This is a genomic window from Ruegeria meonggei, from assembly GCF_042768335.1.
GTDB classification, from domain to species: domain Bacteria; phylum Pseudomonadota; class Alphaproteobacteria; order Rhodobacterales; family Rhodobacteraceae; genus Ruegeria; species Ruegeria meonggei.
Window position 1 is genome coordinate 3948432 of sequence record NZ_JAXHBT010000001.1, and the last position, 57007, is coordinate 4005438.

At 58.8% G+C, this 57007-nt stretch carries 55 protein-coding genes and 1 riboswitch (2 of these 56 only partly in view); of the genes, 37 read left to right on the top strand and 18 right to left on the bottom strand.

What is annotated here, in order from left to right:
- The 8 genes from SJY13_RS19720 to SJY13_RS19755 form a co-directional block, all read left to right on the top strand.
- Nucleotides 1–267, top strand: partial view of a PhoH family protein gene (locus tag SJY13_RS19720; protein WP_085824281.1) — the final stretch only. Its footprint begins 756 nt before the window's first position; 267 of the gene's 1023 nt are visible here — the last part of the coding sequence; its start codon lies off the left edge, out of view; its stop codon occupies nucleotides 265–267.
- A 36-nt stretch (nucleotides 268–303) separates the two neighbouring features.
- Entirely contained in the window at nucleotides 304–798 is a 495-nt protein-coding gene (gene ybeY / locus SJY13_RS19725; protein WP_377193371.1) for an rRNA maturation RNase YbeY, read from the top strand.
- Between the two features lie 35 nt (nucleotides 799–833).
- Complete coding sequence (locus SJY13_RS19730) at nucleotides 834–1721, top strand: hemolysin family protein (protein ID WP_377193373.1); 888 nt, start codon at nucleotides 834–836, stop codon at nucleotides 1719–1721.
- Complete coding sequence (lnt, locus tag SJY13_RS19735; protein ID WP_377193375.1) at nucleotides 1718–3217, top strand: apolipoprotein N-acyltransferase; 1500 nt, start codon at nucleotides 1718–1720, stop codon at nucleotides 3215–3217. The genes SJY13_RS19730 and lnt overlap by 4 nt, the downstream gene beginning before the upstream one ends.
- Nucleotides 3218–3256: 39 nt before the next feature.
- A riboswitch (SAM-SAH riboswitch) is annotated at nucleotides 3257–3305 on the top strand.
- A gap of 5 nt (nucleotides 3306–3310) precedes the next feature.
- Nucleotides 3311–4492 (top strand): methionine adenosyltransferase, encoded by a 1182-nt coding sequence (gene metK / locus SJY13_RS19740; RefSeq protein ID WP_377193377.1) that lies wholly within the window; start codon nucleotides 3311–3313, stop codon nucleotides 4490–4492.
- A 103-nt stretch (nucleotides 4493–4595) separates the two neighbouring features.
- Entirely contained in the window at nucleotides 4596–5306 is a 711-nt protein-coding gene (trmB, locus tag SJY13_RS19745) for a tRNA (guanine(46)-N(7))-methyltransferase TrmB (RefSeq protein WP_377193379.1), read from the top strand.
- Nucleotides 5307–5374: 68 nt separating this feature from the next.
- Nucleotides 5375–6721 carry a 3-phosphoshikimate 1-carboxyvinyltransferase gene (gene aroA, locus SJY13_RS19750; RefSeq protein ID WP_377193381.1) on the top strand — a complete coding sequence of 449 codons (1347 nt, stop codon included), beginning with the start codon at nucleotides 5375–5377 and terminating at the stop codon, nucleotides 6719–6721.
- Nucleotides 6718–7335, top strand: coding sequence for a (d)CMP kinase (locus SJY13_RS19755; RefSeq protein WP_377193383.1), 618 nt, complete (start codon nucleotides 6718–6720; stop codon nucleotides 7333–7335). The genes aroA and SJY13_RS19755 overlap by 4 nt, the downstream gene beginning before the upstream one ends.
- Nucleotides 7336–7352: 17 nt before the next feature.
- On the opposite strand, the gene SJY13_RS19760 is transcribed toward SJY13_RS19755, so the two are convergent.
- A complete protein-coding gene (locus tag SJY13_RS19760) occupies nucleotides 7353–7832 on the bottom strand; it encodes a YHS domain-containing (seleno)protein (RefSeq protein WP_377193385.1) in 480 nt (159 codons plus the stop codon).
- Nucleotides 7833–8050: 218 nt separating this feature from the next.
- Between SJY13_RS19760 and SJY13_RS19765 the strand changes: the two genes are divergently transcribed.
- Nucleotides 8051–8566, top strand: coding sequence for a hypothetical protein (locus SJY13_RS19765; protein ID WP_377193387.1), 516 nt, complete (start codon nucleotides 8051–8053; stop codon nucleotides 8564–8566).
- Between the two features lie 9 nt (nucleotides 8567–8575).
- Here the strand turns inward: SJY13_RS19765 and SJY13_RS19770 are convergent, their stop codons facing one another.
- Nucleotides 8576–8983, bottom strand: a complete 408-nt coding sequence (locus SJY13_RS19770) for a hypothetical protein (protein WP_377193388.1) — start codon at nucleotides 8981–8983, stop codon at nucleotides 8576–8578.
- Between the two features lie 349 nt (nucleotides 8984–9332).
- On the opposite strand from SJY13_RS19770, the gene rpsA reads away from it, so the two are divergent.
- From rpsA to trpB, 5 genes are all read left to right on the top strand, one after another.
- Nucleotides 9333–11009: a 30S ribosomal protein S1 gene (gene rpsA / locus SJY13_RS19775; RefSeq protein WP_085824270.1), complete on the top strand. Its 1677-nt coding sequence runs from the start codon at nucleotides 9333–9335 to the stop codon at nucleotides 11007–11009.
- 271 nt (nucleotides 11010–11280) lie between these two features.
- Nucleotides 11281–11565: an integration host factor subunit beta gene (gene ihfB / locus SJY13_RS19780; protein ID WP_037310872.1), complete on the top strand. Its 285-nt coding sequence runs from the start codon at nucleotides 11281–11283 to the stop codon at nucleotides 11563–11565.
- 6 nt (nucleotides 11566–11571) lie between these two features.
- Nucleotides 11572–11922 carry a lipopolysaccharide assembly protein LapA domain-containing protein gene (locus SJY13_RS19785; protein WP_377193390.1) on the top strand — a complete coding sequence of 117 codons (351 nt, stop codon included), beginning with the start codon at nucleotides 11572–11574 and terminating at the stop codon, nucleotides 11920–11922.
- Nucleotides 11923–11931: 9 nt separating this feature from the next.
- The gene (locus SJY13_RS19790) at nucleotides 11932–12573 is read left to right on the top strand and encodes a phosphoribosylanthranilate isomerase (protein WP_377193392.1); all 642 of its coding nucleotides are present in this window, start codon (nucleotides 11932–11934) and stop codon (nucleotides 12571–12573) included.
- A gap of 87 nt (nucleotides 12574–12660) precedes the next feature.
- Nucleotides 12661–13908: a tryptophan synthase subunit beta gene (gene trpB / locus SJY13_RS19795; RefSeq protein ID WP_377193394.1), complete on the top strand. Its 1248-nt coding sequence runs from the start codon at nucleotides 12661–12663 to the stop codon at nucleotides 13906–13908.
- Nucleotides 13909–13950: 42 nt separating this feature from the next.
- On the opposite strand, the gene SJY13_RS19800 is transcribed toward trpB, so the two are convergent.
- The 7 genes from SJY13_RS19800 to SJY13_RS19830 form a co-directional block, all read right to left on the bottom strand.
- Nucleotides 13951–14325 (bottom strand): DUF2237 family protein, encoded by a 375-nt coding sequence (locus tag SJY13_RS19800; protein ID WP_377193396.1) that lies wholly within the window; start codon nucleotides 14323–14325, stop codon nucleotides 13951–13953.
- A gap of 9 nt (nucleotides 14326–14334) precedes the next feature.
- Nucleotides 14335–15498, bottom strand: a complete 1164-nt coding sequence (locus SJY13_RS19805) for a serine hydrolase domain-containing protein (RefSeq protein ID WP_377193398.1) — start codon at nucleotides 15496–15498, stop codon at nucleotides 14335–14337.
- Between the two features lie 82 nt (nucleotides 15499–15580).
- The gene (gene pth, locus SJY13_RS19810; protein ID WP_377193400.1) at nucleotides 15581–16261 is read right to left on the bottom strand and encodes an aminoacyl-tRNA hydrolase; all 681 of its coding nucleotides are present in this window, start codon (nucleotides 16259–16261) and stop codon (nucleotides 15581–15583) included.
- 137 nt (nucleotides 16262–16398) lie between these two features.
- Nucleotides 16399–17052, bottom strand: coding sequence for a 50S ribosomal protein L25/general stress protein Ctc (locus SJY13_RS19815; protein WP_085824263.1), 654 nt, complete (start codon nucleotides 17050–17052; stop codon nucleotides 16399–16401).
- 258 nt (nucleotides 17053–17310) lie between these two features.
- Nucleotides 17311–18477 (bottom strand): alpha-hydroxy acid oxidase, encoded by a 1167-nt coding sequence (locus SJY13_RS19820; protein ID WP_377193402.1) that lies wholly within the window; start codon nucleotides 18475–18477, stop codon nucleotides 17311–17313.
- Between the two features lie 137 nt (nucleotides 18478–18614).
- Nucleotides 18615–19406 (bottom strand): tryptophan synthase subunit alpha, encoded by a 792-nt coding sequence (gene trpA, locus SJY13_RS19825; protein WP_085824343.1) that lies wholly within the window; start codon nucleotides 19404–19406, stop codon nucleotides 18615–18617.
- 79 nt (nucleotides 19407–19485) lie between these two features.
- Nucleotides 19486–19971 (bottom strand): acyloxyacyl hydrolase, encoded by a 486-nt coding sequence (locus SJY13_RS19830; protein ID WP_377193404.1) that lies wholly within the window; start codon nucleotides 19969–19971, stop codon nucleotides 19486–19488.
- Between the two features lie 196 nt (nucleotides 19972–20167).
- Here SJY13_RS19830 and ychF point away from each other — a divergent pair, with 196 nt between their 5' ends.
- The 7 genes from ychF to SJY13_RS19865 all read left to right on the top strand — a co-directional run bounded on the left by ychF (nucleotide 20168) and on the right by SJY13_RS19865 (nucleotide 29210).
- Complete coding sequence (gene ychF, locus SJY13_RS19835; RefSeq protein WP_377193406.1) at nucleotides 20168–21265, top strand: redox-regulated ATPase YchF; 1098 nt, start codon at nucleotides 20168–20170, stop codon at nucleotides 21263–21265.
- Nucleotides 21266–21387: 122 nt separating this feature from the next.
- On the top strand, nucleotides 21388–22134 hold the full coding sequence (locus SJY13_RS19840; RefSeq protein ID WP_377193408.1) for a hypothetical protein: 747 nt from the start codon (nucleotides 21388–21390) through the stop codon (nucleotides 22132–22134).
- 195 nt (nucleotides 22135–22329) lie between these two features.
- On the top strand, nucleotides 22330–23211 hold the full coding sequence (locus SJY13_RS19845) for a LysR family transcriptional regulator (protein ID WP_377193410.1): 882 nt from the start codon (nucleotides 22330–22332) through the stop codon (nucleotides 23209–23211).
- Between the two features lie 85 nt (nucleotides 23212–23296).
- On the top strand, nucleotides 23297–25000 hold the full coding sequence (locus SJY13_RS19850; protein WP_377193412.1) for an NAD(P)H-dependent oxidoreductase subunit E: 1704 nt from the start codon (nucleotides 23297–23299) through the stop codon (nucleotides 24998–25000).
- 13 nt (nucleotides 25001–25013) lie between these two features.
- Nucleotides 25014–27797 (top strand): formate dehydrogenase subunit alpha, encoded by a 2784-nt coding sequence (gene fdhF, locus SJY13_RS19855; protein ID WP_377193414.1) that lies wholly within the window; start codon nucleotides 25014–25016, stop codon nucleotides 27795–27797.
- A 110-nt stretch (nucleotides 27798–27907) separates the two neighbouring features.
- Complete coding sequence (locus SJY13_RS19860; protein WP_377193416.1) at nucleotides 27908–28705, top strand: cyclase family protein; 798 nt, start codon at nucleotides 27908–27910, stop codon at nucleotides 28703–28705.
- A complete protein-coding gene (locus SJY13_RS19865) occupies nucleotides 28698–29210 on the top strand; it encodes a thioesterase family protein (RefSeq protein WP_377193418.1) in 513 nt (170 codons plus the stop codon). The genes SJY13_RS19860 and SJY13_RS19865 overlap by 8 nt, the downstream gene beginning before the upstream one ends.
- A gap of 6 nt (nucleotides 29211–29216) precedes the next feature.
- On the opposite strand, the gene SJY13_RS19870 is transcribed toward SJY13_RS19865, so the two are convergent.
- The 3 genes from SJY13_RS19870 to SJY13_RS19880 all read right to left on the bottom strand — a co-directional run bounded on the left by SJY13_RS19870 (nucleotide 29217) and on the right by SJY13_RS19880 (nucleotide 36479).
- Entirely contained in the window at nucleotides 29217–33272 is a 4056-nt protein-coding gene (locus SJY13_RS19870; protein ID WP_377193420.1) for a translocation/assembly module TamB domain-containing protein, read from the bottom strand.
- Between the two features lie 20 nt (nucleotides 33273–33292).
- Nucleotides 33293–35098: an autotransporter assembly complex protein TamA gene (locus SJY13_RS19875; RefSeq protein WP_377193422.1), complete on the bottom strand. Its 1806-nt coding sequence runs from the start codon at nucleotides 35096–35098 to the stop codon at nucleotides 33293–33295.
- Nucleotides 35099–35255: 157 nt separating this feature from the next.
- Entirely contained in the window at nucleotides 35256–36479 is a 1224-nt protein-coding gene (locus SJY13_RS19880) for a urate hydroxylase PuuD (protein WP_377193424.1), read from the bottom strand.
- Nucleotides 36480–36575: 96 nt separating this feature from the next.
- On the opposite strand from SJY13_RS19880, the gene SJY13_RS19885 reads away from it, so the two are divergent.
- On the top strand, nucleotides 36576–37496 hold the full coding sequence (locus SJY13_RS19885) for a LysR family transcriptional regulator (RefSeq protein ID WP_377193426.1): 921 nt from the start codon (nucleotides 36576–36578) through the stop codon (nucleotides 37494–37496).
- Between the two features lie 127 nt (nucleotides 37497–37623).
- Here the strand turns inward: SJY13_RS19885 and uraH are convergent, their stop codons facing one another.
- Nucleotides 37624–37980 carry a hydroxyisourate hydrolase gene (uraH, locus tag SJY13_RS19890; RefSeq protein WP_085824250.1) on the bottom strand — a complete coding sequence of 119 codons (357 nt, stop codon included), beginning with the start codon at nucleotides 37978–37980 and terminating at the stop codon, nucleotides 37624–37626.
- 161 nt (nucleotides 37981–38141) lie between these two features.
- On the opposite strand from uraH, the gene puuE reads away from it, so the two are divergent.
- The 3 genes from puuE to SJY13_RS19905 all read left to right on the top strand — a co-directional run bounded on the left by puuE (nucleotide 38142) and on the right by SJY13_RS19905 (nucleotide 41533).
- Entirely contained in the window at nucleotides 38142–39560 is a 1419-nt protein-coding gene (gene puuE, locus SJY13_RS19895; RefSeq protein WP_377193428.1) for an allantoinase PuuE, read from the top strand.
- Nucleotides 39557–40042, top strand: a complete 486-nt coding sequence (locus tag SJY13_RS19900) for an ureidoglycolate lyase (RefSeq protein ID WP_377193430.1) — start codon at nucleotides 39557–39559, stop codon at nucleotides 40040–40042. Before puuE ends, SJY13_RS19900 begins: the two co-directional genes overlap by 4 nt.
- Nucleotides 40043–40105: 63 nt before the next feature.
- A complete protein-coding gene (locus SJY13_RS19905; protein ID WP_377193432.1) occupies nucleotides 40106–41533 on the top strand; it encodes a nucleobase:cation symporter-2 family protein in 1428 nt (475 codons plus the stop codon).
- A gap of 36 nt (nucleotides 41534–41569) precedes the next feature.
- Here the strand turns inward: SJY13_RS19905 and SJY13_RS19910 are convergent, their stop codons facing one another.
- The 3 genes from SJY13_RS19910 to SJY13_RS19920 form a co-directional block, all read right to left on the bottom strand.
- Nucleotides 41570–42556: a type I glyceraldehyde-3-phosphate dehydrogenase gene (locus SJY13_RS19910; RefSeq protein ID WP_377193434.1), complete on the bottom strand. Its 987-nt coding sequence runs from the start codon at nucleotides 42554–42556 to the stop codon at nucleotides 41570–41572.
- Between the two features lie 55 nt (nucleotides 42557–42611).
- Entirely contained in the window at nucleotides 42612–42935 is a 324-nt protein-coding gene (locus tag SJY13_RS19915) for a hypothetical protein (protein ID WP_377193436.1), read from the bottom strand.
- A gap of 90 nt (nucleotides 42936–43025) precedes the next feature.
- Complete coding sequence (locus SJY13_RS19920; RefSeq protein WP_377193438.1) at nucleotides 43026–43859, bottom strand: bifunctional allantoicase/(S)-ureidoglycine aminohydrolase; 834 nt, start codon at nucleotides 43857–43859, stop codon at nucleotides 43026–43028.
- 175 nt (nucleotides 43860–44034) lie between these two features.
- Between SJY13_RS19920 and SJY13_RS19925 the strand changes: the two genes are divergently transcribed.
- Nucleotides 44035–44391 carry a hypothetical protein gene (locus SJY13_RS19925; RefSeq protein ID WP_085824243.1) on the top strand — a complete coding sequence of 119 codons (357 nt, stop codon included), beginning with the start codon at nucleotides 44035–44037 and terminating at the stop codon, nucleotides 44389–44391.
- Between the two features lie 7 nt (nucleotides 44392–44398).
- On the opposite strand, the gene SJY13_RS19930 is transcribed toward SJY13_RS19925, so the two are convergent.
- Nucleotides 44399–45334 (bottom strand): 2-hydroxyacid dehydrogenase, encoded by a 936-nt coding sequence (locus SJY13_RS19930; protein ID WP_377193440.1) that lies wholly within the window; start codon nucleotides 45332–45334, stop codon nucleotides 44399–44401.
- Between the two features lie 127 nt (nucleotides 45335–45461).
- On the opposite strand from SJY13_RS19930, the gene SJY13_RS19935 reads away from it, so the two are divergent.
- The 4 genes from SJY13_RS19935 to SJY13_RS19950 all read left to right on the top strand — a co-directional run bounded on the left by SJY13_RS19935 (nucleotide 45462) and on the right by SJY13_RS19950 (nucleotide 49131).
- On the top strand, nucleotides 45462–46697 hold the full coding sequence (locus SJY13_RS19935; protein ID WP_377193442.1) for an acyl-CoA dehydrogenase family protein: 1236 nt from the start codon (nucleotides 45462–45464) through the stop codon (nucleotides 46695–46697).
- A 7-nt stretch (nucleotides 46698–46704) separates the two neighbouring features.
- On the top strand, nucleotides 46705–47511 hold the full coding sequence (locus SJY13_RS19940; protein ID WP_377193444.1) for a thioesterase family protein: 807 nt from the start codon (nucleotides 46705–46707) through the stop codon (nucleotides 47509–47511).
- A gap of 73 nt (nucleotides 47512–47584) precedes the next feature.
- Complete coding sequence (locus tag SJY13_RS19945) at nucleotides 47585–48232, top strand: DUF1007 family protein (RefSeq protein ID WP_377193446.1); 648 nt, start codon at nucleotides 47585–47587, stop codon at nucleotides 48230–48232.
- Nucleotides 48217–49131, top strand: coding sequence for a nickel/cobalt transporter (locus SJY13_RS19950; protein ID WP_377193448.1), 915 nt, complete (start codon nucleotides 48217–48219; stop codon nucleotides 49129–49131). Before SJY13_RS19945 ends, SJY13_RS19950 begins: the two co-directional genes overlap by 16 nt.
- Here SJY13_RS19950 and truA read toward each other — a convergent pair.
- Entirely contained in the window at nucleotides 49128–49895 is a 768-nt protein-coding gene (gene truA, locus SJY13_RS19955; protein WP_377193450.1) for a tRNA pseudouridine(38-40) synthase TruA, read from the bottom strand. The genes SJY13_RS19950 and truA overlap by 4 nt on opposite strands.
- Before the next feature lie 107 nt (nucleotides 49896–50002).
- On the opposite strand from truA, the gene SJY13_RS19960 reads away from it, so the two are divergent.
- From SJY13_RS19960 to SJY13_RS19990, 7 genes are all read left to right on the top strand, one after another.
- Nucleotides 50003–51415, top strand: coding sequence for a YcjX family GTP-binding protein (locus tag SJY13_RS19960; RefSeq protein WP_377193452.1), 1413 nt, complete (start codon nucleotides 50003–50005; stop codon nucleotides 51413–51415).
- On the top strand, nucleotides 51412–51867 hold the full coding sequence (locus SJY13_RS19965) for a GNAT family N-acetyltransferase (protein ID WP_377193454.1): 456 nt from the start codon (nucleotides 51412–51414) through the stop codon (nucleotides 51865–51867). Before SJY13_RS19960 ends, SJY13_RS19965 begins: the two co-directional genes overlap by 4 nt.
- Nucleotides 51860–52849, top strand: a complete 990-nt coding sequence (locus tag SJY13_RS19970) for a YcjF family protein (protein WP_377193724.1) — start codon at nucleotides 51860–51862, stop codon at nucleotides 52847–52849. The genes SJY13_RS19965 and SJY13_RS19970 overlap by 8 nt, the downstream gene beginning before the upstream one ends.
- Before the next feature lie 54 nt (nucleotides 52850–52903).
- Nucleotides 52904–53614 carry a VIT1/CCC1 transporter family protein gene (locus SJY13_RS19975; protein WP_377193456.1) on the top strand — a complete coding sequence of 237 codons (711 nt, stop codon included), beginning with the start codon at nucleotides 52904–52906 and terminating at the stop codon, nucleotides 53612–53614.
- 91 nt (nucleotides 53615–53705) lie between these two features.
- A complete protein-coding gene (locus tag SJY13_RS19980; RefSeq protein WP_377193458.1) occupies nucleotides 53706–55013 on the top strand; it encodes an SDR family oxidoreductase in 1308 nt (435 codons plus the stop codon).
- Nucleotides 55013–55486 carry a DUF2269 family protein gene (locus tag SJY13_RS19985; RefSeq protein WP_377193460.1) on the top strand — a complete coding sequence of 158 codons (474 nt, stop codon included), beginning with the start codon at nucleotides 55013–55015 and terminating at the stop codon, nucleotides 55484–55486. The genes SJY13_RS19980 and SJY13_RS19985 overlap by 1 nt, the downstream gene beginning before the upstream one ends.
- 75 nt (nucleotides 55487–55561) lie before the next feature.
- Nucleotides 55562–57007, top strand: the 5' portion of a protein-coding gene (locus tag SJY13_RS19990; RefSeq protein ID WP_377193462.1) for a DUF2339 domain-containing protein. The gene runs 1272 nt beyond the window's last position; only the first 1446 of its 2718 coding nucleotides appear in the window; it begins with the start codon at nucleotides 55562–55564; its stop codon lies off the right edge, out of view.

The window sequence follows — 57007 nt, forward strand, 5'->3', positions numbered from 1 at the left end:
GATGAGGCGCAAAACGCAACAACTATGCAGATGAAGATGTTTCTGACCCGGCTGGGCGAAGGCAGTCGCATGGTCATTACCGGTGATCGGTCTCAGGTTGACCTGCCACGTGGGGTTCAATCCGGCTTAGCGGATGCTGAACGCTTGCTGAATACGATCCCAAATATCAGCTTCAACTATTTCACTTCGAAAGATGTCGTGCGCCACCCGCTTGTCGCCGCCATCATCGAAGCGTATGAGGCCGACTCGGGCCGCGAGACGAGGTAATCGTCAAAGCCCGAACAGGGCTTTGGACGGCGTGACATGAATCTTGAACTGACAATCGTTGATCCGCGCTGGCAGGGTCTTGAGGCGCTGGCGACACGCGCCGTTCAGGCAGTGATGGATCACTGCGACCTGGAGGCGGACCTTTGCGAGATCAGCTTGCTGGCCTGTGATGACACCCGAATCGCTGAGTTGAATGGGGAGTTTCGGGAAAAACCGACGCCCACCAACGTGCTCAGCTGGCCGGCCGAAGATTTGGCTGCAGAAGCCGCTGGGCAGGCCCCGGAGTTGCCGACCCCGGACTTTACCGGAGAAATAGCACTGGGTGATATCGCTATTTCGTATGACACTTGCACGCGCGAAGCGGCTGAGGCAGGCAAACTCATGGACGATCACGTGACACACCTGATTATTCACGGAACGTTACATTTGCTGGGTTACGACCATATTCGTGACCTTGACGCCACTTTGATGGAGGCTGTTGAAGTCAATATACTTGGCAAACTGGGTATTGATGACCCATATAATGTGTAGAGATGGCCATTAAGGCCGATTAATTGGATAGGTTTATGGGCGATACAGACGGCAGTTCTATGGCGGCGCAGAGCGCGCAACCGAAGAACAGCGGTGACAATGTTAACGAGAAAGCCGGATTTTTTTCTCGGATAGTGGACGCGCTTTCACCACAAAGCGACGCAGAGGTTGACACGGCCAATGGGCACGAGGCTGACACAGTTCAGCCGCGCGGTATGATCAACTTGCGCCGGATGCGGGTTGAAGATGTCGCCATCCCAACGGCCGAGATTATCTCGGTTCCTTCAACGATCACTAAAGACGAATTGGCGCAGGTGTTTCGTGATAGCGGCCTATCCCGGATACCAGTTTACGAAGGGACGCTCGATACTCCGCTTGGGTTTGTACACCTCAAGGATTTTGCGTTGACCCATGGATTCAACGGGACGTCCAAGGAATTCGATCTGGTCTCGATGCTGCGCACGTTGTTGTTCGTGCCGCCTTCGATGCCGATTGGCATTCTGATGACCAAGATGCAGACCGAACGTCGCCACATGGCGTTGGTGATTGACGAATATGGCGGTGTCGACGGGCTGCTGACGATTGAAGACCTGATTGAGCAGGTCGTGGGCGAAATCGCGGATGAGCATGACGCAGATGAAGACCAGCTTTGGGTGCATGAAAAACCCGGCTGCTATGTCGTTCAGGCCCGCGTCCCGCTGGACGAATTTGAGGCCGAGATCGGGCGTTCACTAACCAGTCATGAAGATGTGGACGAAGAAGAGATTGATACTCTGGGTGGTCTGGTCTTCATGCTATCAGGCCGCGTTCCGGCGCGGGGTGAGGTCGTGTTGCATCCCGAGGGCCCTGAGTTTGAGGTGATCGACGCAGATGCGCGGCGGATAAAGCGATTGCGCGTGATGTTGCCGGACCTTGTTGGATGAACCCTGCACAAGGCTGGCCCTTGTGGCTGAGACTTATACTGGCGGTCCTGCTGGGCGCGCTTGCGGCCTTTGGTCTTGCGCCATTTGGCCTCTGGATGGCCACGCTGCTAGCGCTGGTGCTGTTGGCACCGCTTTTTCTGTCCACTGAAACGCGGATGCGGGCGGCCTGGCTGGGCTGGGCTTTTGCGACCGGATATTTCGCCAATGCCCTCAACTGGATCATCGAGCCGTTCCTTGTCGACGCAGAGCGCCACGCGTGGATGGCGCCCTTTGCGCTTGTCCTTATGGCGGGTGGATTGGGCTTGTTCTGGGCGCTGGCATTTTGGGTCGCGCGGCGTCCCGGTGCCATAGCTGTTCAACAGACAACGTTTCTGGCCATCGCCATTTCATTGACGGAATGCGCCCGCGGCTATGTGCTAACGGGGTTCCCGTGGGCCGGGATGGCACAGGTCTGGGTCGATACGCCGGTCGCACAGTTGCTTTCGTTGTTCGGACCTTATGGTCTGGGCACGTTGACCTTACTTGCAACCCTGCCTTTGGGCGCGGCGCTGACACAGCGCGGCGGGTTTGCCCTGCCGCTTGGCCTGACGTTGGGGGCTGTCTGTCTGGTCGCCGGATACGCCGCGACGCGCCCGGAGGTCACTGTCACCGGCAATGTTGTGCGTCTGATCCAACCCAATGCTCTGCAGCATCAGAAATGGGATCCCGAATTCGCGCCGCTCTTTTTTGCGCGTCAGATTGAACTCACAGCAGCACGGCCCAGGCCGGATTTGATTGTTTGGCCTGAAACGTCGGTACCCGCGTGGTTGGGCAGCGCGCAGCCTTATCTGGATGTCGTCGCCGAAGCGGCGCAGGGAACGCCGGTCTTTCTGGGCATCCAGCGTGGCGACGGCCCGCGCATTTACAATTCGATGATCTATCTGAATGAGGACGGCCAGCAGCAGGGTCTGTATGACAAACACCATCTGGCCCCGTTTGGAGAGTACGTGCCGTTTGGCGATGTGATGGCGAAGTTCGGCATTTACGGTATGGCGGCAACCACTGGTCACGGGTTCAGCGCGGGTCCCGGTGCTGCCCTGATGGATGCGGGCAAATTGGGCAAGGCGCTGCCACTGATCTGCTACGAGGCGGTGTTTACACAAGATGTTCTGTCCGCACCGGGCAGGGCGGATTTTCTGTTGCAGATCACCAATGATGCCTGGTTCGGTACGCGATCCGGCCCGTATCAGCATCTGGCGCAGGCCCAGATGCGGGCGATTGAACAAGGGCTGCCGATGATGCGCTCGGCTAATACCGGCGTGTCGGCAATGATTGATCCGCTGGGACGTATTACAGACGCGCTGGCACTGGGACAGGCGGGGTATGTCGACGCGGAACTGCCAGCACCCATGGCACCGACCGTTTATTCACGCTTGGGCGATAAACCGGTGATTTTTGCGCTTTTGGTGCTGCTTACGCTGCTCTGGCGCAACGCTGCACGGGGGCAAACACAATAACGGATTGACCCTGTCTTTGTGTGGGCGTATCCCCTCACATGCTTGTCACAACGGCTTCCTGGCGTGACGGGGAAATCTTAATGGAGCACTTTCATGTCCCGACAGAACTACACATTCACTTCGGAGTCCGTATCCGAAGGGCACCCGGATAAGGTTTGCGACCGGATTTCCGATGCCGTCCTTGATGCGCTTTTGAACGAAGAGCCCGAGGCGCGCGTGGCTTGTGAAACTTTTGCCACAACCAATCGGGTTGTCATCGGTGGTGAGGTGGGCCTGTCGGATCAGGACAAGCTGCACGACTATATGGGCCGTATCGATGAGATCGCCCGCGCCTGTATCAAAGATATCGGTTATGAACAGGACAAGTTCCATCACCATACCGTCGAGGTGACCAACCTGCTGCACGAACAATCCGCGCATATCGCGCAGGGTGTCGACGCAGCCGGCGAGAAAGACGAAGGCGCTGGCGACCAGGGCATCATGTTCGGTTATGCGACCACGGAAACACCAGCATTGATGCCGGCGCCGATCCAGTATTCCCACGCGGTTCTGCGGCGGTTGGCCGAGGTGCGTAAAAACGGGATTGAACCGGCGCTGGGCCCAGATGCAAAATCTCAGCTGTCGGTGATTTACCGTGATGGCATGCCGGTTGGCGTCAGCTCAATCGTGTTGTCGACTCAGCACCTGGATGCCGCGCTCAGCTCGGACGATATCCGCGCTATCGTTGAACCGTACATCCGCGAGACCCTGCCCGAGGGCTGGTTGACAGCGAATACCGAATGGCACGTGAACCCCACCGGCAAATTCGTGATTGGCGGACCGGACGGTGACGCAGGTCTGACCGGACGCAAGATCATCGTTGATACATATGGCGGGGCTGCGCCGCATGGTGGCGGTGCGTTTTCGGGCAAGGACCCGACCAAGGTGGACCGCTCGGCCGCTTACGCGGCGCGCTACCTGGCCAAGAACGTGGTCGCTGCTGGCATGGCCGAACGCTGCACCATCCAGCTGAGCTATGCGATTGGTGTGTCAAAGCCGCTGTCAATTTACGCCGATACGCATGGAACCGGCCAGATCGATGACGCGCTGATTGAAAAAGCTGTGGATCAGGTGATGGACCTGACACCTCGCGGCATCCGTCAGCACCTGGAACTGAACAAGCCGATCTACCAGCGTACCGCGGCCTACGGCCATTTTGGACGACAGCCCGAGGCAGATGGCGGTTTCAGCTGGGAGCGTACCGACCTGGCAGATGCGCTGAAAAAAGCAGTCTGAACTGAAACAAACCCAAGCGCGCCGCACCAGGCGCGCTTATTCGTTTCGGTGCAAGGCGTCGCAACGCTTGCAACGCCGCAGCCCGCGCAGTATGGGCACGCCCATGAGCACCCAGACCCCAAAACGCCCGCGCAGAAACTTCTATGGCCGCTTCAAGGGCAAGACCCTGAAGCCCAGCCAAAAGACGTATCTCAGCGAAGACCTTGACGCCTTGTCGCCGGGCGCTGTGGATTGGGATGTGAACCCCGAACGCACTCCGCTGGACCTAAAGGCGCTTTTTGGCGGCAAGGATGTCTGGCTTGAGGTTGGGTTTGGCGGTGGTGAACATCTGGTGCATCAGGCCGCAAACAATCCCGATATCGGTATCATCGGGGCAGAGCCTTACATCAACGGTGTTGCCATGTTGCTGGGCAAAATCCGTCGGGCCGGAGTTGAAAACCTTGCCGTGCATCCCGGTGACGCGCGCGATCTTTTCGATGTCTTGCCCGAAGCCAGCATTTCACGTGCCTTTCTGCTCTATCCCGATCCCTGGCCCAAAACCCGGCACCATCGCCGCCGGTTTGTGACGCCTGAACACCTGGAACCTCTGGCCCGGGCCCTGAAACCGGGGTCGATTTTCCGCGTGGCGACCGACATCCCCGACTATGTCCGCCAAACGCTGGAGGAAGTGCCGCGCGCCGGGTTCGAATGGCTGGCTGAGCGCCCTGCAGACTGGCGCGAGCCGTGGGAGGATTGGATTTCCACCCGCTACGAACAGAAAGCCCTGCGCGAAGGGCGCACGCCGCATTACCTGACCTTCCGCCGCAAAGGCTGATTGCGGCTGGACCAAGCGGCTCCAATTCGCTAATCGGCCTTAGACTGATAGCGCAAAAAGGAGCCCCCATGTCCGGACACGGCACGCCCATCCCGATGACCTCGCATCCCTGCGGCCCGCTGACCGGCACGGCAGAGGTGCCCGGCGACAAGTCGATCTCGCACCGGTCTCTGATCCTGGGTGCGATGGCTGTGGGTGAGACGAAGATCTCGGGTCTGCTAGAGGGCGAAGATGTTCTGGACACTGCCAGGGCCATGCGTGCCTTTGGGGCCGAAGTAACAGACCACGGCAATGGTGAATGGACAGTGCATGGTGTGGGTGTCGGTGGCATTGCCGAACCCGATCAGGTGATTGATTGCGGCAACTCGGGCACCGGTGTTCGCTTGATTATGGGCGCGATGGCGACCTGTCCGATTTCGGCGACTTTTACGGGCGACGCTAGCCTGAATAAACGCCCTATGGCGCGGGTCACTGATCCTTTGGCGCTGTTTGGCACGCAATCCGTAGGCCGCTCTGGCGGGCGGTTACCGATGACCATCGTAGGTGCGGCCGAACCCGTGCCTGTGCGGTACGAGGTGCCGGTGCCGTCAGCGCAAGTGAAATCCGCCGTGTTGCTGGCCGGTCTGAACGCCCCCGGCAAGACAGTGGTAATCGAGAAAGAGGCCACCCGCGACCATTCAGAACGGATGCTGGCGGGCTTTGGCGCGGAAATCACCGTTGAGGACACGGATGAGGGCAGGGTGATCACTTTGACCGGGCGGCCCGAGTTGAAGCCACAGGTCATTGCCGTGCCGCGCGACCCGTCCAGCGCGGCTTTCCCGGTCTGCGCTGCGCTGATCACGCCCGGTTCAGATGTGTTGATTCCGGGCATCGGACTGAACCCTACGCGCGCGGGGTTGTTTACCACGTTGCGCGATATGGGCGCAGACCTGACCTATGAAAACGAGCGCGAAGAGGGCGGCGAGCCCGTCGCCGATCTGCGCGCAAAGTATTCGCCCAACATGAAGGGCATCAATGTGCCCTCGGAACGCGCGGCCTCAATGATCGACGAATACCCGGTGCTGTCTGTGATCGCAGCAAATGCCACTGGCACTACGATGATGGGCGGCGTGAAAGAGCTACGCGTGAAGGAAAGCGACCGGATCGACGCAATGGCCCGAGGGTTGCGCGCCAATGGCGTCACCGTGGATGAGGGCGAAGACTGGTGGTCGGTCGAAGGCTTGGGCATCGGCAACATCCCCGGCGGCGGCACCTGCGAGAGCTTTCTGGATCACCGCATCGCCATGTCCTTCATGGTCATGGGAATGGGCGCCCAATCCCCGGTCTCGGTCGATGATGGTAGCCCGATTGCAACCTCTTTCCCGATCTTCGAGCCCCTGATGGCATCACTGGGTGCCAAGGTCGCGCGCAGATGAGCTTTACGGTTGCCATCGACGGGCCTGCAGCGGCCGGTAAGGGGACGATTTCCAAAGGGGTCGCTGCGCATTTCGGTTTCGCCCATCTGGACACAGGGCTGCTGTATCGCGCGGTTGGCCGTCGTACGCTGGACGGAATGGAGCCTGTAGCCTCGGCCAAGGATCTGACTGCTGAAGAACTGGAGCAGGGCGATTTGCGCACAGCTCAGATCGCACAGGCAGCCTCGAAAGTTGCTGTTATTCCGGATGTGCGTGCTGCGCTGGTGGATTTCCAACGCGCCTTTGCCCGTCGCGCAGGTGGCGCGGTTCTGGACGGACGAGACATCGGGACGGTTATTTGCCCTCGGGCCGAGGTCAAACTGTTCGTTACTGCCAGTGCCGAAGTTCGCGCAGAGCGGCGCTATTTGGAACTGAATGCAAAGGGTGCGGATGTCACTCGCGACCAGGTGTTGGCAGATGTTCGCGAGCGCGATGCGCGGGATGCCGAACGCAGCACCGCGCCGATGAAGCCTGCGGAGGATGCCATATTGCTGGATACCTCAGAGTTAAGCATCGAGGCGGCCCTCGCTCAGGCTGTGGCCTTGGTCGAGCAGAAACGGCCCGCGACGGGTTAATGCCGCGGGCCACTGGCTTAAAGCTCGCCAACAGCGATGCTTTTGATGTTACCCCATTGATCGTCAGCCGTTTTCGATGTGGCGGGTACATCTTTCAGGAATGCGGCGCGCGTTTCAGCACTCAGGAACAGATATAGCTTTCCATCAGCAACCAGATACTGGTCCGGATCGCCGTCAAATTTCTTACCGACCGACACGCCGAACGAACAGAACCCGCCATGTTGTGGCAGATAGGCGGCAGGGTTTGCCTCGAATGCTTCACGGTTTGCGGCGGTGGTGAAATAGTAAGAGGCACCTTCAAATGTTGCGGAGTTGGAGGCAAAACCTTCGACCGGATTGCCGTCATTGACCAGCGCAACCAGATCGACACCATGCGCGGCCAACGGCGCGCCCGCGGCCGAGATACCGTTTGAAACGTTGATCTCATCGGCTGCAAAGGCCGGGGCCGCGATCAGCGGCAGGGTGGCAATCAGAGTCGTCAGGATTAGGGATTTCATTGCATTTTCCTTTTGTGTTCAGGGGCGGGCTGGTTGATTTTCCATCCGCTGAAACAAAGTTAGGGCGTGGGTTTCGAACGCGCTATCGCAGCAAGGCCAGCAAACCTTGCAGATCGTCCAAAGAAGTGGGCGTGCAGGAAAGGCTCTTCACTAAGCTTTGTTTGGTCAGTGCGCAGGCAGGTTCCTATGGTTAGGAAATTGCCCGCAGGAGAGAGACCATGATCCGACTAGCCCTAATGCTGATATTTTTGGCCGGAAGCCTGGCAGCACAGGAGAGCGAGCCGCGCATGGACTACGAGCGTCTGGGCAATATCCTATTTGCGCTGGACCCCGATGCACAGCCGCATGGCCCCGGTTTTCAGATGACCGTGTCGGATGAGCTGGTTTTGGTGGTCATCGATTCCAATGCGGACCGGATGCGCGCCATGGTCCCCATCCGCAGCGCTGAAGGTCTGACCTCCGAAGACATGCAACGCATGATGCAAGCCAATTTCGACAGCACCCTGGACGCCCGCTATGCGATTGCCAATGGGATGCTGTGGGCCGCGTTCATCCACCCCTTGTCGCCGCTGGAAAAAGATCAACTGATTTCGGGGTTGGCACAGACAGTCAATATCGCGAAAACCTACGGCTCGCTCTACTCTGGTGGCGCGCAGCAATATGGTGGCGGCGACAGCGAGAATTTGCAGCGTGAATTGATCGATGAACTGCTGAAAAAAGGCGAAGAGATCTGATACCCGCGGTCACACAGGAACCGGCACCGCCGCTCGATCTCCCAGCAGATACCGGATGACATCGACATAATCGAACACCAGCGAAACCACGAGTGTCAGTAGTACAACGCGTATGATCCACTTTGGCGGGGTCGGTATGTCGGCACGCCCTTGTTGCCGCCATAGGTAATAGGCCAGCGGCGTCCAAGCCACTGCATGTCCCAGACCCATCAGACGGACATATCCCATCTGCGAGAAGATCAGTATCACCCCAACTGCGCCGAGCAAGCTGCCTACTACTGTGATCAATGCCGTCAGACGCGTTTGCCGCCAGATAACCAGTGTGATGGGCAGAACAAAGGCACCAAACATCAGGATGTTCAACCAAATCTGAACCCATTGGGGTTGCTGCGCGACAATGAGGTCAAAATCTTCCATGGTCCGACTAAAGCTCCGGTCGCTGGGTCGATAACTGTTGCCGGTGGGGTGCCGCAATAAACGGGTAGGTGCAACAGGGAAGGGCCGGGATCAGTGGAATGTGAACGCGGCAAGATTGTTTGGTCTGCTGGCGCGGAACCGCTTTCGACTTGCGAGACACCCGCCAAGCCGCTATAGAGCGCGCGTCGACAAGGCGATTTGAGCCATAAAACAATGAGACGAGCAGGGTCGGAACCAACCGGCCCTCTTTGTTTTGTGCACTAAGTCAGTTCGCCTGACCAATCTATTAAGACCGGCGGAGACAACCGCTCGGCCAGTAAAAACGTTATGTAAAGGAAAACACTGCCAGATGGCTGATACAACCATGGAGGAATTCGAAGCCCTCCTGAACGAAAGCTTCGAAATGGACACGCCCGAAGAGGGTTCTGTTGTCAAAGGCAAGGTTCTCGCAGTCGAAGCGGGCCAGGCCATCATCGACGTCGGCTACAAAATGGAAGGCCGCGTTGATCTGAAAGAATTCGCAAATCCCGGCGAAGCCCCTGAAATCGCTGTTGGTGACGAGGTAGAAGTTTACCTGCGCGCCGCAGAAAACGCCCGCGGCGAAGCTGTCATCTCTCGTGAGATGGCCCGCCGTGAAGAGGCATGGGACCGTCTGGAAAAAGCATACGCAGACGACCAGCGCGTCGAAGGCGCAATCTTTGGTCGTGTCAAAGGTGGCTTCACTGTCGATCTCGGTGGCGCAGTTGCGTTCTTGCCTGGTTCGCAAGTCGACGTCCGCCCCGTGCGCGACGCGGGCCCGTTGATGGGTCTAAAGCAGCCGTTCCAGATTCTGAAAATGGACCGCCGCCGTGGCAACATCGTTGTTTCGCGCCGTGCAATCCTTGAAGAATCGCGTGCCGAACAGCGTGCCGAAGTTATCGGCAACCTGACCGAAGGTCAGACCGTTGAAGGCGTGGTCAAGAACATCACCGAATACGGTGCGTTTGTTGATCTGGGCGGCGTAGATGGCCTGCTGCACGTCACCGATATGGCGTGGCGTCGTGTGAACCACCCATCCGAAATCCTGACGATCGGCGAGACAATCAACGTTCAGGTCATCAAGATCAACAAAGAGACCCACCGTATCAGCCTTGGCATGAAGCAGCTGCAGGACGATCCGTGGGATCTGGTTGCGGCCAAATACCCGCTGAGCTCGGTTCATCAGGGTCGCGTCACCAACATCACCGATTACGGCGCGTTCGTCGAGCTGGAAGCCGGTGTCGAAGGTCTGGTGCACGTGTCCGAGATGTCGTGGACCAAGAAAAACGTCCACCCCGGCAAGATCGTTTCGACCAGTCAGGAAGTCGACGTCATGGTTCTGGAAATCGACGGTGCCAAGCGCCGCGTGTCTCTGGGCCTGAAGCAAACTCAGCGCAACCCATGGGAAGTGTTTGCAGAAACACACCCCGAGGGCACCGAAGTCGAAGGCGAAGTCAAGAACATCACCGAATTCGGTCTGTTCATTGGCCTCGAAGGCGACATCGACGGCATGGTTCACCTGTCGGACCTGTCCTGGGACGAGCGTGGCGAGGATGCCATCCAGAACTACCACAAGAACGACGTGGTACAGGCCGTTGTGTCTGAAGTTGATGTCGAGAAAGAGCGTATCTCGCTGTCGATCAAAGCCTTGGGCGGTGACAAGTTCGCCGAAGCCGTGGGCGGCGTGAAGCGTGGCTCGATCATCACCGTTGAGGTCACCGCGATCGAAGATGGCGGCATCGAAGTGGAATACGAAGGCATGAAGTCCTTCATCCGCCGCTCTGACCTGTCGCGTGACCGTGCCGAACAGCGCCCCGAGCGTTTCTCGGTCGGTAACAAGGTCGACGTCCGCGTCACCAATGTCGACAGCAAAACCCGCCGTCTGGGTCTGTCGATCAAGGCACGTGAGATCGCCGAAGAGAAAGAGGCCGTGGAACAGTACGGTTCTTCCGACTCGGGCGCATCGCTGGGCGATATCCTGGGTGCAGCGTTGAAATCCGGCGACTAAGCTCGGGCCTCAGCCTTAGCCGATTTTTCGGCCTCGCGTGACTGCGCGGGGCCGTTTTTGTTGCGAATCAATATGTTCCGATTTTTAGGCTTGTTCCGGCGGTCGTTCGCGCTTGAGGCGAGGAATTTGGGCGAACAAGCGAAAAATTGCGTTACTTACCCACAAAATGTCCGCTTTGCCTAAAGAGTTTACGTTCCCCCGAACCGGGTTTTTTCCTATACTGTCCAAAGTAATAGACATGGTAAACCGGTCGCCTGGGAGGGAAATACTCATGATCCGTTCAGAACTGATTCAGAAAATTGCCGACGAAAACCCGCATCTCTATCAGCGAGACGTCGAGCGGATCGTGAATACTGTGTTCGAAGAAGTAACGGATGCGATGGCACGCGGCGACCGTGTCGAACTGCGTGGCTTTGGGGCTTTTTCCGTTAAACAGCGCGACGCGCGCGTGGGCCGCAACCCCAGAACCGGTGAGACCGTGCAGGTCGAAGAAAAATGTGTTCCGTTTTTCAAGACTGGCAAGTTGCTAAGGGATCGTTTGAACGGTAAAGCCTAGGCTATGATGCGTTACCTTCGATATGCTTTTCTGGCGGTCCTCGGGATCGTTCTTATCTCCATCTCTCTGGCCAACCGGGAATCGGTTGAGCTTAAGCTGATGCCGGACGCCTTTGCCGAACTTGTGGGCTTAAACCTCAGCACGTCCCTGCCGTTGTTTGTTGTCGTGCTGGGCGGTGTCGTCGCTGGCCTGATCATCGGCTTCCTGTGGGAATGGCTGCGCGAGCACAAACATCGCCGCGACGCCTCTGCCAAGACCAGCGAAGTGCGCAAGCTTGAGCGCGAGGTCAAGAAGCTTAAGAAAAAGCAGAATGAGGATCAGGACGAAGTGCTGGCGCTGCTGGACGAGGCAAGCTGAGGCCCTTAAATGCCGGATGTTTCTGTAAAAATCTGCGGCCTGACCGCACCGGATCACGTGCGCGCAGCAACCGACGCAGGTGCGCGGTACCTTGGGTTTAACTTCTTTCCCAAATCGCCCCGCTATGTCACGCCCCAGCAGGCGGCGGAACTGACGGCGCATGTTCCCGTCGGAGTGGCAAAGGTGGCCCTTGTTGTAAACGCCTCGGATGATCTGTTGGACAGCATCACGCAGGCGGCGCCTTTCGATATGTTGCAATTGCACGGATCCGAACCGGTAGACCGGGTGCGCGACGTAAAAGAAAGGTACGGCTTACCGGTGATGAAAGTGATCGGCGTGGCCGACACTGAGGATCTGGCCGCCATTGATACTTACAGCGAAGTGGCCGACCAGCTTTTGATCGACGCCAAGGCCCCCAAGACCGCGGTTCTGCCGGGAGGGAACGGGTTGGCATTTGATTGGCGTTTGCTGGCGGGGCGTAAATACTGGCGCAAACCCTGGATGCTGGCCGGTGGGTTGAACCCCAAAAACGTGGCCGAGGCGATCCGGATGACAGGCGCTCAGCAGGTCGATGTGGCCTCGGGCGTGGAAAACGCCCCGGGGGTCAAGGATGCCGCGCTGATGCGGGCCTTCATTGACGCGGTGCGATAACCCGGAGGCGGGACAAAAGGCGCGTTTTGCCATGGCAAAACCCGTCGTCACCTCCTATGAACAACGGGTATGACGAGGGAGACACCCATGGCCAACGATCTTTTCAATTCCTTCATGTCCGGCCCCGATGAACAGGGCCGTTTTGGCATCTTCGGCGGGCGGTTTGTCAGCGAGACTTTGATGCCGCTGATCCTGGCGCTGGAAGAGGAATACGAGAAGGCCAAGGACGATCCAACCTTCTGGGCCGAGATGGAAGATCTGTGGACCAACTATGTTGGTCGCCCTTCGCCGCTGTATTATGCGGAACGTCTGACCCAGCGTCTGGGCGGCGCGAAGATTTACCTGAAACGGGATGAGCTGAACCATACCGGCGCGCATAAGATCAACAACGTGCTGGGCCAGATCATTCTGGCGCGGCGCATGGGCAAAACCCGGATCATCGCCGAAACCGGGGCAGGGCAGCACGGCGTGGCAACCGCCACCGTCTGTGCAAAGTTCGGCCTGAAATGCGTGGTTTACATGGGCGCGCATGACGTGCAGCGGCAGGCCCCCAATGTGTTCCGCATGCGTCTGCTTGGGGCCGAGGTCATTCCGGTGACATCTGGCCGCGGTACCTTGAAAGACGCCATGAACGATGCCTTGCGCGACTGGGTGACAAATGTGAACGACACGTTCTACTGCATTGGCACGGTGGCGGGTCCGCATCCTTATCCGGCGATGGTGCGCGATTTCCAGTCGATCATCGGCAAAGAAGCCAAGGAACAGATGCACAAGGCCGAGGGCCGTTTGCCCGACACGCTTATCGCCGCCATTGGCGGTGGCTCGAACGCGATGGGTCTGTTTTATCCGTTTCTGGACGACAAGGACGTCAATATCATCGGCGTCGAGGCGGGTGGCAAGGGCGTGAATGAAAAGATGGAACATTGCGCGTCTCTGACCGGTGGACGTCCGGGCGTGCTGCACGGCAACCGCACCTATCTGCTGCAGGATGACGACGGGCAGATTCTAGAAGGTTATTCGATCTCAGCTGGGCTGGATTACCCGGGTATCGGGCCAGAACACTCGTGGCTGCATGAAATAGGCCGCGCACAATATGTCTCGATCACCGACAAAGAGGCGCTGGAGGCGTTCCAGCTGTGCTGCGCAACCGAGGGCATCATCCCGGCGCTGGAGCCCTGCCACGCATTGGCTCACGTCATGAAGATCGCGCCAGATTTGCCCGAAGATCACCTGATCTGCATGAACATGTGCGGGCGCGGCGACAAGGATGTGCAGACCGTGGCCAAATATCTGAATTTTGACATGTCGGATACCGAAGGTCGCAGCATCGATTGACCCCAAAATACGACGGGCCCGGGAAAGCCTGGGCCGGTTCGACTAGTTTTCGGTCGCGTGGTCTTTCAGCATGCGCAACGGCACCACTTCCAGTGCACGTTGATGGGTCGCTTCCAGATGCACTTTGGGGGCGCACCCTTCGTCATGGGCTTGAAGGAACCGTGCAGCGCACAGGCACCAGCTGTCCCCGGGCTTTAGCCCCGGAAAGTTGAAATCTGGGTGCGGGGTGCTCAGATCATTGCCCACGTATTTTGAGAAGGCCAGGAATTCGGCCGTCATCACCGCACAGACCGTGTGACTGCCCTGATCCTCGGGGCAGGTGTCGCAGGCCCCATCCCGAAAGAACCCGGTCAGCGGATCGCGCGAACATGGGGCCAGAGCGTCACCCAATACATTGATACTGTCCTGTTTCTGCATGGCTACACCTTACAGGCTTTGGGCAATCTTGCGGAACATCTCGATGTTTGCGTCGTTTACGCCGGGATCGCGAAACCTGCGATCTGCCCCAGTCGCAACAATCAGCATATCGCGGGGTTGATCAAAATAGATGTATTGACCATACACACCGCGCGCCAGAAATTCACCCTCATGCGCGCCAACAGGAATCCACCACTGGTATCCATAGCCGATCTTGCCGGATGCGGTCGGTGCGCTGGGCCAGACGGACTCGGCAATCCAGTCCGCAGGCACCAGTTGCTGGCCATCGTAAGTGCCGTTTTGCAGGATCATCTGGCCGAACCGGGCATAGTCGCGGGTGGTGAAGTTCAACCCGCCTAAAACAAAGGCTACGCCTGCACCGTCGGTGACGTAATAGCCGTCATGTTCCAACCCAAGCGGCTGCAATATCTTCTCGCTCAACAGCTCGGCAACGCTGCGGCCGGTTGCGCCGCGCACTACCATGCCGACGACATGGGTGTCGATTGAGACATACTGCCAGGTCTCGCCCGGCGCGGTGAAACTGTCCTGCAGAGAGGCTGCGAAATTGTCCAGTTCTCCGCCCAAGGCCACAACACGACCCATCCGGTTGATGTCCGAGTTGTAGTCCAGGTAGTCCTCATCAAAGGTCACGCCGCTGGCCATGTTCAACACGTTGCGGATCGTCACGCCTTCATAGGCCGAGCCTTCCAGTTTGGGCGCGTATTTCACCACCGGATCGTCCAGTGAATCGATTGCACCTTCGGCCAACAGGATACCGAAAAGGGCGGACAAATAGCTTTTGGCGACAGACCAAGATATCCGCCGGTCTTCGGCTGTTGTGCCCAGATAGTATTCCTCGAACCGGATCTGACCGCCTTGCATAACCAATAACGAGGTCACCGAGCGGTCTTCGATCCAAGTATCGGTGCCTTCCGGCAGGTCAAAGCCAGTGCCATAGCCAAGCTCTGATGTCGGCCCTTTGCCGCGTGGCAGGTCCACGGTTTTGAAGGCCTCATTCATATGGGAAAAGTTGTGAACGATCTTGTCTTCGGCAAACAGGGAATTCACGGCCATCAGGCGCTGAATTTCTTCTCGTTTCCAAATACCCACAACAACTGCGGCCAGCACCAGCATCAGCAGGATGCGCAGCACCCACTTCAACAAAGTTCTCATATGTCGCCTCCCATTTGAGTATCGTATTGGACCGTGCCCGGTGCCATTGGGCAAATGGGACGTTACGGCAAGAGATCTGGCTCTACCTGAATTTGTCCATCAGTTTCTGCATCGCTGAGCGGTCGTCAGGTTCAGAATGCGGCGCGGGTTTTGGCGCGGTTTTGGGTGCCTCCGCAGGTGATTTCGACGACCGCGGCGGGGCCGTGCGCAGCGCAACCGCATTCATGAACTTGCCACCTTCGCCGTCGGCGAGATGACCTGCGCCATCCGAGACGCCTCGCAGGACATCATCCAGCCAGTCTGCATCAGCTTTGGAAAAATCACCCAGCACATAGGGTGAGACCATTTCTTTTCGGCCCGGATGTCCGATCCCTAGGCGCACCCTGTCATAGGTCGGGCTGATATGTTCGTGGATCGAGCGCAAACCGTTATGGCCCGCATGCCCGCCGCCCGCCTTGACCCGCACCTTGCCGGGGGCAAGATCCAGCTCGTCATGGAACACCGTTACTTCGGTTGGCTCCAATTTATAAAAACGCATCGCTTCGCCCACTGTCTGGCCCGAGCGGTTCATGAAGGTTTGCGGTTTGATGAGCAGAACCTTTTCATGCCCCAGACGCCCTTCGGCGATTTCTGCCTGAAACTTGGACTTCCAGGGACCAAACCCGTGGTCATCGGCAATCCGGTCCACAGCCATAAAGCCGATATTGTGCCGATTGCGGGCGTATTTTGAACCCGGGTTTCCCAATCCGACAAACAACTTCATTGCTACGTCCCTATCTCAAGCGAGAAATGTACATCTGCTTGATCGCATGGTTTGTACTTGGGTTTCCACCCTCTGTGCACAAAGAAAAACGGGACCACAGGGGCCCCGTTTCGCAATCCAGAAAACTGGGTCTGGATTTATTCTTCTGCTTCTTCCTGACCAACGACTTCAACCTCGTCAACGGCCACTTCTTCGTCATCTTCGTCGTCGTCCGACGCAAGGCCGGTCGGGGCCGAGATGTTCGCAATAACGAAATCACGGTCGATGGTCGGCTTGGTGCCACCCGGCAGATCAACCGACGAGATGGTCACAACGTCATTGATTTCCATGCCGGTCAGATCAACGGTGATCTTCTCGGGGATGTCGCCGGCGGTGCACAACAGTTCGACTTCCGGGCGGACAACGGTCAGAACGCCACCCTTCTTGATACCGGGTGCCTCTTCTTCGTTGATGAAATCAACGGGAATGAACAGCGCGATTTTGGTGGTCCGACGCAGACGCATCAGGTCCAGGTGGGTCGGCAAGTCTTTGACAACGTCACGCTGAACGTCGCGGCAGATGACACGGACGTCATCGTGGCCTTCAACCTTCAGGTTCCACAGGGTCGACTTGAACCGGCCTGCTTTCAGGCGCTTGAACAGGACGTTAAACGGGATCTGAATCGGCAGCGGTTCTTTGTCGCCACCAAAAACAATGCCCGGAACCATGCCATCGCGGCGTGCCTGACGAGCGGCGCCCTTGCCTGTCCCCGTCCGTTCCAGAGCTACGAGATCAGGAATCTCTCCAGCCATGATAATTCTCCAATGTTAGGGCGGGCATCCTCCAAGGCTGTATACCCGCGTGAAGCCGCGTCCTTAGCTTGATTCATTGGATTTGGAAAGGCCTGCCGCAGGATTATTTTTCAGCGAGGCTCTGCCTCGCGCTCCGGGATATTTTTAGCCAGATGAAGCTGGGATCCCTTGTTCATCTGGCTACAAGTATCCCGGGGGAGGCGCCGCAGGCGTCGGGGGCAGAGCCCCCATGCCGAGGTCGGTTCAGACAGCGGCCGATCAGGTCTGCCAACATCCGCCAAAATCTTGGGGCACTAGCACGTTGTGGCGTCCCAGATCCTGGACGTGACGTTCGCCGCACAAGGCCATTGTGGTGTCCAGCTCTGTGCGGATGACGTTCAATGCCGTCGTGACGCCATTTTGACCCATGGCACCAAGACCGTACACGAATGCACGGCCGATAAAGGTGCCTTTGGCGCCAAGAGCCAACGCTTTCAGCACGTCCTGACCAGAACGAATGCCGCTGTCGAGATGGACCTCAACATCATTGCCCACGGTGTCCATGATTTGTGGCAACATCCGAATTGAGCTGAGTGCGCCGTCCAGTTGGCGGCCGCCATGATTTGAAACCACAATAGCATCCGCGCCCAGTTTAGCCGCCATTTTGGCATCTTCAGCGTCTAGTATCCCTTTCAGGATGACCTTGCCGCCCCACTGTTCCATCAATTTTTCGACCTTATGCCAATCCAGGCTGGGGTCGAATTGTTCTGCCGTCCATGCCCCCAGCGATGACGCATCAGAAATACCTTCGACATGGCCAACGATGTTACCGAATTCCCGGCGCTTCGCGCCCAGCATCTCAAGGCCCCAGGACCATTTGGTCATCAGGTTTGCGATGGTTTTTGCGGTCAGCTTTGGTGGGGCGGACAATCCGTTCTTCAAGTCCTTGTGCCGCTGCCCAAGTACTTGCAGGTCCAGCGTGATTACCAGGGCCGAACATTTAGCGTCTTTCGCCCGTTGGATCAGACGGCTTACGTAATCCTGATCCTTCATTGTATAGAGCTGGAACCAGAATGGTTTGTTGGTGTGTTCCGCCACGTCTTCGATCGAGTTGATCGACATGGTCGACAATGTAAAGGGGACACCGAAATCCTCGGCGGCTTTGGCGGCCTTCATCTCTCCGTCCGCATGTTGCATCCCGGTCAATCCGACAGGTGCCAGGGCGACCGGCATCGCGACCTCTTGTCCGATCATCTGCGATGCGGTTGAGCGCCCGGACATATCGACGGCAACCCGTTGGCGCAGCCTGATATCTTCAAAGTCTGAGCTGTTCTCGCGAAATGTCTGCTCTGTCCAGCTGCCGCTTTCTGCGTAATCGTAAAACATCCTCGGAACGCGGCGTTCATAGATGCGGCGGAGATCTTCTATGGTTGTGATGACGGGCATTTTGGGACGCTTTCGTCGATTTGGTTAAATTTTCATACCAATTTACTGACGCGTTGGTCAATCGCGTCCAGACAACAAAAAAGCCGCAGCAAGCAAAGAACTCACTGCGGCGGTTGAAAACGCGAATTTGGCTGTGGTCAGGCGGAGTGGGCTCCGTCGGCCAGCGATTTGACAAAGCCCAGGACATCGGGAACAGATTTGCCTTCGGCAATCTGACTGACAATGGCAGACCCGACCACAGCCCCGTCTGCGACACTGGCGATGGCTTTGGATTTGTCAGGCGTGTTGATGCCAAACCCAACAATCACCGGCAGATCGGTTGCCGATTTGATCCGGGCCACTTCGGGGCCGACATTGGTGGCCTGAGCCTCGGCCGCTCCGGTGATGCCGGTGATCGAGACATAGTACACAAAGCCCGAGGTGTTTTGCAGAACGCGGGGCAGGCGTTTGTCATCTGTGGTTGGGGTGGCAAGGCGAATAAAGTTGAGACCCGCCGCTTGTGCTGGCAAGCACAGTTCTTCATCTTCTTCCGGGGGCAGGTCGACGACGATCAGACCGTCGATCCCCGCGGCTTTGGCATCTGCCAAGAACGTGTCGACGCCCCGGCTGTAGATCGGATTGTAATACCCCATCAGGACAATCGGCGTTGTGTCATCGGATTCGCGGAAGGCGCGCGCCAGATCCAGCGTGCGCTGCAAGGTCATGCCGCTTTCCAATGCCCGTTGACCCGCGGCCTGAATGGTAGGGCCATCTGCCATCGGGTCGGTGAAGGGCAAGCCCAGCTCGATCACATCGACGCCCGCGCCGGGCAGGCCTTTTACGATTTCAAGCGAGGTGTCGAAATCGGGGTCGCCTGCCATGATGTAAGACACAAAGGCCTTTTTCCCTTCGGCCTTCAGGGCAGCGAACTTGGCATCTATACGGGTCATCTGCAGTCCTTGCATTCAGAGTTGATCCTGATGTGCAGAAACTTTGACCGGAAATCAATCCCGCCAGGGCCAGATTGCGTCAGAACCCGTAGTGATAGCGCAGTAATACTGAGTTTACGCCCGGGTTGGAGGAGTTGGTACTAGCGTTGGACTTATGCGCCACGGCCACCGAGACCTTGTTTCCGCGGTCCAGCGTGTAGCCAACACCCAGCAGGCTGCGGATCTGAAAGTTGCCACCCAGATCGTTGTCGTCGTCCCCGGCGTTGAAATAGCCCGGCATGACACTGAGCTCGGCAAACCAGCGGTCGGACAGATTGTAGAGACCGACCAGTCCGGCACCGATATGGGTATCTCCGGCAGTGTCCACCGACAGCGCCGCGCCCAAACCCGCGCTGAACCGCGTCGCCTGGTGAAAAGGTCTGTGCTGATACTCGAGCGAAAAAAGCGCATGATCGTCTGATGCGCCGCTCGAGAAGTCTGAATAGCCTGCGCCAAATATGACGGATTGGGCCTGAACGGCAGTGGCCGTTGCCATTAGGAAAACGGATAGAATGAGTGATTTCATGGTCGTAATTCGTCAGTTCTGTTGCGCGTTATGAAACATTTGGTGACGCTGGATCGATGATTGCAACCATCCAGTTATCAACTGTGCTTGACAGATGTGTGATGTTGCAAAACGGACTCGGCCCAATTTGGGCCTCTGGGTTGCGCATTTCCCCTGACCTGCATAGAACGCCGTCGTATCGCTTCAGGAGGCCAGCATGGGCTTTAAAATGGGAATCGTGGGTTTGCCGAACGTCGGCAAGTCGACTCTGTTCAACGCGTTGACCAAGACCGCGGCCGCGCAGGCGGCGAATTTCCCGTTCTGTACCATCGAACCAAATGTGGGCGATGTTGCGGTCCCTGACGACCGACTGGACAGGCTGGCCGCGATCGCAAGTTCAAAGCAGATCATTCCGACGCGGATGACGTTTGTGGATATTGCCGGTTTGGTTAAAGGCGCCTCGCAGGGCGAAGGGCTGGGCAATCAGTTTCTAGCCAATATTCGTGAGACCGACGCGATTGCCCATGTGTTGCGCTGTTTCGAAGATGGCGATGTGACCCATGTGGATGGTCGTGTCGACCCGGTGGCCGATGCCGACACGATTGAAACCGAATTGATGCTGGCCGATCTGGAAAGCATCGAAAAGCGCCGCGCCAATCTGGTGCGCAAGCTGAAGGGCAACGACAAAGAGGCGCAACAGCAAGAACGCCTGCTGGCCGAGGCGCAGGCGATGCTGGAAAGCGGCAAGCCGGCCCGTCTGGTTGAGGTCACCGCCGAAGACGACAAGGCCTGGAAGATGCTGCAACTGCTGACCACCAAGCCGGTGCTCTATGTCTGCAACGTGTCCGAAGAAGAGTCCGCCGAAGGCAATGAATACTCAGCTCGCGTAGCCGAGATGGCCGCAGCACAAGGCAACGCGCACGTCATCATCAGCGCCAAGATCGAAGAAGAGATCAGCCTGCTGGAAGAAGATGAGGCCCAGATGTTCCTGGAAGAGATGGGCCTGGAAGAGCCCGGCCTCGATCGTCTGATCCGCGCAGGTTACGACCTGCTCAAGCTCGAGACCTATTTCACCGTCGGCCCGAAAGAGGCACGTGCCTGGACCATCCGTACCGGAACCGCCGCGCCGCAGGCCGCCGGAGTGATCCACGGCGATTTCGAAAAGGGCTTCATCCGTGCCGAAACCATCGCCTATGACGACTATATCACCGCCAATGGTGAGCAGGGCGCGAAAGAAGCGGGCAAGATGCGGGCCGAGGGCAAGGGATACATCGTCAAGGATGGCGATGTGATGCATTTTCTGTTCAACACGTAGAGCCTGAAGGATGACGCATTGGGGTCGAAGTGAGAACAGGCTAAGTCCGCTATAAGCTCTTATGGTTGCCCAAGATTAACTCAACAACCATTTGCCCAATGGGCATTAGCACAAGACCCACTATGGCTTCCAAACCAACTACATTAGGTGAAGTGCTCTCAAAAGGTTTTGCCTCAAGACAAGACCGCAATACCGTCGCATGGTTATGGCGCACCCTGCAAAGGCTCTTGGGCTTTGGTCTGTTGGTTTGCATCTTTGCACTGTCTGTGTGGTGGCTTTTAGGATCGTCAGGTTCGAAGAACACTCAGGTTTTGATCCTTCTGTCTGCACTTGTTATCATTTGGTGGTTTGTAGTTCGCAGAGTTCGCACAGGCAAACAGCACTTCTTGTTGGCCAATGACCGTCAGGGGTTTTTGCGGGGTCTCAGACTGGATGAAAAAACGGCTGTTTTTGATGGCAGCAATATCTACCATCTTGGGCATGACAACGGATTGGATGCAAAACCGCTTGGCGAGATCGCCAACCTGCTCCGCTCACAGGGATACCGTATTGTTTGTTTCTTTGATGCCAATATTTTTCATACACTCAGTGAACACGGGGCTTTTCCAAGCAGCCAACGACATTCTTTGATCCTGCTGGCACAAATTTTTGGCCTCAAAGAAGACGAGGTTTATGTCGTTCCTGGCGGCGTTCAGGCAGACAAGTATATTTTAGAGGCTCTGAAACACATGCCGATCTCTTTTGCCGTGACCAACGACAAATACCGTGACTACGCAAGCAAATACCCGACTGTGATGAAGGATCATCTTTGGCGTAACGGCGTGGTGATTTCAGATGGTGAAACCAAGCTGCTTCAGCATCGAGTTTAAGACTGACAATTATAGATTATCAAACAGCCTCTAATTCTGCAGAGTTGGCTTTTGCTTTACGTTTGAAACGTCCAGTTGTTTGAATTCTCGCACCAATACCAAACCGCCCCTTGTCGGGCTCTGCAGTAACTCTCGCTTTCCCCCCGCGCAAAACCCGCTAGTCTGCGTTCAACCTGCCCGCTGGGAAAACCTTAGATGATCGAGATCCGCGACCTGCAATTGCTCAGCGCTTTGGCGCGGCATCGCCATTTCGCCAAGGCGGCCGCGGAATGTGGGATTTCGCAGCCAGCATTCTCGATGCGCATCCGCAATCTTGAGGACCGGCTGGGCGTGTCCATCGTACGGCGGGCCAACCGGTTTCAGGGTCTGACCGAAGAAGGTGAGATGATCGTCCAGCGGGCGCGGCGTATTCTTGATGACACCAAGGCCCTGGAGCAACAGGTGCTGGCCGCCAAGGGCGAAATCACCGGGACATTGATCCTTGGGGTGATCCCGACAGCGATTGCTTTTACCGGTCGTCTGACCAAACGCTTGCGGCAGGCCCATCCCCGGATCGTGACGCGGATTGAAACCATGTCCTCAACTGCGATCCAGCATCGGTTGGACGAGGGCAGCCTTGATGCCGGTGTGACTTATGGCGACAGTATCGGCACAGATTTGCGGCAGGTTCAGCCTCTATATGAAGAGACCTATGTTTTGCTGCTGCCGTCCCACATGACGGATGAAACCGGCCCGATCCCCTGGGCGCGGGTGGCCGAATTCCCGCTCAGTCTGCTAGAGCCGCGAATGCAGAACCGGCGCATTCTGGACCATATCTTCGAAGAACAGGGGCTGCATCCGGATGTGGTGGCCGAGACCAGCGGGTTTACCGCCTCGATGGTGATGGCGCGCGAGGGGTTGGCGGCCACGGTTGTCCCTCGTGTTCTGGTGCGTGCACTTGGAGAGCTGAAGAGCACGAAAGTGCTGCCTTTGGTGGATCCGGTTGTCAGCAAACCAATTTGTCTGGCCACACTGATACGCGAGCCGGAATTGCCAACGGTCGAGGCTTTGCGCGCGGTGGTGACGTCATTACGGTGATAACCTGTCGTTATCGTGCGATAGTGATAAGCGATTTGACGATATGCTAGTCTGATGAGAAACGAAGTCCTAATCGGAGGGCATCATGGCACCATTAGATACCAAGCCATCAGGCGCACCCAAGGGCGTCTGGAAGTCAGGTAAAGGCAAGGGGCGGCACACGCCCAAAGGCCGTCAGTTCACGGATGAGGCACAGGCCGAAATTGCGCGCCTGCTGGGCGATCGCCCTCGCCGCCGCGATTTGCTGATCGAATTTCTGCACCTGATTCAGGACGCGCACGGCCATATCAGTGCCGACCACATCGCCGCCTTGGCCGTGGAAATGCGCCTAGGTCAGGCCGAGATCTATGAGACCGCCACCTTCTATGCCCATTTCGATGTGGTGAAAGAGGATGAAGCCCCGCCACCCGCGCTGACCATCCGGGTCTGCGATTCTCTGTCTTGCGAAATGGCTGGTGCCCAGCAGTTGCAAAAGGCGTTGGAGGATGGGCTGGACCCGTCTGAGGTTCGCGTGCTGCGCGCGCCCTGTATGGGCCGCTGCGATACCGCCCCGGTGCTGGAGATCGGTCATAACCATATCGATTACGCGACCCCTGAAAAAGTGCAGGCGGCGATTGCGGCCGGTGACACCCACGCCCATCTGCCCGAATATGAGGCCTTTGCCGCCTATGCCGCAAACGGCGGCTATGCCAAGCTGCAAGAGCTGCGTGACAGCGGTGATTGGGAAAAGGTGCAAGAAGACATCCTGTCCTCGGGCCTGCGCGGTCTGGGTGGCGCAGGTTTCCCGTCTGGCAAGAAGTGGGGTTTTGTTCGCATGAACGAAGGTACCCGCTATCTGGCTGTGAACGGCGATGAGGGCGAGCCCGGCACGTTCAAAGACCGCTACTATCTGGAACGCACGCCGCATGTCTTCCTTGAGGGTATGCTGATCGCTGCTTGGGCGGTCGAGGCAGAGACCTGCTTCATCTACATGCGTGATGAATACCCTGCTGTGCTGGAAATCCTCGCCCGCGAGATTGGCGCGTTGGAAGAGGCTGGGATCGTCGAAAAGGGTTACATTGACCTGCGCCGGGGTGCTGGTGCTTACATCTGCGGTGAAGAATCCGCGATGATCGAGTCGATCGAGGGTAAGAAGGGCCTACCGCGCCATCGTCCTCCGTTTGTGGCGCAAGTTGGGGTCTTTAACCGCCCAACGCTGGTGCACAATGTCGAGACGCTGCATTGGGTGTCAAAGATCTGCCGCGAAGGGCCGCAGGTTTTGAATTCTGTCGAAAAGAACGGTCGCACCGGCCTGCGCAGCTATTCCGTTTCGGGCCGGGTGGCCAATCCGGGTGTATTCGTGCTGCCCGCAGGGTCAACCATTCTGGACGTGATCGACGCCGCCGGTGGTATGGCTGAGGGTCACGCCTTCAAAGCTTATCAACCGGGCGGGCCGTCTTCGGGCCTGCTGCCAGCCAGCATCGACGATGTCCCGCTGGATTTCGACACGCTGCAACCGTTGGGCACGTTCATTGGCTCGGCCGCCGTGGTGGTTCTGTCCGATCAGGACACCGCCCGCGACGCCGCGCTGAATATGCTGCGATTCTTCGAGGATGAAAGCTGTGGCCAATGCACGCCTTGTCGGGCGGGTTGTGAAAAGGCGGTCGAGCTGATGCAGGCTGACATATGGGATCAGGACCTGCTGGAAGACCTGTGCCAGGTCATGGGAGATGCCTCGATCTGTGGTCTTGGGCAGGCGGCCCCGAACCCGATCCGCCTGGTCATCAAACACTTCGCTGACGAAATCTGAGGGAGACAGAGCAATGCTTGATGCAAGCCCAACAAAGACCGTCACCTTCAACCTGAACGGAATTGACGTCACCGTGCCCGAGGGCACCACAATCTGGGACGCGGCCAATGGTCAGGGCCTGATCATTCCGCATCTGTGCCACAAACCGGCACCAGGCTACACGCCTGACGGCAATTGTCGCGCCTGTATGGTCGAGGTAGAAGGCGAGCGCACATTGGTCGCCTCGTGTATCCGCCCGGCAGCGGAAGGCATGGTGGTCAAAACCGACACCGACCGGGCCGAGAAATCGCGCGCTCTGGTGATGGAGCTGCTGGTGGCCGATCAGCCCGAAGTGGCGCATGATACCTCCAGCCATTTCTGGGACATGGCGGCAATGAACGGCGTCGATGACAGCCGCTTTCCTGCAAAGGAACCTGCGAAAATCCCGCTGCTGGATGACAGCCACATCGCGATGCGCGTCAATCTGGACGCCTGTATCAACTGCAACCTCTGCGTTCGCGCCTGCCGCGACGTCCAGGTGAACGATGTGATTGGCATGGCCGGCCGCGGGCACACCGCGCAGGTCGTGTTCGACCAAAACGACCCGATGGGCGAGTCCTCTTGTGTGGCCTGTGGCGAATGCGTTCAGGCCTGCCCGACAGGTGCCCTGATGCCAGCCACTGTGCTGGACGATCAGCAGCAGGGAGACAGCAAGGATTACGATAGCGAAACCGAAAGTGTCTGCCCGTTCTGCGGCGTCGGATGCAAAGTCTCGCTGAAGGTCAAAGACGGCAAGGTCAAATACGTCGAAGGCATCAACGGCCCCGCCAACGAAGGCCGTCTGTGCGTCAAAGGCCGGTTCGGGTTCGACTATATCCACCATCCGCACCGTCTGACCAAGCCGTTGATCCGGCGCGAAGACGCCCCTGCCAAGGGGTTGAACGTCGATCCCGGCAATCTGGGTACGCATTTCCGTGAGGCAACCTGGGAAGAGGCGATGGACCTGGCCGCCACCAAACTGATGGCGCTGCGCGAAGATGACCCGCGGAATGTCGCAGGCTTTGGATCGGCCAAATGCACCAACGAAGAGGCGTATCTGTTCCAGAAGTTCATCCGTCAGGGTTTCCGCCATAACAATGTCGATCACTGCACCCGTTTGTGCCACGCCTCATCCGTGGCGGCGCTGATCGAAAACGTCGGCTCGGGCGCTGTGACCGCAACCTTCAACGAGGTCGAAAACTCGGACGTGGTTATCATCATCGGGGCCAACCCGATTGAAAACCACCCCGTTGCCGCGACCTATTTCAAGCAGTTCACCAAGCGCGGCGGCAAGTTGATCGTAATGGACCCGCGCGGCGTTGGGATGCGCAAGTTTGCCGATGAAATGCTGCAATTCCGCCCCGGAGCAGACGTTTCGATGCTGAACGCGATCATGAATGTGATCGTCGAGGAAGAGCTGTATGACAGCCAGTACATCCACCGCTGGACCGAGAACTGGGAGGCCGAAAAGGAACACCTGCGCGCCTTCACGCCTGAGGCGATGGCCCCGATCTGTGGTATTGAGCCGGATCAGCTGCGCAGGGTCGCGCGTACCTTTGCGCAGGCCAAGGCCGGTCTGATTTTCTGGGGCATGGGCGTCAGCCAGCATATCCACGGCACGGATAACTCGCGCTGTCTGATCAGCCTGGCGCTGATGACCGGCAATGTTGGCAAACCCGGTGCAGGCCTGCACCCGCTGCGTGGTCAGAACAACGTGCAGGGTGCCTCGGATGCGGGTCTGATCCCAATGTTCTTGCCGGATTATCAGTCGGTTATGGATGATGACATTCGGGCCAAGTTCAACAATGTCTGGAACTCGGACGACTTCTCGAACGAAAAGGGACTGACGGTCACCGAGATTATTGACCAGGCTTATGCGGGCAACATCAAGGGCATGTATATTCAGGGCGAAAACCCGGCCATGTCCGACCCGGATGTCGGCCATGCGCGCGAAGCGCTGGCCAAGCTTGAGCTGATGATCGTGCAGGATATCTTCCTGACCGAAACGGCGAACTATGCCGACATCATCCTGCCCGCCTCGGCGCTGTATGAAAAGAACGGCACGGTGTCGAACACCAACCGTCAGGTGCAGCGTGTGCGACCGGCCGTGACGCCGCCGGGTGAGGCGCGCGAGGATTGGAAGATCACGGTTGAGCTGGCGCAGCGCATCGGGCTGAACTGGGACTATACAGACGTGTCTGAGGTCTTCGCCGAGATGAAGCTGACCATGGCCTCGCTAGATAACATCACGTGGGACCGGCTTGAGACCGAGACGATCACCTATCCGTCGCTGTCCGAGACTGATCCCGGTCAGGCGATTGTGTTCGGCGATGGCTTCCCGCGTGCTGATGGACGGGCCAGGTTCACCCCGGCCAGCGTCATCCCACCGGATGAGGCCCCGGATGAGGAATACCCGATGATCGCCACCACCGGCCGTCAGTTGGAGCACTGGCACACCGGATCGATGACCCGTCGCGCCACGGTTCTGGATGCTGTGGAACCGGAAGCGAACTGTTCGATGAACCCGCGCCAGCTGAAACTGATGGGGATTGAACCGGGTGAGTTGATCCGCCTGACTACGCGTCGTGGATCGATCGATATAATGGTACGTGCGGACCGCGCGATTGCCGAGGATATGGTGTTCATCCCCTTCGCCTATGTTGAGGCTGCGGCGAATATCCTGACCAACTCGGCCATCGACCCTTATGGCAAGATCCCCGAGTTCAAATTCTCGGCCATTCGCGTCGAAAAGATCGAAGACGCTATCGCGGCGGAGTAGGCGCATTTTATCCGTGTGCAAGGCGGGCTCAATCGGGCCCGCCTTTTCGCGTCTTGACAGCGGGTTGGTCGCGGCCAACCCTGAGACAGGCCGTGATGATGGAGATGAGAATGGCGCGTCGTTTCGTTGATCTTTCGGTTCCGTTGGAAACCGGTATCGTTTCTGACCCGCCGATCATGTTGCCGGAAATCGAATATCTGACCCATGACCAAACCGCGGAACAGGTCATGGCGTTCTTTCCGGGCTTGCAGAAAGAAGATTTGCCGGGGGGCGAGGGCTGGGCCATCGAGCGGCTTCAGATCGCGACCCATAATGGCACCCATTTGGACGCGCCGTATCATCATCATTCCACCATGAACAAAGGTCAGCGGGCGATCACCATAGACGAAGTGCCGCTGGAGTGGTGCATGAACCCTGGAGTAAAACTGGATTTCCGGCATTTCGAAGACGGCTATGTTGCGTCCGCCGCCGATGTTGACGCAGAACTGAAGCGTATCGGTCATGACTTGCAACCGCTGGATATCGTGGTGGTGAACACCGCAGCTGGTACACGGTACGGGCAGGCTGATTATCTGACAAAAGGCTGCGGCATGGGTCGCGAGGCGACGCTGTACCTGACCAAACGCGGCGTGCGCGTGACCGGCACCGACGCCTGGAGCTGGGACGCACCGTTCCCGCTGACCGCAAAGGCCTATGCCGAAACGCAGGACCCCTTGATCATATGGGAGGGGCACCGCGCGTCGATGGACATCGGTTATTGCCACCTCGAAAAGCTGACCAATCTGGAAAGCCTGCCGCCTTCAGGTTTCGAAATCTCGTGCTTTCCGTTCAAGATCAAAGGGGCCTCGGCAGGGTTTGTGCGCGCTGTCGCGATTTTCGAGACCGAGGAAAGAGGGACCGATGAGTGAACCACTAAGCGGCCATGACGGCCCATATGATGCGCCGATTGTTGTCCGGGGGTTCTCGGTGCTGCCAGAGTGGATTGACTATAACGGGCACATGAATGTTGGATTTTATAGTGTGGTTTTTGACATGGCGCTGGAACGGCTGATGGTCGATCATCTTGGGCTAGGAGAGGGTCAGGTCGCCGCACTTGGGCAGGGACCCTATGTGCTGCAATCAAGTATGAATTTTCTGCGCGAGGCCCAGCCGGATGAGCCTCTCTATTTCCGGTTTCGGATGCTGGATGCCGACCAGAAACGCGGCCACTATTTTGCGCAGATGGTCTCGGGTGTTGATGATGTGGTCTGCGCCACGCAAGAGGCGTTGTTCATGAATGTCAGCCACGCGACAGGGCGGTCAGAACCCTATTCGGATTGGGCTGCCGCGCGGCTGGCGCGTATGGTCGCTGATCACGCGGATCTGGAGCCCGCGTCGCAGGTTGGGCAACAGATTGGCATTCGTCGAAAGTAAGAGCCTTTAGTAGTCTCGTTCGAAAAATACACCCACGCCGGTTTCACCACGCCCGTCGACCGTGCCGCGTACGGTGAAATTGTCGGTTACGCCCAGGTTCAGGTTTACCTCGGTATCGCCTTCGGTGTTGACGGTGAAATCAGTATACAGATTGTCGCTGAGGTATGCGCCTGCGCCCAGACGCCCCGCGCCGCCTGCTGATGCGCCGATATCTACCGTGTCGACACCGGTTGCATCCCTCAGCCCCTTGGTTGCGTCACCGCCCGCGCCGCTGAGTTGTGCTAATGACGCCGCCATCTGGGCGATTACAAAGGGTGACAGTTCCGAGAACCGATTGCCGAACAGCAACATCGCCAGCGCCTCTTCTGTCGGGCGTTCAGGGTCTGAAAACACGTCGACCTCAGGCGCATCCAGTGGACCGGCGATTTCGATTGTGGCGGTCCCGTCCGAGGTGCTGGTCGAGGATTCGAACTCGATATACGGCGTCAGATCCCCCTGCAGGGTCACGATACCCTTGGTCAGCGCCAACCGGCGTCCCAGAATATCAAAATTGCCGCGGATCAATTCGATCTGACCAGACGGGATGACCGAGGTTGTAGTCCCTCCAATGAATAACCGTCCACCAAGTTCGGCATTCACACCACGGCCACGGACAAACACTGCTTTGGGTGCCAACAGGCTGATATCCAGCGCGATGCGGGACTCACCTTTGGTGGCATTCTCATCGACTACCAGGCGCGCGCGCTCGCGGGTCAGATACGCAGGTGCGCTTTCGTTGACATGTTCGATGTCCGGGATAGGTGCCGCGCCCACCGCACCGGCGGCAGCGGCGAGGTTGATGTTGGTTTCTTCAAACGTGATCTGCCCTGAAATCGCGCTGTTACCTGCCAATGCGCCGGTCATGGCGATCTGACCGTTCAGGGTGGTTTCGTACAACAGCCTGTCCGTCAGGACGAGGCTGTTGAGCTGGGTGACGATGTCGGCATTGAATGGCGGCGTCAGATCCACGGGTCCGGCAACCGTAAAGTTACCACCCGCCCGCACTCCGCCATTCAAGGAAATCGTCGCGCGGCTTTGTGCCAGATCGACCGACCCGCTGATGCCTGTGATCGTCTGCCCGATGCCCGGTATCGCCATTGAGGTGCCCGAGGTTGTGATCGAACCGCTAAGCGCATCCAGTGCGGGTTCGCCTTTCAGCGCCAGGTCAAACCGGGCCGTTCCGTCGATTTTGTTGGGCGAAATAAACAAGTTGGCGACACCGATATTGATCCCGCCAGTGGCCTTCAGATCCGCCTTGCCGGAGCCTTCATCGAAGGTTCCAGAAACATTGCTGCTGATCTGCGCTGGCCCGTCGGCCTTGGCATTGATGGTCCAGACGCCGTTGTCGCGCTTGGCATTGCCTTTGGCGGAGACGGTGCCGGGAAACTCGGGCGCAAACCGTTCGATCCTGTTCAGCTTGGCATCAAAATCCACGTCTGCCGAGCCGTCATTGTTCACCTGACCTTTTAGCGAGGCGAAAGAGCTGTCCGGCCCGCGCAGGTTGGCTGTGCCTTCGAGCCCGGACGCGGTCGGGGCAACATTGCCATCCAGCGTCAGTGGTCCCGACAGTGTGGTGGCGATCCGCGACATGTCGTCCAGAACAACGGAATAATCCAGACCGCCAGAGGCGCGATCTACTTTCCCCGACGCATTGGCCGAAAGGGCGGTGCCTTTCAGGCTGAAGGTCCGCACATCCAGACCCTCATCGCTGTTTTCGGCATCGACGGTCAGGGTGGTTCGCCCCTTGATCAGCTTGTCGACAATATCGATGCCGGTCTGAATGTCGTCGGCGTTCAGATTGCCCTGCACATCAAACACCCGGCTGGAAAAGTTGCCGTTGCCTTGCACTGTAGCGTCGAGGGACCCGCCGAGGTCGCGGCCGGCAAGGCCCGAAAACAGCGAAAGATCGGGTGCGTTCACGCGGGCGTTCCCATCAACTGACAGATCTCCGGTCGGGTCGTCCACGGTGGCGGCAACCTGCGCGTTCAGGGCGGTTCCGTTGACGGTCGCTTCACGGATCTCAATCTGATCAGCCGTGCGCGCTCCATCCCATGTGATCGAGGTCTGCCCGCTCAGCAGTGGATCGATCTCGGGCATGCCGGTTTTAATGTCTTGCCCTTTGACGCTGGCGGTTCCGTCAAATTCCAGCGTTTGCACCGTGCCTGTACCGTTCAGCTGTGCCTGCAAGGAACCGCCAAGATCACGTTGGGCCAGACCCGAAAAGACGGCCAGATCGGGCGCGTTCACGCTGGCTTGCCCGGTGATGGAGAGATTGCCATCAGGCGTAGTGACATCGCCACTGGCCTGGACCTGTGCAGCCTCGCTGTTCAGCTCGAACGCGCGGATGCTGATGCCATCAGAGCCGCGGTTGCCGTCCAGCGTGATCGTCGTTTCTCCTTTGATCACTGGATCGATATCGTCACGGCCGGTAACCAGATCGCTGCCTTCGACAATCAACTTGCCGTCAAAGCTGCCTTCCAGCGGCGATCCCTTGCCATTGACCCGGGCCGTCGCCGACCCGCCCAGATCCATTTTGGCCAGATCGGAAAACCGCGACAGATCCGCCGCATCCAACTGGGCTGACCCGTCGACCGTAAGACCGCTGTTCAACCCGGCGATCAGCGCATCCAGGGCCAGGGTGTAGTCTGTGCCTACCAGCTCAAATCCCGACAGGTTCAGCGAATTGTCACTGCCATAGGCAAACTGACCGTCCAGAGTGATGCGTTGACCCAGCGCCGTGGTCAGTGCCGCATCGCTTAGGTCGATCCCATCCACGATGGCCTGAAGGTCGCCTTGGACGGTCATCGCATCGCCCTGTTCCAGCGTGCCCTGCGCCGTGATCTTTGCATTGTCCAGTTTGGCTTGTGGCGACTGGAAAGCATCTGCTGTCAGGCTCAGGTCCCACAGGTTGCCATTCTGTTGGTCAAACAGAGCTGAGATTTGCGCCGCTTCGATCGAGGTCTCTCCGTCTGCGACCGGCAGAACCACGGTTTCGCCATCAGGCGGGGTAATCCGCCCTTGCAGCGCGGCCAGTTGTAAGGTGCCGCCCTCGGCCAGTTTCAGTTTACCCTTCACTTCCAGTGCTTGCGTCGTCAGTTCCAGATCCGAGATGTCCAGCGCGCCGCGCGGTTTGGTCTGGCCATCCACAAAAAGGCGCGTTTTGGGCCCGAAGAACGGGTCCAGATCTTCGGCCATGAACGGTGTCAGGTCACCGCCCAGATCGGCGGTAAAGGCGATCCCGTCCGCAGCACCGGTTTCGGCGGCTTGCAGGCGGACCTGTCCGGTGACCTGAGGCTGCTTATCGCTGCTCAGCGCAATGTCCGCCGTGAAATCAATCAACGGTCCAGCACCTTGCGCCGACAGGCCCAATGCGGGGCTGTCGGGTATGTTCAGCGCGGTTGAGATCAATCCGCCTTCTGCCTCGTTCACCAGCAGATCCAGATTGATCTCGCGCGAGGTGTTCTGGAACCCGGCGGTCAGCGTGATCCTGTCGCCGGACCGGTCCAGACGGATAATGTCCAGCTGCGTGTCCAGCGTGCCATCGGCCAGCGACAAGTTCCCGGTCACCGAAAGATCGGCTGCCACCCCGATCAGCGGCTCACCCAATGACAGCTCGTCGATTTTGATTTCACCGATCTCGATGGACACCGGCAGCTCGGGCAGTTGAAAAGGCTGTGTTTCCGCCGATGGCGGCGGTGTTTCCTTTGTGGTTGTTCCGGGTGTGCGGGCGATGTCGATTTCCTGCGCCGTCAAGGTATTGACCGAAAACCGGCCCCGGATCAGGGCTAAACGGTTCCAGTCCAGCTCGGCATCCTTGATTGTCAGCCAGACCCCTTCGTCGTCCGAGACGGTAATCTCTTCGATCGTGGCACGCGCGCTTAGTGCCCCTTGCAGACCCTTGACCGAGACGTTCTGGTCATCCCCCGACAGCGTGTCCTGAAGGAACCGCTCGATCATGCTGCCGCCGCTGTCGCCCTGTGCTGCGACAGGCGGTGCGGACAGCACAAGAACAGTGGTCAGCACAGGGTATGAAAGCCGCCGTATCAAAATGCCTGCCCGATCCCGATATAGAATTGCAAACCGTCGCCCGTATCGCCCTGTACCGGAAGGGCAAGGTCAAGTCGCAGGGGGCCGAAACCGCCCAGATCGTACCGGACCCCAAGCCCGGCACCCGAATGGTATTCCGCCCCGCTGCCGATGAACGAGGAAGTGTCCACCACACCATAATCGTAAAACCCGACCAGCGATATCGTGTCCGTAATCTTCCCGCGCACCTCGCCGGAAAGTCCAAGAAAGGACTTACCCCCGGCCACGCCGCCTCCGACTGGTATGCCGAGGCTTTCGAAAGGTTGTCCACGGACCGTTCCAGCACCGCCCGAGAAGAACAGGAAGTCGGGCGTCACCCCGTCGGGGGATGGACCAATGATCGACCCCAACTGGGCGCGACCGGCCAGAACAATCCGCCCATTTGTACGCAGGCTGGTATAACCGCGCCCGTCAAAGAACATCCGCAGGCCTGTTTCCGTGCGAGACAGTCCGACAAATGGCATGACCTGTGCATCCAGGAAATACCCGCGTGTGGCGCTGACTTTGCTGTCGCGTTGATCCCATTCGGACCGGAACGGGATGATGAAATAACGAAACTTGCGGCCATCGCCATAGGCATCATCCGCATCCGACCACTGAAACCCGATCGAAGCCTCGGCATATAGCCGGTCGGAAAAGGTGCGTCGTGCACCATAGGCCAGCGACGCGACTGATACGTTGTAGTTCTCGGTGTTGCGCCGTTCCAGCAGGGCGCTCCAAAACGTGTTGTCATCCGGCCCCAGCCGGTCGGGCTGATCCAGACGCAGGCCGATACGACCGTCCAGGTCTTCGGTGCCGCCGATATTGCGCAGCGCGGCTTCGAACCGCAGCCTCTCGGCGCGTCGGAATACGTTGCGATGCGTCCAGGTCGCGGTCAGGTCCAGCCCGGCGTTAGAGGCAAGCTCTACCCCGAAGGTCAGGCGGCGTTTGGGCAGGTCCTCGAATGTGGCATCGAAATCCAGCGTGCCATCGGCGTTGGGAGTGTCTTTTTCCTCGATCGAAACGACATTGAACGTGCCGGTGCGGCGCAGCCGCGTGCCGACCCTTTGAATTTTCTCCGGCGAATAGACTTCTCCGGTGGGAAAGCCTGCGATCTTCTCGATTGATCTGTGGCGCACATCGGTGTCGCCCGAGATAATCATTTTGCCAAAGGTCAGGCGCGGCCCCGGCTCGAGGTCGATTTCAGCGTCCAGCTTTTTCTGCACATGGCGGGCAATGACCCGCTGTCCGTCAACGGCGGCCTTGGCGTGGCCCGCATTGCGCCAGCCCTGAACTCCGGCCGAGGCTGCCTGTTGAATGGCACCGGTTGTGGCCAGCTTTCCGGTGGCGAACTCCTCGGGCAACATGGTGTCGGGGGCAACCGGTTCGACAATGGCCGTGCCAAAGGTAAAAGTGGGGCCGGTATTGACGGTAATGAGAGCACGATTGATCTTTGCCGGTACACTGAGAGAGCTTAGGTTTGCGGCTTCCTGACCATCCAGCTTGATGCTGACGACAGGGCTGAAATACCCTTCGTCATACAGGATTTGAACGATTGTGCGGTAATCGGACAACGCGGCAGACAAGATCTCCAGCGGTGTGTCCAGCCCGCGATCCTCGGCCGTAGCGATTGAGGATGTTTCTTCAATCCGCTCAACCAACGCCTTTGGTGCACCGGGTGCTGACAGCGTTGTTTCCAGGGCGGCCAGTGAGGTCGGCAGAATGGCGACAGCAATGCCGATAAGGCACTTTTTGACAAAGACCTGCGGCCTGCTCCTGTGCATCGAATGGCTCCAACTGCCCCAAGTCGAAATCAATATCGCCGTCTTATGTAAACAACGGCTGATATTACTCATGTTAGAGCATCAGTTTCCGCGCAGGGAAAGGACTTATCGAAAGACAGCCCGAAATAAAGGCGTGTGTGCTTGTCCTACTGGTGTTTCAGGACCCGGCACTGCGGAACCAACGAATGATCGCCTCGCGGTCTTCGGGTTCCATATAGGTCACGTTGGCTGGCGGCATAGCGTGGCTGACGCCCGCCTGCAGGTAGATTTGTTTGGCGTTGCGGGCAATGTCGCCTTCGGTCTCCAGCAGCACGCCTTTTGGGGCCCACAGGACACCCTCCCACACAGGTTCGCGCGCGTGGCACATGGAACAACGGCCCAGCACGACGTCATGTGCCTCTTCGAACCCGTCAGCGGCTGCGAAACGCTGTTCAAATGGCGTCAAAGGCTGCGCCTCGGCTTCTTCCAGCGGTTTGTACATGGGTGCGGTGGACAGCCACATGATGGCGATGAACAGCAACGCGGTTACCAGCCATGTCCAGGTCGGATTGCCCGTGCGGGCATGGCGTGTGTTGAAGTAATGCCGGATTGTGACACCCATCAGGAACACCAGCGCGGCAATGATCCAGTTGTATTCGGTCGCGAAGGCCAGTGGGTAATGGTTCGACAGCATCAGGAACACGACCGGCAGTGTCAGGTAGTTGTTGTGGGTAGAACGCAGCTTGGCGATCTTGCCGTATTTTGGATCGGGCGTGCGCCCGTTTTTTAAGTCATCCACCACGATGCGCTGGTTCGGCATGATGATGAAAAACACATTGGCGGTCATGATCGTGGCGGTGAATGCACCCAGATGCAACATCATTGCGCGGCCGGTGAAGATCTGGTTGTAACCCCAGCCCATCGCCACCAGCAGAACAAACAGCAGCACCATCAGCAGGGTGGGACGTTCACCCAGCCCCGATTTGCACAGGAAGTCATAGATCAGCCAGCCAATGGTCAGTGACGCAGCCGAGATCAGGATTCCCTGCCACAGCGCCAGATCAGCTTTCTGCGCGTCGATCAGGTAAAGCTCTCCGCCGACCCAATAGACGATCATCAACAGCGCTGCGCCGCTGAGCCACGTGGCATAGCTTTCCCATTTGAACCAGGTCAGGTGGTCCGGCATCCGCTCGGGCGCGACAAGGTATTTCTGGATGTGATAGAAACCGCCGCCGTGCACCTGCCATTCCTCGCCATCCGCCGGGCCAGGGATGTCGCGGTTCAGGCCAAGGTCCAGCGCGATGAAATAGAAGGACGATCCGATCCATGCGATGGCGGTGATTACGTGCAGCCAGCGCACGGCAAAAGCCATCCAGTCCCAGAACACGGCGAAGTCGTACATGAAAGATCTCTCCGATTGCTTACCGCTACACTAGGCAAGCGGGCTTTTCTTCGGTATTCCCGTATATTGTCAAACTGTATCAAAAAAAACGATAAGATGTCCTATCTCGATAACATCCGCACCTTCGTCAGGGTCTATGATCTTGGTAGTATGTCAGCCGCCGGGCGAGACCTGCGGATTTCACCTGCGGTGACGTCGGCTCGGATTTCCCAGCTTGAGGATCATCTGGGCGTGCGTCTGTTTCAGCGCACGACGCGCAATCTCAGCCCGACCGAGCAGGGGCGGGCCTTCTATCCGGGTGCGGTGGCGGTTCTGGATGCGGTAGATGAGGCCGAGGCACAGGTCGTTCACTTGACCGAGGCACCGCGCGGGTCGCTGTTTGTGGCGGCCCCATTGGGCGTCGGGCGCAGGTTGCTTGCGCCGCATGTGCCTGATTTTCTGGCGGAATACCCCGAGATTGACGTTCGCCTGCGTTTGACGGACCGGTCTGTGGACCTGACGACCGAAGGGCTTGATCTGGCGTTTTTTATCGGTCAGCCCGAGGACAGCACCCTGCGAATCCGCAAGATCGCGGATTGTCAGCGGGTCCTGTGTGCGGCACCGGACTATGTCAAACGCCGCGGCATGCCAATCACCGGGGCCGATCTGGTCGCCGATAAGCACGAGTGCCTAAACCTGCGCTTTCCGGGGGCCTCGGAGTTCCAATGGGTGTTGGATACGCCGGACGGCCCCAAGCGGTTCGCAGTGTCAGGCCGGTTCGAATGCGATGACGGAGATGTTCTGACCGACTGGGCTCTGTCCGGGCAGGGCATCGCGATGAAACCGATGTTTGAAGTCGCAGACCATCTGAGCGCCGGGCGTCTTGTGTCTGTTGCGGTTGAGACGCCTCCGGTTCCTGTGCAGATGGCGTGTCTTTACACCCATAGGCGGCACCAGGACCCCAAGGCGCGCCTGTTCATGGACTTCATGATTGCGCGCGTTGCAAAGGTCGTGCGCAGTGCCGAGGTTGCAGATTAAGAAACACTCCCGCCCCTGTTTGTGCCCTGCAGGCCCTGTACAGCGTTGGGCCGGGCGCCGCAGCAAAGCCGCGGCGCAGGTGCGCGGTGTTCAAAGCGACGCAGAGGCGGGTGCCTGCCGTGACGGCTCAGCTGCCCCGGTAAGTTGAATACCCGTAGGGCGACAGCAAGAGCGGCACATGGTAATGCGCGTCAGGGTCTGACATGCCGAACCGGATCGGCACCTGATCCAGAAACAGCGGATCATCCCCGTCCTGACCGGTGGCGCGCAGGTAATCTCCGGCGAAAAAGATCAACTCGTATGTGCCCGTCTTGAAGGCATCTTGTGGCAGAATGGGACTGTTGGTGCGCCCGTCCGCGTTGGTTTCCATGACGGCCAGTTCACGGCGGGTGTCTCCGGAGGTTTCATATAGAATGATTTGCAGCCCATCGGCCGGGCAGCCGCGCGCCGTGTCCAGAACGTGGGTTGTTAAATAGCCAGCCACGGGTGTCTCCTTTAATTTGTCTTTTGGTTTGCCACAGTGTGACGCAAAGTTCAAAACAGTGGAAATGCCTAAAGAACCGGAAACAGCGTTCGGATTAGTTTGATAATCATGAGCGTCTTTCTAGGCTAATGCTGTTACAACGCCCAACAATGGAAGATGCCATGCAGCCGCCTCGATACCCCCGTGACATGATCGGATACGGAGCCAATCCTCTAGACGCTGCCTGGCCGGGTGGGGCCCGACTGGCCGTGCAGATTGTGCTGAACTACGAAGAAGGCGGTGAGAATTGTGTGCTGCACGGGGATGCAGCGTCCGAGGCGTTCCTGTCGGAAATCGTAGGCGCGGCGCAATGGCCGGGTCAGCGGCATTGGAACATGGAATCGATCTATGAATACGGGTCGCGCGCGGGGTTCTGGCGTTTGCATCGGTTGATGCAGGATATGCCGATCACTGTTTATGGTGTGGCGACAGCCCTGGCCCGGTCACCTGATCAACTAGCGGCAATGAAGGACGCTGGGTGGGAGATCGCCAGCCACGGCCTGAAATGGGTCGAACACAAGGACATGTCCGAGAACGAGGAACGCGCGCAGATTGCCGAGGCCATCCGTTTGCATTCCGAGGTTGTCGGCGAACGCCCGCGAGGCTGGTATACTGGCCGCTGCTCTGAGAACACGGTGCGCTTGGTGGCAGAAGAGGGAGGGTTCGCCTATGTGGCTGACACCTACGCGGATGATCTGCCCTACTGGGTGCAGACCGGCGGGCGGGATCAGTTGATTGTGCCCTACACGCTGGATTGCAACGACATGCGCTTTGCCACGCCGCAGGGATTCAATGCGGGAGATCAGTTCTATTCTTACCTCAAGGACAGTTTCGACGCGCTTTATGCCGAAGGTGAAGCGGGCGCACCGAAGATGCTTTCGATCGGGTTGCATTGTCGTCTGATCGGGCGTCCGGGACGCGTGATGGCCTTGAAGCGGTTTCTGGATTACGTGCGCGGGTTTTCGGATGTGTGGTTCGCGACGCGGCTGCAGATCGCCGAACATTGGGCGACACAGCATCCGCCCAGGCGGCAGCCGAGACCGTCTCAGATGGATCGTGAGGTCTTTGTCGCGACCTATGGCGGAATCTTTGAGCATTCCGCCTGGATTGCCGAACGGGCCTATGCATTAGAGCTGGGACCGGCCCATGACACGGCGGGCGGGTTGCACAACGCGCTGACCCGCATGTTCCGGTCGGCCACGCCGGAAGAGCGGCTGGGTGTGCTGACCGCGCACCCAGATTTGGCCGGCAAGCTGGCGCAGGCCAAGCGGCTAACGCAGGAAAGCACGTCCGAACAGGCCTCGGCCGGGTTGGATGCGCTGACCGATGCAGAGCGGGCGGCTTTCACTAAGCTGAACCAGCAATACACTGACAAGTTCGGGTTTCCGTTCATCATCGCGGTGCGCGATCACGACAAAGCCTCGATCCAGGATGCGTTTCAGCGTCGGATTGACCAAAGCCGCGATGTTGAATTCGCCGAGGCCTGCCGACAGGTCGAACGGATTGCCGCGTTCCGCCTTCAGGACTTGCTGCCGTCATGAGCCACAGGGTTGTGATTGCGCCATTGACGGCTGAGGCATTTGCGCCTTTTGGCGACGTGATTGATTGCGTGGGCGATCCGGACAAGCTCATCAATCAGGGGCAGTGTGGCCGGTACCACAACCGCGCGGCGCTGGACTTCTCGGATGGTCGGGCAGGGATCAGCCTGTTCAATGCAAACCCACGCAGCTTGCCTTATCAACTGCAAATGGTTGAGCGGCACCCCGAGGGCAGTCAGGCCTTTATCCCGATGACGCACCAATCGTTTCTGGTAATCGTCGCGCCGGATATCGCGGGCCAGCCGGGTGTGCCACTGGCCTTTTGCACAGCGCCGGGGCAGGCGGTGAATTACCACCGGGGCACATGGCACGGCGTTCTGACACCGTTGCAGGGTCCGGGGTTGTTTGCTGTTGTCGACCGGATCGGGGCGGGCAGCAATCTGGAAGAACACTGGTTCGACACTCCGTATGAGGTTGTGCCCTGACAATTGAAGCCGCGGGATAAGCGGCAAGACCCCCGTGAACTCTGACAGAGAGGACAGTTACTCATGGCTGACACTTCCATAGGAACACCCGAACAGCTTCGGGATCCAGACTATACTCCGGCTTTGCACAAGGCGGTCCCGTTGGGCATTCAGCACGTTTTGGCGATGTTTGTCTCGAACGTGACGCCGGCGATTATCGTTGCAGGGGCGGCTGGTTTCGGGTTCGGGTCAAACTCACCCGATTTTCCTGAACTGCTGTACCTGATCCAGATGTCGATGCTGTTTGCGGGTGTGGCGACCTTGCTGCAAACCGTTACAGTCGGCCCGATTGGTGCGGCGCTGCCAATTGTGCAGGGAACAAGCTTTGCGTTTCTGCCGATCATGATCCCGCTTGTCGCGGGCAAAGGCGTTGACGGTCTGGCGGCGTTGTTTGGTGGGGTTGTCGTTGGTGGAGTTTTCCATGCGTTGCTGGGCACAGTGATCGGTAAGATTCGGTTTGCCCTGCCACCGCTGGTAACTGGGCTTGTCGTCACCATGATCGGTCTGGCGCTTGTCAAAGTGGGTATCCAATACGCGGCAGGAGGCGTTCCTGCGATTGGCACGCCAGAGTATGGGTCAGCACTGAACTGGTCAGCAGCGTTGGTGGTGATCATTGTCACATTGGGCTTGAAGTTCTTTACCCGCGGAATGCTCTCGGTTTCAGCTGTGCTAATCGGATTGGCCGTTGGCTATGTCTATGCTCTGATGGTTGGAATGGTCACGTTTGAGGCCATTGGCACCAGTTGGAGCCGGGCCTCAGCTTTTGCCCTTCCGGTTCCTTTCAAATACGGGTTCGAGTTTTCTTTTGCTGCCATCATCGGCTTCTGTCTGATGGCTTTTGTGTCGGCTATTGAAACCGTGGGCGATGTCTCAGGCGTGACCAAGGGCGGTGCCGCGCGCGAGGCTACCGATAAAGAGATCACGGGTGCCACCTATGCGGACGGTTTCGGCTCTGCGCTGGCCGGGGTGTTTGGCGGTCTGCCGAATACGTCGTTCAGTCAGAATGTCGGCTTGATCGCGATGACCGGAGTCATGAGCCGCAATGTCGTAACCATCGGTGCGTTGTTCCTGATCCTGTGTGGCTTGGTGCCCAAGGTCGGTGCAATCATTCGGACTGTTCCGATCGAAGTTCTGGGCGGTGGTGTTATCGTTATGTTTGGGATGGTGGTTGCGGCAGGTGTGTCGATGCTGTCTGACGTGGATTGGAACCGGCGCAATATGGTGGTCTTTGCGATCTCGCTTTCCATTGGTTTCGGCCTGCAATTGGAACCCGACGCAGTTCAGCACCTGCCTGATACGCTGGGTATTCTGATGAAAAGCGGCCTTTTGCCTGCTGCTTTGATCGCCATTGTGCTGAACCTGATCCTGCCCCATGAACTGGCCGACGAAGCGACCGAGGAAGTCTCGGGCGGTATGGCCGGACACGGGTCTGGCAGTTTGCCACGGGAGTAACTCTGAAGATGCGGATCGCAGTGCGCTGCGGTCCGCTTAGCTTTTGGTCATCAGGCGGGCGACGTCCAACATTCGCGCGGAAAAACCCCATTCATTGTCATACCATCCAAAAACGCGAACTTGGTTTTTCCCCACCATTCGCGTCTCGGGACCTGCAAGGACAAGGGACTCTGGTCTGGTACGGAGGTCTGAAGAGACCAAGGGTTGGTCGGTCCAACCCAGAACAGATGAGTGTGCAACGGCCTCGCGCAGAGCCGTATCAAAAGCAGTTTCTGACATCCCCCGTTCCAGTGTCACGATCAGGTCGACGGCAGAAACGCTAGCGGTGGGGACGCGCACCGCGGCGCCCGAGATACGGCCTGCGAGATGGGGCATGACCTCATCAATCAGGTGCGTTGCGCTGGTGGTGGTGGGCACCATAGACAACGCCCCGGCGCGGGACCGGGCCAGATCGCCGCGCGGTGCGTCGACCATCGGCTGACTGTTGGTGTAGCAGTGGATGGTGGTCATATGTGCCGCAGCGATGCCTCCGATCCGGTCCAGAACCTTGACCAGCGGTGCAAGCCCGTTGGTGGTGCAGGACGCATTGGATACGATCCGCGCGTCCCCCAGCTGGTCCTCGTTGGCGCCCAGAACGATGGTTACCTCGGTCGCGGGCGACGGGCCAGAGATCAGAACTTTGCTTGCCCCGGCGGTCAGCCCCTGGCTGGCCACGTCCGAAGTACGCGCAATCCCGGTGCAATCCATCAGAACATCGACCCCGGTCAGATCAACGCGGGACAGATCCGGGCTATGGGTGACCGGTATAGTGTGCCCATCAACGATGATGGACGCGGTGCCGGTTTCGACCGCTCCGGGATAGGGGCCAAAAGTGCTGTCGTATTTGAAAAGATAAGCGCAGGTTTCAAGTGGAGCGACATCGTTGATTAGCACCAGCTCAATATCCTGACCCAACGGCAAAGCCAGCAGCTGCCGCAGGATCGTGCGGCCAATACGGCCGAATCCGTTAATCGCGAGTTTCATGCGCAAGCTATGGCAGCGAGCCCATCAGACCTCAATGCCCAAGCCGCCGCCCAAGTCAGTTGCAACTGACCTGCGAGAAGAACTGGCCCGAAATGTTCTGATACATGCTGGCCACGATCGGCTTGCACCCTGTGGCTTGCTGAATCGCTGCGATAGCCTGAACCGTGCGCAGACGCGGTGGCGGGCCAAAGGGGTTCAGATTGTTGTTGTCGCGGGTGGCACGATACACCACCGGAGAGTCCGAGACCTGCGTGACGGCCCAGGTGCGGCTCATGCTGAAGACCGATTTGGTCTCTTCCTTGGCGGCAACCGGGGTTGCCTCAAACGCCGTCAGGCCAGTGACGGCGACCAGTGCCAGAATCGATCCACGCAGTACCATTGAACAATCTCCAGTGTTAAAATGCCGAGGTTATTTCACCAGATTCAAGCTCTTGTGTGAACCCCTGCGGCGGAAAAAGCCTGTTTGGCTTCAGCGTTTGGACAATGTCAGAGGCATGTGACGGTTCACATCCTTGTATAACAGATAGCGGAATCGCCCCGGACCACCCGCATAACAGGCCTGAGGGCAAAAAGCGCGCAGCCACATATAGTCGCCGGCCTCAACCTCGACCCAGTCCTGATTGAGCCGGTAAACCGCCTTGCCTTCCAGCACATAAAGCCCGTGCTCCATCACATGGGTTTCGGCAAAGGGAATTACGCCGCCAGGCTCGAAATTGACGATGTTCACGTGCATGTCGTGGCGCAGGTCCTGAGGGTCGGTGAAACGGGTCGTTGACCAGCGCCCTTCGGTGCCGGGCATTTCAGTGGGGGCGATGTCGCGCTCATTGGTTATGATCGGATCAGGGATATCCAGGCCCGGAACCGTCTCATAGGCCTTGCGGACCCAATGGAACCGGGCGGTGTCTTGGGCGCGGTTGTGCAAGGCCCAGTCCGATCCTGGGGGAATATAGGCATATCCGCCTGTCTCCAGCACATGAACATCCTTGCCAAGGGTCAGCGTCACTGTGCCCTCGACCACAAACAGCACGCCTTGTGCCTGAGGATCAATTTCGGGACGGTCACTGCCGCCACCGGGCTGAACCTCCATGATGTATTGCGAAAACGTCTCGGCAAATCCACTGAGGGGGCGGGACAGGACCCAAAGGCGGGTGTTTTCCCAAAACGGCAGAAAGCTGGTGACAATGTCGCGCATCGTGCCTTTGGGGATCACGGCATAGGCATCGGTGAACATGGCGCGATCAGTCAACAGCTGGTCCTGACCGGGGTGTCCGCCTGTGGGTGCGTAATAGGATGGATGTGCCATAGGGTGCCTCTGCTTCGTGGTTTGGGCACTATGGGGGGATTAATCTGCCGGTCCTAGCGCCCGGATTGCGATAGGTTTGTTCGGGATAATTTGAAGGTCGCGTAACGGGGCTTGGCCCGCCTGCGTTGCCAGTATATTCTTGAATGCAAATCTATTTCAGCGAGGTAAGGCGATCATGAAAGCCTGGATTTCTTCTACACTGATGGCGGTTGCCCTGTTAGGAGCGGCTGCGGCCGTTCAGGCCAAGCCGCTGTCCCGAATCATCGCGGAAATGGGTTTGAGCCCCGAGGATTTCAGCGTCGTGAATGCGACGGCGGATGCCATGCTGGCCAGCGGCACGCCGCAGGTGGGTACGGAAAGCACGTGGATGAACGAAACGACCGGCTCGAAAGGTACTATTCGTGTTCGGGACGTGCGCGACAATTGTGTGCATTTGCAGCACTTTATTCAGCCAGAAGGGGCCGAGCAAACGCGTGAGGTCAGGACCCGCCGATGCCGCGATGCCGGCGGCAATTGGATCCTGACGCCCTGATACGGGTTCAATAGCCGCGCGCCCGGTCGACCTCGTGCAGCAAGGGGTCGCCAGTGCTCAGCCGCCTGAAATTCTCGCCCACATCCGTGAGCGCTTCGCCCAGATGCCAGCCCGAGACGTGAGGAGTGATCGTGACCCCGGGATGCGCCCATAGCCGGTGGTCCGACGGCAGCGGTTCTGTTGAGGTCACATCCAGCACCGCATGGCCCGGTGTGCCGTTGTTCAGGGCGGCGGCTAGGGCCGTTTCGTCGATCAAATCGCCGCGACCTGCGTTCAGCAACTGGCTGCCGGGTTTCATCGCCGCCAGCATCCCGGCGTCGAAAAGGCCGTTGGTTTCGGGCGTGGACGGCAAAATGGAGCAGACATGGTCGCATTGGCCCAGCAATTCCGGCAGCGCCGCGTTGCCGTGCAGGCAGGTGACGCCCTCGATTTGCTTGGGGGAGCGGCTCCAGCCCATGACCTGAAATCCAACCGCCCGCAGCATTGCGGCACTGCGCGTACCAATATGGCCCAGCCCAAGCACGCCTACCACCGTTTCGGGGGCATATAGCGGGGCTTTAGGGACCCATTCCGCGCGGCGCTGGGCAGCTTCGTGAAAGGCCATATGGCGCTGGTGACGTAGGACGTAGGCAACAAACCACTCGGCAATCTCTTGCGCCGGTGCATCCGGTTTCAGACGTGTAACGCGCACATGGGACGGCAGGTTTGGGTTGCTCACGATCGTCTCGACCCCGGCGCCCAACTTTTGCACCAGTTGCAGGTTGGGCAGGCGTTTGGGGTGATCGTCGCTTAGGCCAACGACAGCAACCATAGTGACCTCATTGGCATCACCAAGGGTGGCCGGGGTTCGCACATCCATGTCCGGGTGTTGCTGCCGAACATCGTGGGCAATGTCGTCGTCGCTTATCCAATCGGTCAGCCCGGTTTCGATCAACAACGCCATGGTGCGCCTCCTCCCTCTCAAAATGATTGTATTGACGTGCCGTCACCCAACTGGACATCTTCACCGCAGCTAAGTCATTCTCGGACAAAAGGTAAAGCCCGGTCGCCGGGCCGAAGGAGGAAAACCCATGAATATGTCATTCGGCCTGCGCGATGAAAGTCGCGCGATGCTTGAACGCGTGGCAGATATGATCCGCACCGAGATCATGCCGCTGGAAGAAGAGTACCAGGCCGAAGTCGGCAAAGGTGACCGTTGGCAATACACGGCTCGGCAGACGGAAATCCTCGAAGGTCTGAAAGCCAAGGCTAAGGCGGCAGGCCTGTGGAATTTCTGGTTGACCGACAGCGACAAGGGCCTGGGCCTGACCACGGTTGAATACGCCTTTTTTGCCGAGGAAATGGGTAAGACGCCCCTTGGGGCCGAGGTTTTCAACTGCTCAGCGCCTGATACCGGCAACATGGAAGTCTTTGAGCGCTATGGAACCGAAAAGATGAAGGCGGCCTGGCTGAAACCTCTGCTTGAGGGGGAGATTCGGTCGGCTTACCTGATGACAGAACCGAATGTCGCGTCTTCAGATGCCACAAATGTTGCGATGTCCTGTGTGCGGGATGGGGATGATTATGTTCTGAACGGTGAGAAATGGTGGGCCTCTGGCGCAGGGGACCCACGCTGTCAGGTCTATATCGTGATGGTGCGCACAGCAGGCGAAGAACAGCCCAAGCACAAACGCCAGTCGATGATTGTTGTTACGGCTAACACGCCGGGGATCGATGTTCTGCGCCCAATGGAGGTTTATGGTCACGATGATGCGCCGCACGGGCATATGCACATCCGATTCACGAATGTCCGGGTGCCGGCCGAGAACATCCTGCTAGGCGAAGGTCGCGGGTTCGAGATTGCGCAGGGGCGTCTTGGGCCCGGTCGCATCCATCACTGCATGCGCGCAATTGGGCAGGCCGAGATCGCGCTGGAACAGATGTGCAAACGCTCGATGCAACGTGAGGCGTTTGGCAAAAAGCTGGCGCAGCTGGGTGCGAATTACGACATCATCGCGGAATGTCGGATGGAGATCGAGATGGCCCGTCTGTTGTGCCTGAAAGCAGCTTGGTTCATGGATCAGGGCGATGCGCGCGCGGCTGCACCATGGATCAGTCAGATAAAGGTCGTGGCCCCGCGGGTGGCGCTGAAGGTGATTGACGAGGCCGCGCAGATGTTTGGGGCCCAAGGGATCAGCCAGGATACGCCTCTGGCCGCTGCCTGGACCCATGTGCGCACTTTGCGGCTGGCTGACGGCCCTGATGCGGTGCATCGGCGTCAGGTGGCGCGAACCGAGTTGAAAAAACACACGCAGGAAAAGGTATAGGCTGCTGATGACTAAGGCCCCAGGCCAGATCCGACAGGCCTATTTTCACCTGCGTGCAGACGGCGCCTTTGTCGGCAATGACCCTGCGCGCGGTCCGTGGTCGGCTGATCATTGTCATGCCGGTCCGGTCAGCGGCCTGATTGTGCGGGCCGCTGAAACCGAGATTGGGCCGGACAAAATGCTGACCCGGCTGACGGTTGATCTGTTGCGCCCTCTGCCGCTGGCGGGTCTGCGCGTGGCTGCGGAAACCACGCGCCACACCAAGACGCTGGCGACCACGCGGGTCACTGTTCATGATTTGGATGACACTCTGTGCGCCACCGCGACCACGATGCACCTGGTGCGCCGGGATCTTGGAGCGGTTCCGAATGTGGCGATGTCCGCTCCACGACTGGAGGATGCCGTGATGGGACCTTTTCCAATTGGTGAAACCCGGCACGACCTGCCGGGCTTTGCCACGCATTCCGAGGTGCTGTACCCCAAGGGCGGCAATCAGGGTGTCGGACCAAAAACGGTCTGGATGCGTACGCCCGCCTTGCTGGAAGATGAGCCGCAGTCGCCGATTCAGGCCCTGTGCCCATTGGCTGATTGCGGTAATGGAATCTCGTGGAATGCGCCGACGACCGAGATGGGGTTCATGAACACCGATCTGACGATGCAGATTCACCGCGAACCAGTGTCGGATTGGCTGGCCTCGAATTCGGTCTGTCACTGGCAGAGGTCTGGGATCGGTATGTCACAATCGATTCTCTATGACACCGAAGGCCCGGTTGGGACGGCACTGCAGACGTTGGTTCTGTTTCCTCCGGGCTGACCCGATGGCCGCTTTCTGCGCGGCATCTGCAATTCACATTGCGGGGGGCTGACAGAGGCCTTATCTTTCGCCCATGCGCTGGATTGTGACCCTGTTGACCTGCTGCCTGCCGATCCCGGCCCTGGCACATCCCCATGTCTTCATCGACACCGGGTTGGAGCTCATTGTGGACGAAACCGGCCACCTGACCCATATTCGTGTGACCTGGGCTTATGATGAGTTCTACTCGCTTCTGGTGCTGGAAGACATGAAGCTGGATCAGGACGCAGATGGTGTGCTGACCGAAAGCGAAGAGCAGTTTTTGTCCGGCTTTGATGCGCAATGGGTCGAAGGTTACAACGGCGACCTGATTGTTTGGTCCGGCGATACACAGGTGGCATTGTCAGGCCCACAGGACGCCAGCGCCACATCCGAGGACGGGCGCATCGTGACCAGCCATTTGCGCGCAGTTGAAGGCGGCGCGGTGCCTGCATCCGATCTGAGGGCCAAAGCTTTTGATGAGACTTTCTATATTGCTTACGAAGTGACCCGCCCGGTCACGGTGTCAGGGCCAGTGTCCTGCGACATCACCCGGATCGAACCCGATATCGACGGGCAGTTGGCACAGATGCAGGCTTTTCTGCTGACGTTGGATGCCGATTACGACCTTGAGGAAAACGATATTCCGCTGGTCGGTGAAAACTTTGCCACCGAGATTTTCGTTGCATGTCCAAGTACCTGATTTTTCCGGTTGCGGTCTCGATTGCCCTGCTGCTGTGGTTCTGGGGCAGCGGTGGGTTTGATCACCTGGCCGCCTGGGCTGCGGGGGAACAACGCGAATTTCAAAATCAGATCGCCCGGTCCTTGCGTGCGGCACGGGCCGAACAACCACAGGCGGTTGCGACCCTTTTGACTGTCTGTTTTGCCTATGGGTTCTTCCACGCTATCGGCCCCGGCCACGGCAAGGTTCTGATCGGAGGCTACGGGCTGGGGCGTCGCGTTGCCTTCCTGCGTCTGTCTGCGATCAGTGTGCTGTCCAGTCTGGGACAGGCGGTTACGGCTGTTGTTCTGGTCTATGCCGGGGTTTTGGTTTTTCAGATGTCGCGCGAAAGCCTTGTGGGCACGACCGAGCAGGTCATGGCGCCGATCAGCTATGGAGCCATTGCTGCGATTGGATTGTGGCTGGTGTTCCGGGCTATCCGCAGCTTTGCAAAACGTCGTCAGAGCGAAACTGAACATGCGCATCACCACGACCATGATCACGGTGGCGGTTCCTGTTCAGATTGCGGCCATCGCCATGGCCCAACAGTCGATGAGGTGGCTCAGGTCGGCAGTCTGCGCGAAGCGGTGCTTTTGATCGTGGGAATTGCAGCACGCCCCTGCACCGGGGCGCTGTTTGTGCTGATTCTGACTTGGCAGATGGGCATTGCGATGGTTGGCATCGCAGGCGCGTTTGCCATGGCGCTGGGTACGGCAACGGTGACGACTTTGGTCGGCTGGACCTCGTTTGGTTTGCGCGGAGGATTGCTTGCCTCGGCCTCGGCTACGCGGTTTGCAGCGGTGCTTGCACCGACGATCGAACTGGTTGCGGGGCTGTTGATAGCCGTAATTGCCGGCGGTCTGCTGTTGCGTGCGATCTAGTCGAAGACCGGATCCGGATAGCCAACCCGCGCCAGATACAGCCCCTGTGGCGGGCAAACAGGCCCGCAAGCTGTGCGGTCAACGGCGGCTAGCGCATCCCGAACATCCTCGGGCGTCCAGGCACCGGCACCGACGCGTTCCAGTGTGCCGACAAAGCTGCGCACCTGATTGTGCAGGAACGAACGGGCGCGGACGTGGAAGTGCACCTCGGGGCCAGAAAAACCCTGAACCTGCTCAACCCGCAATTCGTCCAGCGTTTTGACCGGGCTTGCGGCCTGACAGATGGACGAGCGGAAAGTGGTGAAATCATGCCGCCCGATCAGCATATCGGCCCCCGCCTGCATTGCCGCCAGATCCAGCGAGTGATTGATCCTCCACACCTGCCCGGCCTCATGGGTCGCGGGTGCGCGGCGCATCAGAATGCGGAACAGGTATTGCCGCTCGAGCGCCGAAAACCGCGCATGCCAGTCATCATCCACGCGTGCCGTCTTTATGATGGCCACCGGTTGCGGCTTGAGGTGATAATTCAGTGCCTCGGACAGGCGGAACGGGTCCCAGTCTTTGATCAGATCGCAATGGGCCACCTGGCCCAGGGCATGCACACCTGCGTCGGTACGGCCAGCCGCAGCAATAGTATGGTCGCCGGGTTGAAGCCGCGACAACGCCTCTTCGATCGCCCCCTGCACGGATGGCTGATCTTTTTGCCGCTGCCACCCGGCAAACGGTTCCCCCTGGTATTCGACTTTCAGCGCGTATCTAGGCATGGGCTGCTGGTACCGCGCCGTGCACAAGTGAGCAAGAGCGGGAAAGCGCTGGTATGTGCGGCGACCTCTACCTATCTTGAGCGAAACGATAAAAGCGGGGCGGCGGCTTGGTCATCTCTTCTCTGGCAGACAGTCTTGCGCGCGGCGTTGAATCCGTGGGCGACCGCGTGTCCGAAGCGCTGTTCGAGCCGGTGATAAGGCTGGGTGTCACCGGTCTGGCGCGGTCGGGCAAGACGGTGTTCATCACGTCCTTGGTCGCAAACCTGCTGGATCGGGGGCGGATGCCAGGTCTTGCCGCGCAGCAGGAAGGGCGCATCAACGCCGTGTACCTGCAACCGCAGCCTGACGATACGGTGCCGCGGTTCGACTATGAAAACCACCTTGCGGCACTGTCCGGGCCGGAACCGCATTGGCCAGACAGCACCCGCGCGGTGTCGGAACTGCGCCTGTCTTTCAAGGCTCGTCCCGCCGGGATGCTGGCCGGGCTTCAGGGGCCGCGGACCGTCCATCTGGATATCGTGGACTACCCGGGCGAGTGGTTGTTGGACTTGGCCCTGCTGGACAAGTCCTACGAGGACTGGTCGGCCGAAACGCTGGAACGCCTTGCCAGCCGTGGAGAGGCTGCGACCTTTCTGGCCCAATCCAAGGCGACCGATCCGGCCGAGGCGCATGACGAGCCCAGAGCACAGGCTCTTGCCAAAGAGTTTGCGATCTACCTGAACGCGGCGCGGGATGCCGGGTTTTACGATTGTACACCGGGGCGGTTTTTGCTGCCGGGTGATCTGGCGGGATCGCCCGTGCTGACATTCGCGCCCTTGCCGGTTGATGGCCCCGCTCCCCGGCACAGCCTGCACCGTGAGATGGCGCGGCGGTACGAGGCCTACAAATCTCAGGTCGTCAAACCGTTTTTTCGTGACCACTTTTCCCGGATCGATCGGCAGGTGGTGCTGGTCGATGCGCTGGGCGCGATCCACAAGGGCCCACAAGCAGTTGAAGATATGCGTCGCGCCATGGGAGATATCCTGTCGGCCTTTCGTCCGGGGCGCAACGCGTGGCTTAGCCAATTGCTGCTGGGCAAACGGGTCGAACGGATCCTGTTTGCCGCCACCAAAGCCGATCATCTGCACCACCAGCAACACCCGCGCCTGACCCATATCATGGAGGCCCTGACCCGCGACGCCCGCGACCGCGCCAGCTTTGCAGGGGCGGAAACAGCGGCGCTGTCTCTGGCGTCATTGCGCGCAACGACCGAGGAAATCCGCACCCATGACGGAGCTGAACTGCCCTGCGTGCGTGGCACCTTGCTAGAAGGCAGACAGGCGGCGTTTTACCCCGGTGATCTGCCCGAAGACCCCGCGCATCTCTTGGGGCCGGCGCGCAACGGGGCCGAAAGCTGGTTGGACGAGGATTTTGGCTATATGTCCTTTGCCCCGGCTCATCTGACCCTGCGCCCGGGCGACGGGCCACCGCATATCCGGCTGGATCGCGCGGCGCAGTTTCTGATCGGAGATCGGTTGTGAATGTCATTCTCAGGCCTGCGCGCAGTACAGACGCCGGTGCGGTCGGAGGGATCCTGCACGCTTTCTCGCGCGAAAACGACTGGATGCCAGAGTTGCACTCTGGTGCCGAAACCATCGCCTTTTGCGGATACATGATTGATCAGGGTTGGGTCACCGTGGCCGAGACCGACGAGAGGGTTGTTGGGTTTCTGGCGCTCAAAGCGGGCGAAATTCATTCGCTGTATCTGACGCCGCCCAAATGCGGGCAGGGGATCGGGCAACGCCTGTTGGATCACGCAAAGTCCAAACAGCCAAAGCTTTCGCTGTTCGCGTTTCAAGCCAACGATGGCGCGTGCCGGTTTTATGAACGCAACGGCTTTACCGAAATTGCCCACAGCGATGGGGCAGACAATGATGAAAACTTGCCGGACGTCAAATATGTCTGGCACCGGAAAGGGGCTGCAGATGGCTAAAGGTCCGGTACTGATTGATCTCGACGCAGAAGAACCCGTTGTGGACGTGGCACAGGCCCCGCCAGTGCCAGACATCGCACAGCCGCAAGGGCAGGCGATGCAGGCGGCGGCTCGAATGGCCGCGCGCAAACCCTCGGCGCTGTCACGGTGGTTTTGGGGGTTGGCTCTGGCTGTGATCGGCGCAGTGGTGTCCGTTGCGGCGTGGGATTTTGTCAATGCGCTGCTGCTGCGGTCCCCAATTCTGGGGTGGATTGTAACCGGTCTGGTTACAGCGCTTGTTTTAGTCGCGCTGATTATTGCCGTGCGTGAGCTGGCCGCCATTGGCCGCCTGTCCCGCGTCGACGGGATGCGCCGTGCTGCGGACGCCGCTCTGGCCGAGCGTGATTTGACGCAGGCCCGTGCTGTGACCAACAGGTTGATTGCCTTTTACAAAGGCCGGGCGGAAACCCAATGGGGCCGCGATCGCCTGACAGAACGGATAGGAGAGCAATTCGATGCCTCAGGCCTGATTGCATTGGCCGAGGACGAGGTGCTCGCTCCTCTGGACGCCGCCGCCAGCCGCGAGGTAGAGGCCGCCGCGCGGCAGGTTGCGACTGTTACCGCGCTGGTGCCATTGGCGCTGGCGGATGTAGTAACCGCCTTGGCGGCTTCGTTGCGGATGATCCGACGTGTAGCTGAGATTTACGGTGGGCGGGCGGGATTTCTGGGCAGTTGGCGGCTGACGCGGGCCGTGTTTGTTCATCTGGTTGCGACCGGGGCTGTCGCTGTAGGCGACGACCTGTTGGAGCCGGTTTTGGGGGGGTCTGTCCTCAGCAAATTGTCCCGTCGTTTTGGCGAGGGGCTGGTGAACGGCGCGCTAAGCGCGAGGGTCGGCGTGGCAGCAATGGAGGTCTGTCGTCCGCTGCCCTTCTCGGCTCGGCACAAGCCATCAACGCGCGGGATGGTCAAACGCGCCCTCAGCGGGCTGTTTTCGAAAACTTGACCTGACGCAAAGCCCGATGACCCGGTCCCGTCCATAACGAGGATGGAGCCAGCCATGACCGAACACGGACACAGCCAACAGGAAGTCGCCGCGCGGATCAATGCGCCCCCAGGTCGAGGGGTGTTGCGGGACGTCGTTTATGGTGGGGTCGACGGGTCGGTCACCACCTTTGCCATTGTGGCAGGTGTGGCCGGGGCAGGGTTGTCGCCGTTCATCATTGTGGCGTTGGGTTTAGCCAATGTGTTGGCGGATGGGTTCTCGATGGCGGCGGGGAACTACTCGGGCACCAAGGCCGAGTTGGACAATATCCGCCGTATTCGTGCAATTGAGGCCCGCCACATCGAACAGCACCCGGATGGCGAACGCCGTGAGGTGCGTGAGATTTTGCTGCAAAAGGGGCTGTCCGGGCCGGTTCTGGACGATGCCACGGACGCGATCACGGCCAATCATGACAATTGGATCAATCTGATGATCGAAGGCGAATACGGGTTGGGCAGTGTAGACCCACATCCGCTAAAGGCCGCAATGGCCACGTTTCTGGCTTTTCTTGTGGCCGGTATGGTCCCGCTATTGCCGTTCCTGTTTTCGATGGATCGGGCCTTTGCCGTGTCTACGTGGATGACGATGGGCGTATTTTTTGCCATCGGGGCGCTGAAAAGCCGCTGGTCTCTGTCGCCGTGGTGGCGATCAGGGGTCGAGACCTTTTTGATCGGAGGGGCGGCGGCCCTGATCGCCTATCTTGTTGGTTCGCTCTTTCACCCTTAGGGGCCAAGATTGTCGCAGATTGTCTTGAACTGCTGGTCATGCTGGCCGCAACCGCTAATCTGGCGCAAACGAACCAGAGATTGTGCAACGCATGCGGCTTTCAGGCAAAAACGTTCTGATACTAGGGGCTTATGGGTTTATCGGAGCCGCCGTGACGCGGTCTCTGCGGGCGGAGGGCGCGCAGGTGTCAGCCTTTGTGCGCAGTGGCGCAACCGGGGCACGGGTTTTGCCGGATGTGACGCTGGTGCAAGGGGATCTGCGCGCCTGTCTGCGACCTGAGGATTGGGTTGCTGCCTTGTCCGGTATCGGCTGCGTCGTGAACTGTGCGGGTGCCTTGCAGGATGGGCCAGCTGATGATCTTGAGGCTGTGCATCACACCGCGATTGCTGCATTGGGGAAAGCCTGCGAACAGTGCGGTATCGCAGTCGTGCAGATTTCGGCAATAGGAGCAACCGCCGATGCCGGGACGGATTTCATGCGGACCAAAGCTGCCGGGGATGCGGCGCTTGGGGCGCGCGCAATACCATTGTGGGTCTTCCGACCCGGCCTTGTGATTGGGCAATCCGACTATGGCGGAACCGCGCTGCTGCGCATGCTGGCTGCTGTGCCGTTACTGCAGCCCGTCGCATACCCGAAAACGCCGGTGCAGTGCGTGGGCATGCCGGATTTGTGCCACGCAGTCTCGGCCGCCGTGGCCAAAGAGTTGCCGCAAGGTGCATATGATCTGGTTGAAGATGAACCCGCCCCGCTGTCTGAGGTTCTGGAGGAAACACGCCGCTGGATGGGATTCCCGACCGCCCGGGTCACCATACACATGCCTGCATTCCTGACAGCGTCGGTCGCCGCCTGCGCAGATGCGCTGGGCTGGTTGGGGTGGCGTTCACCGCTGCGTCGAAACGCACTGACCCTCATGGCAGAAGGTGTGGTTGGAAACCCTGCGCCTTACCAGACGGCCTCTGCCCAATCGCTTGAAACCTTGCCCGAGATATACGCGGGCCTGACCTGCGCGCGCGAACACAGGCTGTCGGCACGGATGGCGTTGTTGATGCCGCTGGTCGTCGCGGTGTTGAGCGTTTTCTGGGTTCTCTCTGGCGTGTTTGGCCTTGTCGGGTTGTCCCAGGCCGCGGCCGTTTTGACCAACGCAGGGTGGGGCGTGGGGATGGCGACCACAAGTGTCCTGTTCTGGTCCCTCATCGATATCGCATTGGGGCTGGCCATCCTGTGGCGCCCCTGGGCCGCGCGGGCCTGTCTGGCGCAATGCGGGGTTGCTCTGTTCTACTTACTGGCCGCAAGTTTCGCGGTGCCTGATTTGTGGCTGGACCCGCTGGGGCCGTTGACCAAAATCCTACCGGCGATAGTCCTGCCGCTTGTCGCCTGGCCTTTGTTGCAGAGCCGTTGATGGACCCTGATCTGATATTGCGTTGGTTACATGTCATCGGCGCCTGCGTCCTGTTGGGCACTGGTGCCGGTATCGCGTTTTTCATGCTTATGGCGCATCGGTCTGGCGACGCTCGGTTTATTGCGCAAACCGCCGGAACAGTTGTGCTGGCCGATATGCTGTTCACAGCGACAGCGGTCATTGTACAGCCGATAACCGGTGCCTTGCTTGCATGGCGGCTCGGGTGGTCATTGACCGAAGGGTGGGTTTTGACCTCGCTGGGGCTGTATATCGTGGCCGGCGTGTTCTGGCTGCCGGTTGTGTGGATTCAAGTCAGGATGCGCCGCTTGGCACAGGCCAGCGTTGACGCGGGAACTGCGCTGCCTGTCGGATACTATCGGCTGTTCCGTATCTGGTTGGTCTGTGGATTCCCTGCCTTTGCCGCTGTGTTGGCCATCATCTGGCTGATGATTGCGCGGCCGGTGATAGGCTGAAACTGCTGGTATTTCTGACTGTTACCGACTCAGCGCCTCAGGTACCCTGACTGCGCAGCTATCCCGGAGGATCCATTGGAATCCCTGCTTGTTCTAGTCGGATTGATTGTTTTGGCCATCCCGGTGACCATCATTGTGCTGTTGGTTGGGCAAGCACGTCTGCGCCGCCGGCTAGCGCTGCTTGAACAGCATATCCAATTGTTGAGCAGTGATGCCCCCGCAGACCTGTCAGAGCCTACCCAAACGCATCCCGAGGAACGGCCGAACCAAAAAACAAAACCTGCCCCTTGGTCTACCGCCAAGACCAAGGCCGTCGATGCTGCGCTCAACGATCCACGGACCAGAGCAGCGCCCGACCCAACCCCACCGGCCGCCGTTGTGTTTCGCGAAGATCGACTGACCACCCTGGCAAATTGGTTGCGAGAGAATTGGTTTTACGCGGTCTCGGCACTGTCGCTTGCCATGGCGGGTATTTTTCTGGTGCAATATGGCGTGGATAATGGCCTGTTGCCCCCAACCGCACGTGTAATGGCCTCATTGGGATTTGGCACCGCCCTGATCGGCGCCGGAGAATTCATCAGGCGCAGATTTGGTGACAACGAAGAAACAGCCACCGCGTATCTGCCATCAGTCTTCTCGGGTGCGGGGTTGGTGACATTGTTCGGGGGCATTCTGGCCGCCCGGCAGCTCTATGACCTGATCGGCCCCGAGGCGGCGTTGATCGCGATGATCTGTGTTGCCCTCATGGGGCTGGTCTTGGGATGGTTTCACGGGCCGTTGCTGGCAGCGGTGGGTCTGATCGGCGCGTTCGCAGCCCCCTTCGTCGTGGGCGGAGCATCAGACGATCCCGGCTGGCTTTTCGGGTACTTCTTTGTGATCGCTGTTCTGGGGTTGGGCATAGACACAGTGCGGCGCTGGGCGTGGATTTCGGTTTTGACGTTGATTGGGACCTATTCTGCGTGCCTGTTGCTGGTGATGTCGTCTCCGCTGACCGAACCTGCTTACCTGACCTGCGTTACTGCGCTGGCAGTGATTGCCATGGCGATCCCGGTCCGGCGGGTCTGGCCCGATCACGGCGGTCCGATGATCACGCAGGTCCTTTGGCGCAAAAAGGGAGAGGCCTGGCCCGAGTTTCCAACCCGTCTGGCTTTTGGCGCGGTGGCTGTCAGCTCGGCGATATTGGCGCTGCACTGGCCGGATTCCGCTGGCGAATTCTGGCTGAGTGTCGTGTTGTTGTCGGGGCTCACACTTGCGTTGCTGCTGTGGGCCAAAGACTCAACCGCATTGCAGGACGCAACCGTATTGCCCGCCCTTGGCCTGATCTGGTTTGTCTTGGGCCACGGGTTGGACAACGGGATGACCCTGCGCCTGTTTGCGGACACCTATGCCGAAACGCCAGAGGCTGATTTCCCGTGGGTCGTCACGGTACTGGCCGGGCTGGGCGCGCTGCTCTCGGTGCTTGCGGCTTGGCGTTCGATGCAGGCCAAGGCGTTCTCGGCCATCTGGGCCGGGGCGGCGGCA

Coding starts and splice junctions, on each gene's coding strand:
- ybeY (WP_377193371.1), top strand. CDS start 304: ATGAATCTTGAACTGACAATCGTTGATCCGCGCTGGCAGGGTCTTGAG.
- SJY13_RS19730 (WP_377193373.1), top strand. CDS start 834: ATGGGCGATACAGACGGCAGTTCTATGGCGGCGCAGAGCGCGCAACCG.
- lnt (WP_377193375.1), top strand. CDS start 1,718: ATGAACCCTGCACAAGGCTGGCCCTTGTGGCTGAGACTTATACTGGCG.
- metK (WP_377193377.1), top strand. CDS start 3,311: ATGTCCCGACAGAACTACACATTCACTTCGGAGTCCGTATCCGAAGGG.
- trmB (WP_377193379.1), top strand. CDS start 4,596: ATGAGCACCCAGACCCCAAAACGCCCGCGCAGAAACTTCTATGGCCGC.
- aroA (WP_377193381.1), top strand. CDS start 5,375: ATGTCCGGACACGGCACGCCCATCCCGATGACCTCGCATCCCTGCGGC.
- SJY13_RS19755 (WP_377193383.1), top strand. CDS start 6,718: ATGAGCTTTACGGTTGCCATCGACGGGCCTGCAGCGGCCGGTAAGGGG.
- SJY13_RS19760 (WP_377193385.1), bottom strand. CDS start 7,832: ATGAAATCCCTAATCCTGACGACTCTGATTGCCACCCTGCCGCTGATC.
- SJY13_RS19765 (WP_377193387.1), top strand. CDS start 8,051: ATGATCCGACTAGCCCTAATGCTGATATTTTTGGCCGGAAGCCTGGCA.
- SJY13_RS19770 (WP_377193388.1), bottom strand. CDS start 8,983: ATGGAAGATTTTGACCTCATTGTCGCGCAGCAACCCCAATGGGTTCAG.
- rpsA (WP_085824270.1), top strand. CDS start 9,333: ATGGCTGATACAACCATGGAGGAATTCGAAGCCCTCCTGAACGAAAGC.
- ihfB (WP_037310872.1), top strand. CDS start 11,281: ATGATCCGTTCAGAACTGATTCAGAAAATTGCCGACGAAAACCCGCAT.
- SJY13_RS19785 (WP_377193390.1), top strand. CDS start 11,572: ATGCGTTACCTTCGATATGCTTTTCTGGCGGTCCTCGGGATCGTTCTT.
- SJY13_RS19790 (WP_377193392.1), top strand. CDS start 11,932: ATGCCGGATGTTTCTGTAAAAATCTGCGGCCTGACCGCACCGGATCAC.
- trpB (WP_377193394.1), top strand. CDS start 12,661: ATGGCCAACGATCTTTTCAATTCCTTCATGTCCGGCCCCGATGAACAG.
- SJY13_RS19800 (WP_377193396.1), bottom strand. CDS start 14,325: ATGCAGAAACAGGACAGTATCAATGTATTGGGTGACGCTCTGGCCCCA.
- SJY13_RS19805 (WP_377193398.1), bottom strand. CDS start 15,498: ATGAGAACTTTGTTGAAGTGGGTGCTGCGCATCCTGCTGATGCTGGTG.
- pth (WP_377193400.1), bottom strand. CDS start 16,261: ATGAAGTTGTTTGTCGGATTGGGAAACCCGGGTTCAAAATACGCCCGC.
- SJY13_RS19815 (WP_085824263.1), bottom strand. CDS start 17,052: ATGGCTGGAGAGATTCCTGATCTCGTAGCTCTGGAACGGACGGGGACA.
- SJY13_RS19820 (WP_377193402.1), bottom strand. CDS start 18,477: ATGCCCGTCATCACAACCATAGAAGATCTCCGCCGCATCTATGAACGC.
- trpA (WP_085824343.1), bottom strand. CDS start 19,406: ATGACCCGTATAGATGCCAAGTTCGCTGCCCTGAAGGCCGAAGGGAAA.
- SJY13_RS19830 (WP_377193404.1), bottom strand. CDS start 19,971: ATGAAATCACTCATTCTATCCGTTTTCCTAATGGCAACGGCCACTGCC.
- ychF (WP_377193406.1), top strand. CDS start 20,168: ATGGGCTTTAAAATGGGAATCGTGGGTTTGCCGAACGTCGGCAAGTCG.
- SJY13_RS19840 (WP_377193408.1), top strand. CDS start 21,388: ATGGCTTCCAAACCAACTACATTAGGTGAAGTGCTCTCAAAAGGTTTT.
- SJY13_RS19845 (WP_377193410.1), top strand. CDS start 22,330: ATGATCGAGATCCGCGACCTGCAATTGCTCAGCGCTTTGGCGCGGCAT.
- SJY13_RS19850 (WP_377193412.1), top strand. CDS start 23,297: ATGGCACCATTAGATACCAAGCCATCAGGCGCACCCAAGGGCGTCTGG.
- fdhF (WP_377193414.1), top strand. CDS start 25,014: ATGCTTGATGCAAGCCCAACAAAGACCGTCACCTTCAACCTGAACGGA.
- SJY13_RS19860 (WP_377193416.1), top strand. CDS start 27,908: ATGGCGCGTCGTTTCGTTGATCTTTCGGTTCCGTTGGAAACCGGTATC.
- SJY13_RS19865 (WP_377193418.1), top strand. CDS start 28,698: ATGAGTGAACCACTAAGCGGCCATGACGGCCCATATGATGCGCCGATT.
- SJY13_RS19875 (WP_377193422.1), bottom strand. CDS start 35,098: ATGCACAGGAGCAGGCCGCAGGTCTTTGTCAAAAAGTGCCTTATCGGC.
- SJY13_RS19880 (WP_377193424.1), bottom strand. CDS start 36,479: ATGTACGACTTCGCCGTGTTCTGGGACTGGATGGCTTTTGCCGTGCGC.
- SJY13_RS19885 (WP_377193426.1), top strand. CDS start 36,576: ATGTCCTATCTCGATAACATCCGCACCTTCGTCAGGGTCTATGATCTT.
- puuE (WP_377193428.1), top strand. CDS start 38,142: ATGCAGCCGCCTCGATACCCCCGTGACATGATCGGATACGGAGCCAAT.
- SJY13_RS19900 (WP_377193430.1), top strand. CDS start 39,557: ATGAGCCACAGGGTTGTGATTGCGCCATTGACGGCTGAGGCATTTGCG.
- SJY13_RS19905 (WP_377193432.1), top strand. CDS start 40,106: ATGGCTGACACTTCCATAGGAACACCCGAACAGCTTCGGGATCCAGAC.
- SJY13_RS19910 (WP_377193434.1), bottom strand. CDS start 42,556: ATGAAACTCGCGATTAACGGATTCGGCCGTATTGGCCGCACGATCCTG.
- SJY13_RS19915 (WP_377193436.1), bottom strand. CDS start 42,935: ATGGTACTGCGTGGATCGATTCTGGCACTGGTCGCCGTCACTGGCCTG.
- SJY13_RS19920 (WP_377193438.1), bottom strand. CDS start 43,859: ATGGCACATCCATCCTATTACGCACCCACAGGCGGACACCCCGGTCAG.
- SJY13_RS19925 (WP_085824243.1), top strand. CDS start 44,035: ATGAAAGCCTGGATTTCTTCTACACTGATGGCGGTTGCCCTGTTAGGA.
- SJY13_RS19930 (WP_377193440.1), bottom strand. CDS start 45,334: ATGGCGTTGTTGATCGAAACCGGGCTGACCGATTGGATAAGCGACGAC.
- SJY13_RS19935 (WP_377193442.1), top strand. CDS start 45,462: ATGAATATGTCATTCGGCCTGCGCGATGAAAGTCGCGCGATGCTTGAA.
- SJY13_RS19940 (WP_377193444.1), top strand. CDS start 46,705: ATGACTAAGGCCCCAGGCCAGATCCGACAGGCCTATTTTCACCTGCGT.
- SJY13_RS19945 (WP_377193446.1), top strand. CDS start 47,585: ATGCGCTGGATTGTGACCCTGTTGACCTGCTGCCTGCCGATCCCGGCC.
- SJY13_RS19950 (WP_377193448.1), top strand. CDS start 48,217: ATGTCCAAGTACCTGATTTTTCCGGTTGCGGTCTCGATTGCCCTGCTG.
- truA (WP_377193450.1), bottom strand. CDS start 49,895: ATGCCTAGATACGCGCTGAAAGTCGAATACCAGGGGGAACCGTTTGCC.
- SJY13_RS19970 (WP_377193724.1), top strand. CDS start 51,860: ATGGCTAAAGGTCCGGTACTGATTGATCTCGACGCAGAAGAACCCGTT.
- SJY13_RS19975 (WP_377193456.1), top strand. CDS start 52,904: ATGACCGAACACGGACACAGCCAACAGGAAGTCGCCGCGCGGATCAAT.
- SJY13_RS19980 (WP_377193458.1), top strand. CDS start 53,706: ATGCGGCTTTCAGGCAAAAACGTTCTGATACTAGGGGCTTATGGGTTT.
- SJY13_RS19985 (WP_377193460.1), top strand. CDS start 55,013: ATGGACCCTGATCTGATATTGCGTTGGTTACATGTCATCGGCGCCTGC.